This window comes from Shimazuella sp. NTD248 (genome assembly GCF_059510395.1).
Genome location: NZ_JCAJZT010000009.1, coordinates 111,858 through 158,682 on the forward strand (window position 1 = coordinate 111,858; position 46,825 = coordinate 158,682).

The window sequence follows — 46,825 nt, forward strand, 5'->3', positions numbered from 1 at the left end:
GCAATTCTCTAGCGATTGCTTGTTTATTTCCACCCGCAGCTTCTTTTTTTGCTCGAACATCTACATCTTTGATCTGATAAGAAATCTGACGCTTCTGGCAAAATTCAGCAACATATTCAGCATCTCCATCACTGGCAGCTCCTCGAAGATGATGGTTGACATGAACGACAAAAATACGCCAACCATATTTTGGGGAGAGCTCGAAAAGTGCTTCCAGCAAAGCTATGGAATCACATCCTCCAGAAACACCAACAAGTAGTTTTTCACCTTGGTCAAATAAGGTTTGTGTTTGAATAAGGGAATCTAATTTTGTTAAAAACAACTTCCCACCTCATATTAAGAAATCCCGGCAATAATCCGGGATAGGAAATGTTGCTCTTATTTTAGCAATTTCTCAAGCAGATTCCAACTGAGGTATTTTAACTGCCGGCAACTGCTGTACGATCTACCCTTCTCAGACCTGGGATACGAATAGATGACCATTCAGGAGCATATCGCTCAACTCTAGAAACAACAACGGTCATATCATCATGTATAGCCCCTTGATGTTGGATCACCTTTTCTAACAAGCAGTCAGCAAAATCTTGCGGGTCTTTGGTATCTATTTCATGAAGAATCCGATTCATTAATGCTTCTTTATTCATCGCATGTCTTGAAGCATCATAGACACCATCACTCATCATAATCAAAATATCACCAGGTTCTAGCTGCATTTCGATCGGTTTGATGTCAATTTCTTTTAATATACCAATCGGAGGGCTTGAAGCGGCTAACTTGATAATTTTCTTGCCCCGTTTGATGAATCCAGGAGTAGATCCAATTTTCATAAATCTCCCTCTCCCAGAGTTTAAATCGACTAATGCTAAATCGATCGTAGCAAACATCTCATCCATCGTTCGAAGTGATAAGATTGAATTGACCGAATCCACTGCACGTTCTTCATGCATCCCTGCCTGTAACAACCGACGTAATAGTTTTAGTGCTGCACTTGATTCTTCTTGAGCTCGCTGTCCGTTACCCATTCCATCACTTATTGCAATTGCGGCTTTTCCTGTTCCTAAGTGGAGAGAACAAAAACTATCACCAGAAACAACAGCTCCACCTTTTGCTGCGTTTGCTGAACCAGTTTTTAACTCAAATTTTTGAGCGGAACCTAGCGTGATAATTGCTCCAGATACACCATCTTGTACCATCTTGCGGTGTACATTGATCGGCTCACCGATTATTTCTGTTAACAATGGAGCTATTAACTTTTTACACTCATCCAATGCATCTACATGTGGCATAACCACTTCTATCTCTACTTTACCTTCTGCTAGATTTAAAACATCAACTCGTTGTATTTCAACTCCTAACGTTTCTAAAGCGGAGTGGATTTGATCTTCTTGTACGGTCAGCACTTGCGCCTCATGCCGGATCTCTCGTGTCAGTTTTTCCATTACTTCTGCCATTCCACTAAGCTGATCTGATACAACCTTTTTAGATTCATCTATTTTTTCTTTCCAATACATTCGTTCATGATGATAAACATATTGGGCTTGGCATGATTCCAATACTTTGTCCGGGCGAATACAATGCTCTGCCCAAAAGAGAGGAACCGGGATAGGTCCTTCTCCGTTCGCCTCCACTAGGGTTAGTAAGTTCGTCATTCCTTGATACGTTTTTACCACTTTTTTCTCCCAACAATCTGTAAACCTCCGACACCCCATGCAAGCTTCTGACATGATATTGCCAATAAACTGATTCACTTGTTCTTCATCATCATGCCGTTTTTTGGAAACATCCTCTCGAAAGCTACCTGCTAACTCATAAAATAATTCAGTAAAACGTTCTACTTTCCCAGCAGTAGCATCTCGAAGCCTACGGATATATTCTTGATGTGCCATTTGATTTTCAAATGTTCCTGGCACTAATCTCGAAAGTTTTAAAAACACAGACTCCTTTGTCAAGAAAAAGAATAAGACAGCGATCATCGATTCCTCTAAAGACAACCAAAAATTACCATCATCCACTTGATACAACGATAGAATAGTGGAACCGAGTAAAAACCCAACAGCTACTCCAATTCTTCTGCCTTCTTGGAACAATCCTGCTAATAATCCGGAGAATGCTAGTAAAGATATCTCCATAATGGCTTTGGTATCAGATAAATTTAAGATAAGTCCTGTAACCACGCCCATGGAAGCACCGAGCATACCACCTCCTACTAAAGCCAATATCAAAATCATATAGCGAGAGGCAATATGAACAATAGATATATCACCAACATGCCATCCGAGCATTCCAGTTAACACAGAACCCATCAAAATAACCAAACAAACCATCTCTTCGTGCTTCAAACCTAACCGATTTTTTTTAACAGTAAATAAGGGTAATGATTGTACAAAGATAAACGTAAGAATAAAACTAAGCAGTATATCAATCGCAGCAAACAAGTACGAGTAATTGGCATTTGATTGCAGACTAAATTGTATCAGGTGGCCCACGGTGCTGCTGATGAGAACAACAAATGGGGTAGAAGAAAGACTTCCACGGCCAAACCATTGGAACAACTTGTTGACAATGAACAATACCATAAAAAAACCCGTCATCTTCACCGTCGCCATTGGCCCTAATGTAGCTGCACCCAGAAGAAGCGAAAGCATCACTAATGGCCATTCTCGCCTGCCGAGATGGAAGAGCACTGCAAGGTACGCTAATGAAAATGGGGAAAGAGCTTCCAATATCGTTGCACGACCTAACAAAAAACCCATAACCAACACAGGAAAATTCCACATACTCGTGATTCGATGAGATAATCTTTTTACCCATCCTTTTTCCAATAAAGCCGGACGATAAATAATATTTTTTATAAATGACATGATATACCCCCGTTTGCGTATTTGTGCTCCCCATTATAGGTGGCGATTCTAAAAATGTTTGTCAAAACGGCTGGAAATCAAAAAAAAGTTTCCGACAAATGAATTAGATTAGATAAACAAAGCCAAAGAGAAATAAAAAAAGAGACAAAGCCCCATGAAGATGGAAAACTTTCGTCTCTTTTTTCGTCTTTTCGTGTCGATATGGAAGATATAAACTCAAGCTCCGACAAAACTTCTCAATAACAACTTTCTTAGTGTCGAAAGATTCACTTTCGGGCAATTGGTTTCGTAACAATTGGAATCATTTCTGTATCTTGCACAAATCGTGGAATCAATCTGCGTTTGGTCTGTAATTGTAACATGGTATCCAATGTGCGAAGAGCATGTACTTGTTGCCGCTTGCGAAGATGCCCTTTATCAATAGAGTCCGCAAATTCATCGACATCAATCAAATGATACCGGCCGTCCGGATATACAATCAGGTCTAGCAAGAGGTCTACCATCACATAGCGCATCGGGGCAACTTCTTTCATTTCCATCACATCACAGTAGTAATACATAAATTCACCGTTTTTATGAAAGACCTTCGAGATGGTATAACCCTTTTTCACAAAATAATAAGTGTGGAAAATCCGTTTGCCATCCGGATTCGCATATTGAGTGGAAAAGCAGGACCGGCCGCGCCAATCACGAACTTTTTCGGTATAGGTTTTATTTATGGTAGTAAATTTTACTTTTTTGATTACCACATTCACCAGATATTTCCCACTCTTCCATACAAGAAAAGAAGGCGTTATACGCAACCGTGATCAAGGTTGTGATTCCGCCTTCTCCTCTCTTCTTTTGGTAGCGGCGGAGGGGCTCGAACCCCCGACCTCACGGGTATGAACCGTACGCTCTAGCCAGCTGAGCTACGCCGCCAAACATATATTATTGGTTACAGGGGCAGGATTTGAACCTGCGACCTTTGGGTTATGAGCCCAACGAGCTACCGGGCTGCTCCACCCTGTGACAATTATGGTTGCGGGGGCAGGATTTGAACCTGCGACCTTTGGGTTATGAGCCCAACGAGCTACCGAGCTGCTCCACCCCGCGGCATCAGCGAACAGACTTTATTGTAGTATACTTGGCAAAGAAAAGTCAAGAAAAAATTTGTCCTCCGGCCGACCTCATTTACACATAGGAAAAGGATGTGCTAGAAAACACATCCTTTAATCCTAATCATTTTCAATCGGAACATTTTTTTCGCCAAGTTTTCCATAACCATGCTTATGTGCTTGTTCCATTAAATAATCTTTGTCTTGGTAGCGTTTTACATCTTCCGTTAACTTTTCAGTCGTAGCTTCTACTGTTGCCAACTCTTGTTGGCGATTATGTAAAACTTCCTCTTTGTGGGCAATTCTTATCTCTTGCATTACCAACTGAACAATACACCATCCAAAAAACAATACCATCAAAACCAGCCAAATCAAACGACGACGTTTTACTTTCGGATGTAATTTTGGAGGTAAAGGCTTGGAGGCAGTTCCAGTTTCTACCTGAGGTTCTGGTGATCGAAACCGCAAAACGTTATTTTTTAGGTTCATTCATTCCTGCACCTCCTCGGAGAATGGTTTAAGCAAAGAACAATAAAATAAGCAAACTTCATTGAAATTACTTATTGCTCATCATTCTTCTTTCGGCTTGCCCACCAAGTTTTCAGCTTAGTGGTATATGGTCTGCAATAACGAATCACAGGACCTAGTAACCATAATAACGGTTTTGTTATTATTTTCCAAATAAAAAGAAGAATCGCTCGGAGGATACGCCAAAGGAGACTAGTGAGCCAGACAATAGGTCGATAAATGAAAAACTCAATCAAACGAATGACTTTGTTAATGAGCCACTCTACAAATTGTAACAGTTTGGTCAATATACTGGTGATCGGATTAGTTAAGAGCCGAAGGTAAAATAATATTCCAGCTATAATTGCGATCATAATATAAAACCGCATCTCACCCCAGTTACTCCACAGGAGTATCCCAAACACAAAACATGCTGAGGATACCCAGAAGAGTAAATCAATCATGGAAATCGGCCAGCCCCGAAGGGTAAATCTTCTAGCTAAGACACGATACACATCTAAAAAGACACCTAATAATGCACCAGAAGCAAACATCAACGACAGTGTGATCCATTGCGTTTCTAACGTCAACGAAATAACCGTCCTAATACACTTTTGGTTTTATCTGATCTCGGATGATTTACATCCAAATAACTAATATCTAAAAACTGGCCGCGTATAGAAATGATACCTTGTTCCAAATCAAGGTTTTTCAAATGCAATTCCTGCCCACGAATACCTACATACCCATACTCCGTAGATAACAAAAACTCTTCACTATCAAAACTCTCTATGCCCGTTACACCGCTAATCTCTAATTCGTTGCGATTCGTCAAAATTAATTCATGGTGGTTATTTGTATCTTGTACCATCAATATGTCCCCTTCCAAAAAATCTTCTGGTATAACTTATGGGGACAACCTAAGGATTAGAACGGGAATTAATTAACAGCTTCTTCTTTGACGATGGTGTAAAGTGTATCAGCCATATCTTTTGGCACATTATCCGCAATACGCTCCACTTTTGCAGTCACTAATTTTTGACCAAAGCGAATAGTTAAAATATCTCCAGCTTTTACTTCTGAACCAGCCTTTGCAACCTTCTCATTGATGGAAACCCGGCCTCCATCACAAACTTCCTTTGCTAAAGTACGCCGTTTAATCATTCGTGATACTTTTAAAAACTTATCCAATCTCATCTATCTCATCCTTTTCCATTTCCTTTGCTTCCTGCCACCAAGCTTCTAATTGATCGATGCCATAATCCTCTATCGGCCGACCGTTTTCTTTTGCCCGCATTTCGACATGACGGAACCTCCGGTCAAATTTGCGAGTAGTCTCAAATAAGGCTACTTCCGGATCAATTTTATAAAAACGGGCAATGTTGATGACTGTGAACAACACATCTCCTAATTCTTTTTCTCTTTCCATCGGATTTTGTGCATTTGCTAACTCCATCAGTTCTTCTTTCATCTTATCCAACACACCTGTTTCATCTTCCCAATCAAATCCAACTTTTGCAGCTTTTTTCTGTTGTTCAAATGCCATTAAAATAGCTGGAAAAGATTTTGGGATATCATCCAAAATGGAGTCTTTCTCCCCTTTACCTTCTGTTTTCTTTACTGCATCCCAAGTTTGAATTACTTTGTCTGGTGTATCAGCATGTGCTGTCCCGAATACATGAGGATGTCTGCGGATCAACTTTTCATTCAAATTTTCAATTACTTCACTAAGGCTAAACCCATAGCGTTCTTCTGCAACAACTGCATGAAAAATCACTTGTAATAAGACATCTCCCAGTTCTTCTACCATAGCCAGATCATCTTGCTGATTGATCGCATCAATAAATTCATAAGCTTCTTCTATTAAATAAGGTCGAAGTGACTCATGGGTCTGTTCTCGATCCCAAGGACAACCTTCAAGACTACGCAATTTTTGCATGATTTGTACCAAGTAAGAGAACTGCTTATAGAAAATCGAATCATCCTTAGCAGGAGGAACATATACGCTGGTCAAGTTAGAGAATCCATTCTGACGATCTAGTTCATACAAAGGAACTTTGGAGATTTTCTCTTTCCCTGATACACCAAGTGCATCCGCAATGACCACTTCATAATCATCTGGATATACCTGCATCAAGGTTAACTTTACATCAGAGGCTATAAATGAACTATAGACTTGTCCGATCAAAATGTGCTGGCTTGGATTCAATACATGACTATCCGTCAAATTTGTTCCATCTAACAATTGAAATCCTTCTACTGGATCAATTTCTAATCTTGCAAATGCAATATCAAGAAAACTTCCCCCGCCAAGGACATGAATATCAGTAGAAGAGGCTGGCCCTTCTTGTAAAAGAAGTTGTACAGTCCGTTCCGCAACCATCGGATGCCCTGGTACCGCATATATAATATGGTCATGTTCATCCGCTAATCGGAAAAGCTCATCGACTATTTCTCGATACACTGGTGCAAATTGATCGTGTTTTTCGTAAATATGGTCGAAAGTCTTAAAAGGAATTCCTTGTTGTTGCATCCACGGAGTAATCGGATGATCGATTGTCCGCAAGAAAACAGGATCACCAGACTGTAAAAACTTCCATGCTCCAATGGACAAACTGTCTTCATTACCAAACCCCAAGCCAACAATTGTTATGAACTTCACCGCTACCTTCCTTTCAAGCCTCTTAAGTTTATTTAGGATATATCATATCATGTACAAGGTATAGAGGACGAATTGTTCAATGTGGAGGGCGAAAATGATATAGTTTATGTAAACAAATTCTGTAAGGAGGATATATGCACAAGGTTGATTTTATCTCGTTAGTTTTACTTATAATTAGTGGTTTTTTCTCTGGCACCTTATATCAAACTTTCAGAGAAAGACAAAAAAGAAATGAAAAGTATGGTTTTGCCTTAACACTTTTTATCTCTGGTTTAATCACCATGTTGATTATTTTATGGTACATTTCGCAATATATTTAATTGTATTATCCATAAAAAATGTTTACAATAAACTTACCTGCCCAGAAGACATCTGTCTTTTTTACAACAGGTTAAAATGTGATAGGGGTATTACTGCTTGCCTGTAAAAACCTGGGCAGGTCTTATATTTAATTTCCGAATATTATGTATTTTTCCATCCCAGGTAGACAGACGGTTCTCACCATCTGTCTTTTTTACAACAAACCTGATAGGGGTTACTGCTTGCCTTTCGGACCCTTTCCACTTTTCCTCGCAATCCGTGGAATCAGACACACTCCTGTGCCTAGCCAAAGAAAACCAAGTATACCCAAGATAGTATTGGAAACAACAGGAACAACAATTCCAAGTTTAATGACACCTACACTACCAGTAGAAACTAGGGTGAGATACTTGAGCCACAAGTTCCATTCCTCACGCGTATCAGCAGATTGTTTACGACGGTCTTCCTGTCGCTTCATCTGTTGATCTTCTAACTCACGGAGTTCTTTAGCAGCATCGCGTTTCTCAGCATTATTACTGCGTCTGTTATCATCTTGATCGAAGCTCATTTTTTGCTGTGTTTGCTTAATCCCTTGTTCCTTCTGGCGTATCTCCAACTCTTCAAGTTTTTCCTTGTTCTTGTTTCCTTTCGGCTTTTTTGCCATTTTTCTCACTCCTGCACCAGTGGGCAGAAAGCGTCCGAAGCATGGTATTAGAGAAATCGGGAGTCGTTTTATCGCCTCAACCAATATCCCTTACTTGGACTACCTCACTGGCTACATACAGCTAACAATCATGTGCTAACCATATGAAGCCAGTGAGAGTAGTCATCCCTATCGCTTTATTGTAAAAAAAAGACATCCTTAAAGGATATCTAAGTCATATTATATATGAAACAATAGGAAAATTGACACTATATCTCATCTCTTGGCCACTATAAGTTGGCTTCTTTAATTTTCTTTGTATTCTGATAATTTATCATCCAGCAAGATAGACAACCCAAGAGGCTATCTATCTCATCATAACAACCTGCTAGGTCTGCTTCCATCCTAGACGACTTTCGACTCACCACAAGCACTAGCTGCAAAAACTACAGTGGAAGCTACACACAAGGTGAAATTCCCGTTATCTTCTACTCAGTTTGAACGGAGATGGAACATCGTAAGCTGCTCTTAGACCAAATGAGAATTCAGCAGCGAGGCACTTCGATTCAGTAGTTTATTGTGACATTCTCCATGTCCCTACTGGCAGTCTTGCTTGCGAAGTTCCTGAGCCTCTCTTCTCTTTTCCCGAACAGTCTTACGTCTCTCCCTTGCTTTTACAAAACGATAGTCTTGCTCCAGCTTCTGACCTTCCAGAATCAGTTTTCGAAGAGTTTCTCGCTTCACCTTGTTTCCATAACTGCGTTCCTTCCAAGTCATCGTTTTTCACTCCTGTGCCAGCGGGAGGAAAGCGTCCTAGCATGCTAATCAGGTAACTGGGAGTCGTTTTATCGTCTCAACCAATCCCTAATCAATATCAGATTTACTGGACCACCCTCACTGGCTACATACAGCTAACAATCAACGTGCTAACTATATGCAGCCAGTGAGAACAGTCTCCTAACAAAGTTAGTTATGAAAAAAGACATCCTTCAAAAGGATATCTTCTCCAATATTATATCAAATTAAATAAATTTTGGCTCTTTTTACATTTGTGATGCAATTAGCAACTACTTTTTTCGCTTCTCGCAACAAAAATTACTCAAAAAAAGCAAAAAGACATCCTTTAAGAGGATATCTTCAAATAATCTCGCTTCCTACTCCTTCTTCCCAAGCCATTTCCCCAACTTTGGAACCAATGCTAGCTCCTCTTCCTCAATCAACTTAAATCGAAGGATCGCCCAAAGGTATACGATCACTCCTGCTGTGACAGAACCGAGGCATGTGAAAGTCATGGCAAGTCGCTCACTTTCTAAACCTGAAGTAACCAAAAGTAAGACTGTTTTCATCACCAAAGCAGCACATGCTAAGAGACCATTTGCTGCGAATAGTTTCATCCATGGGGTGCGAATCGATGGAATAGATCTTTTTAAAACCCAAAGATTCAAACCTGCACCGATCGCATATGCAAGGACCGTAGCAAGTGCAGCTCCACCTATATCCCAGATTGGGATGAAGAAAAAATTACATACCCATTTCACTATAACTGCAATCACAATCGTAACAGCAGGAAGAATGACACGGCCTAAACCTTGCAAAATAGCGGCAGACGTCACTCCAAGTGTTACAAAGATGGTCGAAAAAGATAAAATAAGTAACGCATCAGAACCCGCCGCATCTTTAAACAGCATAACATTAGTCGGCATCGCTACAATTGCTAGACCAATGGAAGAAGGCAAACCCAGCATCCATGTCAAACGAATCGCTATATTTGCTCGTTTTTCTGCTTCTTCTGTCTGTCCCCGTTGTTTGGCCATGGTCATCGCAGGAACGATAGAAAGGGCGATACCTGTGGCAAAAAAAGCGGCAAACTGCAATAAAGGCCCGCCTCGATCATAGATCCCCTTTTCATTGATACTTGACACAACACTCCAATGTGCATCCACTAAGAAATTAGCAATTGTAAATGAATCAACAAGTCCAAACAGAGGATAGAGAAGCGAATTGATACAAATCGGTAAAGAAATTGCAAATAAAGCTCGTATAACATCTATATGAGAAACAGAATATGTAGAACCATTTGTATTCATAGTTACAAAGCCTCTACTTTTCCTGCGAAACAAAATCAATACCAGAACTGCTATAAAAGCTCCAGTTGTCGCACCAAAAACCGCGCCTGCTCCTGCATATACTACGCCTAATCCTGAACTCATTGCATACCAAGCACAAATCAATATCGTAATAACTCGAACCAACTGCTCAGAGACTTGGGAAACAGCCGAAGGCATCATTTCTTGTTGTCCTTGGTATACCCCTCGCAAAGATGCGGTAAATGGGATAAGCAAAAGAGCAAAAGAAACAGACTGAATAGGTAAAGTAAGAAGCTGTTTGCTCCCCATCCAAGCAGCTATCCATGGTGCACCAAAATATAAAATGAGAAAAGCCATACTCCCTAGTACAAACAAAACTACCATCGAAACTCGATGAATTTGTTTAACTCCAGACCAATCTTCTTTCGCTATTCTCTCTGATACCAATTTCGATATAGCTAAGGGGAAACCAGCTGTTGCTAAGAGCAACAACACACTGTAAAGGGGATATACTTGACTATAAACATACATCCCTTCATTTCCTGTGATGTTTTGGTAAGGGATGCGATAAACTGCTCCTAAAAATCGGCAAATCATGGTTGCAATACTGAGAATGAGGGCACCGGTTAAAAAAGAACGCTGTATTTTTTCCAATATCCAAACACCTGCTATCTACATGCTACAGCTTAAATTTGATGAACAAAGAAAGAACCATACTAATATATCAAAATTTCTATCTTTCTGCATGTGTAGAGTGTTTGTCCTCAATTGGAATACCTTAAAGTGGATGGAATGGAATACGTCTACAATCCAAGCAATTCAGCTGATTCTACTCGAAGAAATAGCAAAAAAAAGCGGTGTCCCCAAAAGAGAACACCGCCGACTGATTTTGCAATGACACAAAATAGATTAATAAGAACGAAACCAGAGCACATATGTAGATAAAAAACCGTGTCTTGTCTTAGTTTTCCATCTGTTTGCCAAGGAATGTGGCAGCAGTACTTGCTAATTTACTTTCTAACTCTCCTAATTTGGAACCATCTTTTTTAGACATAATAACGACTGCACCGATCGGATCGCCACCTGCATTAATCGGTACAACGATATAAGATGCATATTCCTCAGGGCTACCTTTAATGATCTCAGCAATTCCACCATTGTACTCATGCTGAGGGCGCCTGGATTCCATAGAAGTCTCAATCATACTGCTAATGGATTTTTCCATATATTCTTTTTTGGAGCCACCTGCTATAGCTATGACACTATCTCGGTCACAAACGATAACAGTCTGCTGTATATTTTCATATAGTGCTTCTGCATATTCTTGGGCAAAATCACTTAATTCGCCAATAGGAGAATATTTCTTTAATATGACTTCACCATCTCTATCTACAAATATTTCTAAAGGATCTCCTTCACGAATGCGAAGTGTCCGACGAATCTCCTTTGGGATGACTACACGTCCAAGGTCATCGATACGACGGACGATGCCTGTTGCTTTCATTGTCATGATTTCCTCCGTTCTTTACTCCTTGGTTCTTTTGGTCTTATAAACCATAGTATGAATCTGCTGGGAACATCTTATGCGGGGAATAAAATAATTTCATTTGGATAAAGACAAAAAAAAGAGGGGATGAATCCCCTCTAAACGTATAACTTTACTCCTATTTCTTTCTCTATATTGCTAAATACCTCTTGTTTCTTTGTGCTTTGGATTTGTTCAAGTTGATCTTTCGGCGCATTCTTTACTTTTTCTTGAGTTCTTGCTTCTACTTTCATCACATGATAACCATAATCCGTTTTGATTGGATCACTGATTTTCCCAATAGGAAGTGTCTTAGCAGCATTAGCAAACTCTGTTACAAATCCACTTACGTCAGAATCATACAATCCACCTTTATCTTTGGAACCAGGGTCATCCGAGTACTCTTTTGCCAGTTTGGCAAAATCGCCACCAGCTTCGAGTTTTTTCTTTACTTCTAAAGCACGTTTTTTTGCTTCTGCTTCTGTACGATTGGTTTGTCCTTCCCCAGCCTGAGTTCCTGCTTGAGTAAAAGATATAAGCACATGCCGCAGTTTTACTCGCTCATAAGTACTATTTTCAATTTGCTTCCCTAAATACATATCCACTTTAGCATCTTGGTCTGCTACCTGTTTCAATTGATTTTGGGTAAAACCTTTTCCCGCAATGGCCTGTTGGATGTTCGCAATTTTGGTATTCTGCCCCATCATTTTACTATACTCAATTACTTGTTTCTCTAATTCTTTTCCTTGTTGATCAATCGTCTTTTGCTCAGCAGGTGTTACTGTTTGTAAGCCAGCTATGTATTTTTTGGTTAAATATACTTTTGCAATCTGTTGACGAGTTTGTTTTTGTTGCGCAGCAGCAGAAGCTTCTGTAGACGAGAAAAGGGCTGCCAATTGTGGATCAAAGAAGGAGTTAATATTGATGTAAGCATTTAACTCCCCTTCTGTCACTTTTCCACCTTTGTATTCTCCTGCTATTTTTTTGCTGGAAGTGTCTAGAGGTTTGGTTGTTGCTTGTTGCTGCGTTTTCGTTTTATTCGTTTTGTCGTTTGACTGCCAATAGGAAGTTGTCCCCAAGATGATACTACCTATTACCAAAATTACGGCGACACTGCCTGCTATCCATTTAGTCGATCGTTGCACTCTGAACCACTCCTTCTACTTTTAACACTTGTTCATACTGCTTGAAAAAATTATCCATCATCTCCAATATCGCTTTCGGTGTAAGCCCTGTCTTCTTAAATATCATACCAACATGTTTACCGGAGACCAAACGTACTCGACCTGGGAATTGATGAGCTAGTTTAAAAAGTGCTTGCCCATTGATTCTCGTATTTTCTTCAACACGCATGGTAACATGAATTTCTGACCCTTTTTCCTCCATTATTTCTATTCCATACTTCAATGTATACGCACGAAGTTTCGCAACCCGGAGTAGGTTTTGAACAGGATCAGGTAGATCACCAAAACGATCTTCCATTTCTTCTTCTAAATCAGCAACTTGCTCCAAAGTCTGTAAGCTTCTAATTTTTTTATACAACTCAATTTTTTGTTTCTCATCTGTAATATACTCACTAGGCAGATAAGCATCTACATTGAGGTCTAGCGTGGGTTCTATTACCTCTTTCGCTTCTGTTACCCCTTGCTGTAATTCTACTACAGCTTCTTTTAACATTTGGCTATACATCTCAAATCCAACTGTCGCAATATGCCCATGTTGCTCTGCTCCAAGCAAATTGCCCGCACCACGAATAGATAAGTCACGCATAGCAATCTTAAATCCGGAACCTAATTCCGTAAACTCCTTGATAGCTTGGAGGCGTTTCTCTGCTGTTTCTGATAAGACCTTATCCCTTTGATAGGTAAAATAAGCATAAGCAATCCGATTGGATCGTCCAACTCTTCCTCTAAGCTGGTACAACTGAGAAAGTCCCATCTTATCTGCATCATATATAATTAATGTGTTTACATTAGGGATATCTACCCCTGTTTCAATAATCGTTGTACTGACTAGGACGTCATATTCACCATCCAAAAAGTCAAGCATAACGCGTTCCAGCTCTGTATCGACCATTTGCCCATGAGCTACAGCGATTTTTGCTTCAGGTACTAGCATACGAATCTGATCAGCCATGCGATCAATGTTGTTAACTTGGTTGTATAGAAAATATACCTGTCCACCACGAGACAATTCCCGTTCAATTGCTTCTCGCACTAATGCAGCAGAGTATTCAATGACATAAGTTTGTACAGGGAATCTATTTTCCGGAGGCGTTTCAATGACTGATAAATCACGTACACCCATCATAGCCATATGGAGGGTACGAGGGATAGGCGTAGCTGTTAAAGTCAACACATCGATGTTCGTTTTTAGTTCTTTGATTCGTTCTTTGTGCTTTACACCAAAACGTTGTTCTTCATCAATTATCAACAGCCCTAAATCACGGAAGCCAAGATCTTTTGATAATACTCGGTGAGTCCCTATCACGATATCGACAGATCCCGCTTTTAATCCTTCAATTGTTTCTTTTTGCTCCTTACGACTGCGGAAACGGTTAAGAACATGGACTTCAATTGGAAAATCTGCAAAACGCTCCCGAAAAGTTTCATAGTGTTGTTGAGCCAAGATCGTAGTTGGTACCAATAAAGCAACTTGTTTTCCATCCATGATCGCCTTAAATGCCGCACGAACTGCTACTTCGGTCTTCCCATAACCTACATCTCCACACAAAAGACGGTCCATTGGCTGATTTTTTTCCATGTCCTTTTTGATTTCCTCAATCGAACGCAATTGATCAGGTGTTTCTTCATAAGGAAACATTGCTTCGAACTCTCGCTGGAATGGCGTATCATCATGAAACGCATAACCTCTAGCTTCTTGGCGCTTCGCATAGAGCTTAATCAGGTCTTGCGCAATATCGACTACAGCAGTACGAACTTTGTTTTTTACTTTACTCCATTCACTACCGCCTAAGCTATAAACTTTAGGGATCTTTTCTTCGCTACCCACATATTTTTGCACTTGGTCAATTTGTTCTACTGGAACATACAACTTATCGTTACCTGCATACTGAATATGCAAATAATCTTTGTGCAGACCTGCGACATTTAAAGTTTCGATCCCGAGATACTTGCCAATACCGTGATTGATATGAACAACATAATCGCCTGGTTTTAGCTCTTGATAGTCTTTTATTTTTTCTGCATGATCGAGTTTATTGGAACGACGGATTCTCCGCTGCTTTTGGGTGAATACTTCCCCTTCTGTAATCACAGCTAATTTGTTACTGCTCATTTCAAAACCATTTAATAAGGCAGATACACGCACTACTGGTTTCCCAGTTGGCAGGTGAGCATCAGCAGTTGCACGACTGACTTCCATTCCATAGTCTTGCAACACACGTATCAAACGTAATAATCGTTCATCTGTACTAGCAGTAAATAAAATCGTATATTTCGCTTTTATCAATCTTTCTAATTCTGCTTTTAACACATGCATTTGGCTATGAAACTGCTGCATACTGCGACACATAAACTGTACGATATTATGTGCTTGCATATGGGTTAACTGGCGCATAAATAAAGATAAATATATTTTCTGATGATTTGATTTAGAAACTTCCTCAACTGTATATGACAACTTAAGAGTAGGCAGCATTTCCCCTTGCTCCAATAATGCAGTTTGCCATTCTGCTTCTTCCCGCTCTAATTGCTTAGCTGTCTCTTGTATTCGAGCGGGTTCGTCAAGGACAAGAATTGAGTCAGTTGGCAAAAAGTTTAAAATACTCTCGCCTTGAGAATATATTTGCGTTATATATTTGTAAATTCCCGTAAAGGATAGTCCAGATTGCAACTGTTCAATATCCCAACCGATACTGCTTTGTAATTTCTCTTTTAATGCCGGATCTTTTGTCTTTTGTAATCTTTCCGTCAATAAGTTCTGAACATGCTCTCCTGCTTGATATAAAAGCTCGCTGTCTGCAAAGAGTTCTTTTGCTGGGGGTAGAGTCACAGAGAGTAGTTTGTCGGTTGAGCGTTGATCTGCTACCGAAAATGGACGAATGGAATCTACCTCATCATCAAACCATTCTATACGGATTGGTTGTTCAAAGGTTACTGGATAAATATCTACAATTCCGCCACGGACGGAAAATTCCCCACTCTTCTCAACCATATCTACTCTTTCATATCCCATATGCACTAATTTATTGGATAAGTTTTCAATCGGGTGGGAGTTCCCTACTTTTAGGGATATAGCATATTTTTTCCATATTGATTTAGGTGGAAATATTTTGCGAAGTCCTGAGAACGGCACAACAAATACCCCTGAAAACCCAGAGGTCAGACGAGTGATGACATCAATTCGATTACCCAATGTTTCCGGACTAGCCAGTGCTATTTCTGTAGTTATCAACTCGTCTGCCGGATATAACAATACCTCTTCTTTGGATAAAAGTTCACTCAAATCATCCGCAGCTTTTTGAGCTTGGTTCATATTATGTGTTACTACAACACATGAACGACCTGTTTTCTGATAAATAGTGGCTACTAAGATCATGCGTGCAGATCCTGTTAAACCTGTAGCTAATTGTTCACGAAGCCCAGTATCTAGTCCATGAAGAATAGACTGGACATCTTTATCTTGTTCAAATAGATTGGTAAGCGGTTCCAAGTTAACCTCCTTCTCCCCTATACAAAAGAAGCCTCAGCAATATGTGCCAAGGCTATGCTTCTCCATGCAATTTGTATTAATGATACAGTGATGGTAGAAGGGAACGTTCCGGGTAATGGTTTAAGATATGTTCGCAGTTTTCGCAAACTACTCGAACTTGCATCTGACCATTTGTGTCATGGATAATTATATCTTCTCGTTCTTCTGAGGTCAACTGATCAAGACCTAGTTCCGCTTCTGAATATACAGAATTATTCAATTTACCTAACGATGATTGGCAAAAGCGGCAGACATACTCCACCATGAGAATGCCTCCCTTTCTAAAGAGTCATTTCTTATTATGACCTAGGTACCGCTCCATTATACTTATTCATCGCTATGAGGAAATCATTCTTCAACCATTCATTTGTCGCATTTGCAGCAGCAATTGCTGCATCTGCCGCAATGAGATGATCCGTTTCTGAAAAAGGTTCTAGGACATAGTCCACTACTTTCATTCCACCTGATGGACGATCGATACCTATCTTAATGCGATTAAATTGGTCTGTACCTAAATGGGAAATAATCGATTTCATCCCATTATGCCCTCCGGAACTACCTTTTTGCCGTAAACGTAACTGCCCTAAGGGAATATCCAAATCATCAAACATAACAAGCAAATCTTCAGTGGAAAGTTTTAGAAAGCGCATTGCAGCGCCAACAGCTTCACCGGATAAATTCATATAAGTTAGTGGTTTTAACAAAAAAACTTTTTCTCCATTTACAATGCCTTCTGCAATAGCACTATGCCATTTTTCTTTTTGAAAAGGTATATTCCATTTTTCACTTAGCTGATCAACAGCCCAAAAACCAATATTGTGTCTAGTCAGTTCGTATTTTTTCCCAGGATTCCCAAGCCCAACAATCACTTTCAACTCTCTCACCTCAAAAAGGAAAAGGCGATCCCAAAGAGAATCGCCTATACAAATAATTTACTTACCGATTGTTCGTGGTGGATTCGATAAATTGCTTCTCCAATTACAGGTGCCACAGAGAGAACTTCGATTTTATCTAACATTTTCTCTGGTTTTAATGGGATCGTATCTGTAGCGATCAGCTGTTTTATACCTGAGTTTTGAATACGTTCCAGTGCAGGTCCAGATAACACAGGGTGTGTACAGCAAGCATACACTTCCTTGGCCCCACGTTCTAAAATCGCTTCTGTTGCTAACGCAATCGTCCCAGCAGTATCGATAATATCATCAATGATAATCGCTGTTTTCCCAGCTACTTTACCAATAATGCTCATCACTTCAGATACATTCGGCTCTGGACGTCGTTTATCAATAATCGCGAGCGGTGCTTCCAGCCTTTCTGCTAAACGTCTTGCACGAATCACACCACCATGGTCAGGAGACACGACAACAAGATCTGTTAAATTTTTACCTTGAAAATATTTACCCAAGATAGGTACACCGAGCAGGTGATCCACTGGAATATTGAAAAATCCTTGAATCTGGGTCGCATGTAAATCCATTGCGATTACACGATCAGCTCCAGCTGTCTCAATTAAGTTAGCCACCAACTTTGCTGTGATCGGATCTCTAGCGCGAGCTTTCCGATCTTGCCTAGCGTATCCATAATAAGGAATAACAACATTTATCGTACCAGCAGATGCACGTTTTAGCGCATCAACCATAACAAGCAATTCCATCAAGTGTTGGTTTACAGGATCGCAAGTAGACTGTACAACATATACATCCAAACCACGAACCGTTTCATTTAACTGGATATGAATTTCGCCATCACTAAATTTGTTAACTTTCGCGTCTCCCAAAGGAATACCTAAGTGATTACAAATTTTTTGTGCTAACAGCGGATTGGAATTACAGCTAAAAACCTTTATACGAGAGTTTGCTTGGGACATTTTACGTTATCTCCACCTATAATGAATTGTGTCTATTGATTTTTTTACGTAACTTAGCAACATAATCCGTTTTGGTTACTTGCCGCTGCCTAGCAATAGCAAATGCTTCGGCTGGTACATTTTCTGTAATCGTTGAACCAGCAGCAATATAAGCCTTTTCTTCAACTGTTACAGGAGCTACTAAATTTGTATTACATCCAATAAATGCACCATCTTTGATGATGGTCTTATGTTTAGAAAAACCATCATAATTCACCGTAACTGCACCACAGGCAATATTTACATTCTGCCCTACTTCAGAATCTCCTACATAGGCAAGATGAGAAACTTTCGATCCTTTTCCTATCTGAGCATTTTTTAAATCTACAAAAGCTCCTACTTTTGTATTTTCTGCCAAAGATGTATTCGGGCGAATATACGTATATGGTCCGACAGTCACATTACTACCTATCTCACTATCTTCGATTACACTATAACGGATTTTTGACTGATCTGCTACTACAACATCTTGTAAATCAGCTTCAGGACCGATGATACAATTACTTCCAATTTTTGTATTCCCTTTCAATGAACTTCCAGGAAATATTTCTGTGTCAGCATCAATTACAACATCAGCTTCAATGGTAACAGTAGAAGGCTGATGAATCGTTACACCGCTGAGCATATGATTTCTTATTATCCGCTGTTGCATATAGGATTCTGCTTCAGCTAGCTGGACACGGTCATTGACACCCATGGCTTCTTTTTCATCTTCCATCATCGATGCAGCAATAACTTCCCCTTGTTCTTGCAGAATAGAAATCACATCAGGGAGATAATATTCCCCTTGTGCATTGTTATTGTTCACTAATTTTAGCACTTCAAACAATTTTTGGTTTTGAAAACAATAAGTACCTGTATTAATTTCATGAACAGCACGTTCTTCATCTGAGGCGTCTTTGTGCTCCACAATTCGAGAAACACTGCCATCAGCTTGACGTATAACACGGCCATAACCAGTAGGATCAGCTAATTCAGCTGTCAATACGGTTGCAGCTGCTTTTTTTTGCTGGTGAATTTCAATCAATGATTCTAAGGTGTCTTTTGTGAATAAAGGATGATCTCCATTAAGAACAAGCGTAATACCATCTTTCCCTTGAAGATACTCTTCTGTCTGCATCACTGCATGAGCAGTTCCCAATTGCTCTTTCTGTTTGACAAACGTAACAACACCCTCAAGAGCTTCTTCTAATGTTTCTCCTAGATGACCAATTACCATCAACGTTTGGGTAGTACCCATATCTTCAAGTGTATCCAGGATATAGTGTACCATTGGCTTCCCGCATAATTCATGTAACACTTTATGCTTTTTCGATTTCATCCGAGTGCCTTTACCCGCTGCTAAGATAACCGCGTTTAGGTTCTCCTCCACTATTTAGCCCCCATCATTATAAATTACCCTCCTGAATATATCGTAACAATAGGGGTTTATGCAACTTTTGTATTCTATTCTAAGCAAGTCTACTTCATATTAAATGTAGTAAGAAGCTTTATGTTTTTGATCCAATTTCTTAGTAATCGATAGTTAACCAGTGTATGGTAAATAAACATATCAGGCGTTCATTGCAAATGAGGTGTTTCCTATCTCGAAAAAAGTAACTTTAACTTGAATTAATTCAATTCAAAACAAAACGCCTCTCAAAAGAGAGGCGTCTTCCTATAATGCCTTTGGCGTAGGAATGATATCTTCTTCTATATCATCTGCCCGGCGGTATTCCTCCAATACAGCTGACTCGATCTTCTCACGGCTAAGCGGAGAGATAGGATGAGCGATATCTCGAAATTCTCCGTCAGGTGTACGCTTACTAGGCATAGCAACAAACATTCCATTATTTCCATCAATTACACGGATATCATGAATAACGAACTCACTATCAATCGTGATAGACGCGATAGCACGCATCCGTCCTTCACGATTTACCTTGCGCAATCTAACATCTGTTATTTCCATCCAAATGCACCACCTATTACCAAGATGACTTTAATCTTAGTATTCGAGGGAACACTTGAAATTCCTTCCAATTATGACAAAAAAATTAATTTATTTAAGTCAGATGTGCGATAACTTCGATTTCGATGCCCGCATCTTTTGGTAGACGAGCTACTTCTACTGTTGAACGAGCTGGCTTATGTATATCAAAATACTCGCCATATACTTCATTTATTGCAGCAAAATCATCCATATTTTTGATGAAAAGCGTTGCTTTTACTACATTTTCCAATGTTGCATCAGCTTCTTTTAAGACTGCGATAATATTTTTTAAAACTTGATGAGTCTGTTCTTTAATATCTCCTGTTACCAATTCCCCTGCTGGTGTAAGTGGGATTTGACCTGATGCAAAGAGAAAATTTCCTATTTGCACAGCTTGTGAATATGGCCCAAGTGCTTGTGGTGCATTATTGGTTTGAATAATTTTCATCCTTGTACACTCCTTGATTAAATAAATTTCCAAATTCTACATTTATCCGTTTTCCTTTTTCATCTACTTCTGTCACTGTTGTCAAAGAAACATATCCATCTACCAATTTCTCAGGTACTATTGAATCAACCATTACCCCAACACCTACTACTTCAGCTTCAAATTCACGAAGTAATTCGATCATACCTCGGACTGTTCCACCGGCTTTCATGTAGTCATCGATTAACAATACCCGTGATCCTTTAGGTAAACTTCGCCGAGCCAAAGAAAGCTGTTTCATTCTTCCGCTAGAACCAGAAACTGTATTCACTGTCACAACTGATCCTTCTGTCACTGTTGTATCATAACGCACGATTACTACTGGTTTTCGCAGATGAAATGCAACAGCATATGCTAATGGTATCCCTTTTGTCTCTATGGTTACAATCGCATCGATCTGACTTGTTCCAAATATTTTAGCCCATATACGTCCTAAATGATGCAAAAGTACTGGATCTCCTAGCAGATCAGACATAAACAGGAATCCACCTGGTAAGATACGTTCAGTATTGGTAAGCTGCTGACACAGTTGTGCCAATACTGTTTTTGTTTCTTCCACACCCATACTAGGCATATATCGTACACCGCCAGAAGCTCCAGCCATGGTCTCCAACTGTCCGCTCTCTTCAGCATGTAATACTTCTTGAATAATCGTCAAATCTTCACTGATGGAAGATTTTGCAGCATGATAGCGTTTTGCAAATGCTGTAAGCGGAATCAACCGATATGGCTCATTTAAAAGCTGATGTACCATATCAACCAAACGAGCACTCCGTTTCCATTTTTCCATAAGTTAGCCCCCAAAATCCGAACATCATGCCTGAACTATAGCATTTTGTTTGGTTTTATTCAAGTTTCCCAGCATTCTTACGGCAAAAACTTGGGGACAAAAACCTTTTAAACTGTTCACCATTCTCTTTGCCCTCGATTCCCGATCTACAAGGGCAAACACTGTAGGACCACTGCCTGACATCAACACACCATCAGCACCAAACTGATACATTTTTTCTTTTAATTTCCGAACATCAGGCTCCATGTTCATAGTAATAGGTTCCAGCACATTACTAAGCAGCCGAGTAATGGCACGATAATCTTGCCGATACAAAGCTTCGATCATCTCTTTGGTCTTTGGTCTAGTTTGAACACGATTGACTTTTAATTCACCAAAAACATCAGCAGTAGAAACACCTTGTGGTGGTTTCGCCAACACTACCCAACATGAGGGAGGAGCTGGTAACACTTGCAATCTCTCTCCTCTCCCTTTTGCCAATGCTGTATTACCATAAACACAATAAGGGACGTCAGATCCAATCTCTGAACCAATCTCAGCCAGTTCACGCAAGCTAAGACCAAGTCCCCATAAACGATTTAATCCACGAAGTGTCGCAGCTGCATCGCTGCTGCCGCCAGCTAATCCAGCTGCAACTGGAACTTTTTTGTCTATTTTTATTGCTACCCCACGTCTAATTCCCATTTTTTTGCGCAACAAACTAGCTGCCATATAAGCGAGGTTTTTATCATCTTGTGGCACTAAGCCTGAACTTGATTCCAGAAGGATTGCAGAGTGTGGAAGGGAGAGTAAATCAATCCGATCAGCTAAGTCAACCGAAGTCATTACCATTTCCAATTCATGATATCCATCCGCTCGTTTATAAAGTGCATCTAAAGTTAAATTTATTTTTGCTGGCGCTTTCTCTGAAATAAACAAAACTCATACTCCTCTCGTAACACCCCAAAAATAAATTTGGGTACCCCTGGTGCATGTCCGTCCAGTTTTATTTTCCTATTGTACCACGAGAGGTATTCCGTACCAATACAGAAAAACAGCCACTATGATAGAAAAGAAACTGTAAATAACACAGCTCTTTATTCATAGAGACGTAAAAGAGTGAATTGTAGATAATATAGGAAAAGAAAGAGCCAAGGATTATCCCTTGGCTCTTTCCTATTTTCCCCCTGCATTTTGTTGCTTTGCCAACTGTTCTTCGGCTATTTGGATAGCCCTCTTTACCATGTTTCCAGCATCACGAGTTGTAATTCCGCCCCAACCATCTTGCTGTACTACATCATAAAACCCAAGCTCTTTGGCTATCTCCACCTTAAGGGCATCTGACATTACACCACGACGTGCCATTTACCATCGCCTCCTAAAGGAATGCAGGGTATATTTAGTATGGGATAGTGAGTAGATTTTTATCAAGAACAAAGACATCAGCTTTCAACTCATTCAATGAATCCATCACCATTTATACCCCAAAAAAATAAAAAGAAAAAGGACATCCCTAAGGATCTCCTCGTTTATGTTGCTTTGATATATTTTACTTGTACTTGCTCATTATCGGCTTGATAAACGGTGAGTTCTACCGACTCCGTCAAAATATCTGCATAACTGTAGGAAACACGTTTAAAAGAATGCTGATCCTCATCCAGTTTTACGATAAAGACAGAAGGGTATGTCTCTTCTAAGATACCTGTCCGTTCAATGGTCTTGCGGCGTCCGCTGTTGGCCTTTAGGTGGATTTTCTGTCCGATATAGCCATCTAACTTTAGTTTGATTTCTGATAGTGCGTTTTTGCCCATTGTCTACGACCACCTCACTTCACTCATAGAAGATTATATACCACGGGAGATGAAATGTCAAATGTAGTATTATAGCAATGGTACAAAGGATTTGTCAATCTATTTTTATTTTGTAAACCGATCCGCAACTGCACTTGCTGCTACTGAATCTGGTTTAATTTTTGCTTCATAACCTACAGCTGTTACCCATCCCACCACTTCTTGAATCACCTTTCGTGTCTCTCCCTTTTTCCCCACATCTAAATGGATTTCCATGGGAATGTTCTCTGCTAATCGGAAAAAGCCTCGCTCCTTAAGCAGATCTACACAATGAAGGCTGTATTCTGTTTCGCGGTATATGCGATACCTCAAATCATGCATCGCAGGATGGGATTTACGCGTGTAAAAAAACAGCGCGCCTTTGCCGATACGTTGTACAATAATAGCGGTAACAAACAATGTTTCTCTCGTTCTCGTTTGAGAATCTGTTCCAATCATAATCTTATAGTCTCTATTGCGATCTGCTTCTAGGTAATCCTTGATTTCCTTTATCATCATATCCATACTATATTTACCTTTTCTCGGATGAAAAAACACCATTCTATCACCCTCCAAGTTGTATTGCATGGTGAAAAAGAGCAGTCACGCCAACTTATGACTTTGATTGATCCAATTTATGTTTGGTTAACCTCCATCTCGTTCTCGAAGCAAAACGTTAGATAATTGAGCAAAAGAATTCATGGACAGCATCTCACCTCTACAATTAGGATCAATCCCTGTGCTGTGAATTACCTGTTCTAGTCGTGTTTTTTCCATTTGAAAAGGTAACGAACTACTCAAAGAGTTGAGCAGGGTCTTTCTTCTTTTAGCAAACGATGCCCTAACTACTTGGAAGAAAAAAGATTCATTTTCGACTGGAACAGGTGCAGCAGTTCGAATGGACAATTTGATCACCATCGAATCGACCTGTGGGCGAGGGACAAACACATGACTAGGAACTTGTACCACTTTACTAGGTTCACTGAAATACTGTGCAAAAACACTGAGTGATCCATATGTTTTGGAACCTGGCTTTGCTAAAATACGGTCAGCAACTTCTTTTTGAATCATCACAACGATATTTGATAGTGATAAACCTGATTCCAGTAGTTTTACTAAAATCGGTGATGTCACATAGTAAGGTAGATTCGCTACTACGTGCACATGTGAACAAGTTCCAAAATTCTCAGTGATAAGCTGGGCAAAATCAAGTTTTAAAGCGTCAGCATGTATTATTTCCACATTAGGCTGATCTACAAACATATCCTGCAAAACAGGAATCAGACGATTGTCCAATTCGATTGCCACTACTTTTTGAGCCTGTTTCGCTAAACCTTCTGTTAAAGCACCTAAGCCTGGCCCAATTTCGATCACACCAGACTCTTCATCTAAGTCAGCCGCATCTACAATACGCTGTAGTACATGTGCATCAGTCAAAAAATTTTGCCCCAAGCTCTTTTTTAGTACTATATTATGCTGCTTTAACAGTTTCCGTGTTTTTGCTGATATTCCAAAACTCATGACCTATCTCCTTTTATGTTCAGGAGTGCACGTTCACATTCTTCCCTGCTTATCCGCAAAGTTTGCAACCTCATGAAAAATTGTTTTGCATTGGCATAACCAATAGATAGCTCTTTTGCTAACTGCTCACGAAGTTGTTTAGAATGCGGATGTCCAGCTAACCCAATAGCAAGATACTCTTTCCAAGAAAGCCATGAAGGTATTTCTTCTTCCAAGGTACGGACATTTTCTAATGCCTTCATAATATCAGAAGGATTTGCATGTTCTACTCCGATTTTCTGCCTATCATATGCGAGTTCTTTTTCAATAAAGGCATGTTTTACTTCTGGTATTTCTCGGGAAATAATGCGTCTAATGCGCTCGCCTGCATAGTCGGGATCAGTAAATACAATCACCCCACGAACTGCTTGAGCACGCCGTAGCTCGTCCAATACATAGCTAGGAATGGCAGATCCTCTTGTCTCGATAGTATCTGCTTCAACCGCACGCTTGATAGCTAAAGTATCGTTTTTCCCCTCAACTACAATAATTTCTTTCACCTTCCGCATAATCTTTTCCCTATCTATATAATTTGAAACAGTTTTTTTGCATTTTCGGTTGTTACTTGAGCCAAATCCTCGATAGTCATCTCACGAAGTTTTGCAATTTCTTCCGCCACTAAACGTACATATGCAGTTTCATTTCTTTTCCCACGGTACGGATGTGGAGCTAGATATGGAGAATCCGTCTCCAGCAATAACTTATCCAGTGGTACGCTACTAGCTACTTCTTTAAGCACAGGTCTATTTTTAAAAGTCACTGGTCCACCTATACCAATAGAAAAATTAAGGGAGATACAAGTTTCCATCAATGCGATGTCTCCTGAAAAACAGTGCATGACGCCGCCCACTTCGTCTGCATTTTCTTCTTTTAAAATACGGATCACATCGTCATCCGCATCTCGATTATGAATAATGATGGGCAGATTTACTTCTTTGGCAAGCCGTATTTGCTTTCGAAATACTTCATGTTGAACATCTTTTGGGGAAGTATCCCAATAATAATCCAAACCGATTTCCCCAATTGCAACAACTTTTGGGTGATGCGTAAGAGAAAAGAGCCACTCTAGATCCTCTTCTGTACAAGAAATGGCATCTTGAGGATGCCATCCGACAGAACTATAGAAAAAGGGGTATGTTTCTGCTAACTTTATAGAGCTTGGAATCGTTTCTCGATTATATCCGATATTTAGGATATAAGAAATACCAGCGTCAGTAGCTCGCTTGATCACCTGCTGGCGGTCTTCATCAAATTGCTTGTCATTCAGATGTGTATGTGTTTCGAACAGCATCTTTTTAACCCCTAACTTCTACCCTAACTATTTATTTAATAGACGAAACTCTTTAAATGGCATTACAACAACGTCTGCACGGCCAACAACCGCACTGTCATCCACAGCACCTATGATACGGCTGTCCTTACTATTATTCCGATTATCTCCCAAAACAAACAGATGACCTTTCGGAACAGTAACTTGGGCAAAATCACCGATCATTTCTTCCGCAATATAGGATTCATTCAATTGCTTGTTATTACGATAGACATGTCCATTTTTCACTTCGATCTTATCCCCAGGCAAACCGATTACACGCTTGATAAAATCACGTTGCTCGTTGGTATGAAAAACAACAATATCCCCATATTGTGGGCTGCTCACATCATAGATGAATTTATTTACGATCAATAATTCATTACCATCGAGAGTTGGATACATAGATGTTCCATTTACTTCATAAGGTGCAAAAAGAAAATAACGAATCACTACTGCAATTAATAGAGCAGAGATTACTGCTACTCCCCATTCGATAATTGAGCTTTTCACAGAGCCATTAGCAGTCGACATCTGGTCACGTCCTTTAAAATATTCTTTCATTAACTTCTAACCACTTGAAAAAGTGGCAATTCCTGCGGAACTAGTCCCATAAACCAGTCATCTTAGCAGGCTCTATCCATCCTAAGATATACCCCATTCCTTGCAGAAACAAAAATACAATTAAGGGGACCACGACAAAAACAGTGGATTGTAGCCATCATAGCATATTTCTCGTAATTATTTCACCCTTGTGCCATTGGGAATGTCATCCGATACCGTAGACAGCACGAGTTTCTTTCCTTTTTTGGCAGCGAGAATCATTCCTTCCGATCGAACACCTCTTAATGTTACCGGTGCTAGATTAGTAACTGCAATCACTTTTTGCCCAACTAACTGCTCTATTGTATAATATTCTGCTATACCTGATACGACTTGACGTTGTTCACTTCCTAAATCCAATTGAAGCTGTAATAAACGATCAGCTCCTTTTACTGGGGAAACAGCGACAATTTCCGCTACAGTAAGTTCTACTTTAGCAAAGTCATCAATAGAAATATAATCATCTTCTATTTTTTCTGCTGCTTTCTCCTCATTTGCCTTTACTTCAGGCTCCCCGCGACGCTTTGCTGCTTGATCCATGAGCTGTGCAATAGCTGTGAGTTCTTTTTCTACTTCCAAACGAGGGAAAATAGGTTTTTCTTTATTCACTTTTTTACCTGATTGGGTATTCCCAAACTGATGAATCGAATCCCAAACAAGCTCTTCATCAGCTAATTGTAATTGACGAAACATTGCTTTTGGTGATTGGGTCATAAACGGCTGAATCAAAATACCAACTACTCTTAGACTTTCCAACAAGTGATAGAGCACCGAACCAAGTGCTTCTCGTGTTTCTTCCGTTTTTGCTAAGTTCCATGGAGTAGTCGCTTCTATATATTTATTTCCAGCACGCACCAAGTCCCAAATTTGTGTCAGTGCCACTGAAAACTGCATTTTTTCCATTGAATCTTCTACTTTTCGAACCGTTTCAGCAGCTAAACTCACATATGCCTGATCATATTCAGTCGCATTTGGAACATATTCCGGCACAACACCATCAAAATATTTTTCTACCATAGTCAAAGTTCGATGAAGTAGATTTCCAAGATCATTGGCCAGATCTGCATTGATACGCTCTACAAATGCCTCTGGGGTAAACATTCCATCACTGCCAAATGGAACTTCACGAAGCATATAGTACCTTACTGCATCGAGCCCAAAATGTTCAATTAAAGGAACTGGGTCAATAACATTTCCTTTCGACTTGGACATTTTTTCTCCTTTTACCAAGAAAAATCCATGTCCAAAAACTTTTTTGGGTAATGGTAAACCTAGTGCCATTAAGAAAATGGGCCAATAAATAGTATGGAAACGAACGATTTCTTTTCCAATAAGATGTACATCAGCAGGCCAGTATTTATCAAATTTCGTTGTATCTTCTGTTCCATAGCCAAGTGCTGTGATGTAGTTAGCCAGTGCATCCAACCATACATACACAACATGTTTGGGATTACCAGGAACAGGTACACCCCAATCAAAAGTAGTTCGTGTAACACTTAAATCTTCTAAACCTGGTTTAATAAAGTTTTCGATCATCTCATTTTTGCGAGATACTGGTTCAATAAAATCAGGATTCTCTTCATAATGTTTTAACAAGCGATCTACATACTTGCTCATCCGGAAAAAGTAACTTTCTTCTTTGATTCGGTCTACAGGACGACCGCAATCTGGACACTTCCCATCTTTTACTTGTCGATCCGTGAAAAACGCCTCACATTGAATACAATACCAGCCTTCGTATTCTCCTAAATAAATGTCCCCTTGTTCAAGCAACTGAGCAAATATTTTTTGTACAATTACTTTGTGGCGATCTTGTGTAGTGCGAATGAAATCATTGTAAGAGATATCCAGTTTCCCCCACAACTCTTTGATTCCTACTACAATATCATCGACAAATTTCTGTGGAGTCTTGCCAGCTTCTTCCGCTTTTTTCTGGATTTTTTGTCCATGTTCATCTGTACCTGTCAAGTACATCACATCATAGCCACGAAGCCGTTTATAGCGTGCCATGGTATCTCCTGCTACTGTAGTGTACGCATGACCGATATGCAATTTGTCACTTGGATAATAAATAGGAGTCGTAATATAAAAGGTTTTTTGGTTACTCATCGCAATTCTCCTTTAAAAAATATAAAAACTCGCCCCTATAAAAGGGACGAGATTGTTCACGTGGTACCACCCAAATTCATGTGGAAATGCAAATCCTTTCCACATCTCTAATACCCAGTAACGAGGGTAAACCGTTTTCTTCTACTAAACATTTCAAAGAAACGTCTCCTAGGCCATGTTCCTTCTTCTCTCCTATACCGGCTTTCACCTCACCCGGCTCTCTGTTGATAGGGATCAATAAGTACTCATCCTAATCATGGACATTTTTTCACTCGTTATTATATCGAAAAAAACAAGTAGAAAGCAAGCCGTGCTTCTTTATTCCACCATAACTACACAAATATCTCAATCGCTCCACTTACGAATTCCTAACAGAACTTGAATAAATTCAATTCCTTCTCTAGTTAAAGAATACTTCATTCTTATTGGCTTTTTTGCATATATTTCCTGCTTTATCATTTTATGTTTCTCGAGATGCAGCAGTGTGTCTCGCAAAGAAGTAACACTCATCTCAGCAAACTTTTGCTTCAATTGGTTAAAACGCATGGGACCATAATGCAATTGGGAGATGATAGGAAATGATAACTTCTTTGATATCAATTGAAGAGCTTTACGAATAACATCTATATGCTGCTGTTTTATTTTTTCCATTGTCACCTACCCCTATCTGGTTCACCAGAGTTTCTATAACAGAATGGAATAAGCGCTTCAAACTAATCTTACTGTAAGATAGAAACGATTGACTGATTGCATTCCCCTTAACTAAAATGTAAATCTTCCATCCTTTAATTGATATATTTTATTTGAATATTGTGTAGTTTTTATTTTAAACGCTTTTCTTCCAAAAACCAATTGGCAAATAATAATATCCCTTCTTGAAATGTAACTTTAGGACGAAAACCAATAGACTGTTCTAATCTCCGGATATCGGCTACCTTATGTTTTACTTCACAATCTTGCTCCCCGAGTACCTTTACTTCATGTTTTGTTCCCAGGGCATTAGACAAAACATCTAACATCTGCATAATGTTCACAGATATACCCGACCCTACATTGTATACTTGGTAGCCATTCGTCCACTCCAAAGATAGACGAATCGCTTCTACAACATCACTAATATATGTATAATCTCTCGTACTATCTGGATCAAAGATAGTAACTGGTTTACCCGCTATCATTTGCTCTGCAAACTTGTGCATCGCCATGTCAGGGCGCTGCCCTGGCCCAAATGTTGTAAACAACCTTAGAACTGTGATATCAAAACCATAAAGTTGATAAAACAACTGGCAGTAATTTTCTGCAGCCCATTTCGAAGTGGCGTATGGAGAAACAGGCATAGACACAATCTCATCTTCATGAAATGGATAAGGCTCATCAACAGAACCATATATAGAAGAGGAAGAAATAAAAATAAATCGTTTAATTTGATGTTCTGCCGCCAATTGCAACATTTGTACAGTGCCTGTTACATTAACATCACTATAAAGCGCAGGGTCTTCAATTGAAGATCGAGCACATGGAACTGCCGCTAAATGGATAATGGTATCCCAATTTTCTGCTTGAAAAATTTCCTCCATTTGAGACTCATCTCGAATATCCGCCTGATACAATTGAACGCTGGGTATTTTTTTCCATTTCTTTATTCGCTTTTTCTTAACTTCGGCAGGGTAAAATGGATCAAAATTATCTATCACACCTATTTTTTTATACTGGGTAAACAGCGATAAATGTTGTATAAGATTACTTCCAATAAAACCAGCACCACCAGTGATCAACAATTTCATTTCTTCACACTCCGTTAGAATGGGAATTCCCATCTCTCTTAGTTAAAAATCTTTCTTTAGACAGTCCTTTCTATGCATTCTTCACTCTGTAACAAGCCTTTTTATTACGTTACTATATATTTGATTAATAGAAAACTTTATCTAAAAATAACTATTAAACATTAGACAATAAAAACTATCTCTACAGAAAGAAACCAAAATCATCTTATCACATAGCAGAAAAAAATTCTGACTTGGTAATAATTAGTTATTAATACCGAAATAAAGCTCCTACCTTATAAACTGTAGGAGGAATGATTTGAACCATTTATAAGGAAATATTTACTGGAATTTAGTCCTAGACTGTACATTCACTGCTCGCCAATCTAAGTTGGCTTCTTTTGTAATGAGTTGTCCAACTTTAGAGCTTATGAAATCATTGTATTCGTAATATTTTTTATAACCATCTAAACTATAATCATCATATAACTCAAATTCTATTCTTCCAACATCGTTTTTGGATAAATGGAATACAATCAGATTCGAATCAGGATATATTGGAAGAGATACACTGGGAGGTTCTTTTGATTTCATGCTTTCCATACTATTTGGGGGAATCAAAATTAAGACAAGCACTCGTCCCTGACCATCAGGAGCTTGATTTGCTATATCTGATCCAACATAATATGTACCAGGTTTAGAGATAAATGATGGAAATTTTCCCGTTATATTTCCATTATCATATAAATTATTTAGTAGTTCACATTTATCTTCCTCACAACCACCTAATTCATTTAACTTTTTTATATTCAAATCAGTGGAAAAAGTTGCTTCTAATAAATATTCCATAGCATGTCTTTCATACTGGGTTAAATCTCGTTGCATGGTATATGTATTTGTATCCACAGTAGATGTTGTATCCTGTTCACTAGGTTTCTGTTTATCAGCATTATTGTCCGTGTTTATTCCTATACCAATAGAAATACCAATCGTCACAACGACGGCAACCACTACAGCAATTGTAATATTTTTGTTGATCATCCTCTTCATTCCTTATATGCAATTTTATCTTCATGATACATGTTAATATTTTACTATATTCACAGTATTCATGATAGTTTTACCGTTTTTCATCTTAAATAAATAAAAACCCTTTATCCCTTCAAATAACCAGGATAAAAGGTTCTGCTTTGCGAAATATGGGTTTTAATCTTATTTTGCCAGTCAAAATCATTACTTTACTTTTTCATATTGTGTAGCAAAAGGTGTCACTTTGATTTTAATCTGTTTTCTTCTTCCTAAGGTCTCTAATTCTTCTTTTAACCGAACGACATCCCAACTTTTTCCTAATTCACGATTGACATCCGCTAAAACCATCATCAGATCTGTATCAAAAAATGGCATCTTTGCTTTTAATAAATCAACTAATTCTTCTGTTTTACTCGATTGAAGCTGGCGAAGTTCATCAAATGGATTGAGCAGATGAGGGCTTCTTGTATATGCCGCGCGGATACGTAAAAATAATGTTCTTCCATATGCTGCTGATGACACAAAAGTATCTCCTGAGCGAAGGTATGGAAGCCGCTTGCCTTCTTCTTGAGTGAGATCTGTCTCTTCTTTTAATGTAGCAATATCTGTTCCCCGAACAGTTCGAAAAACAAATTTGGTGTTAAGTTGAGCAGTAGTCGTTTCGTCGAGTAAGGTCGGCCTTTGAGTAGCAAGTATTAAAAAAACACCATATTTTCGCCCTTCTTGGGCAATTTCTTTGATAATCGCTTTCGCTGGTGAATCAATCGCTTTAGGTGCAAAATTATGCGCTTCATCTGTCACAATAACAAACGGTGGAAAGAAGTGTCCTTCTTCCCCATTCATCCGAGCATCTTTGTACTCTCGGCGTTTGCGGTATAAGCTTCCTATCACATAGTTGGCAAATACTTGCAGCACCCATGACGGTCCTTGAACAACTACTAGTTTCCCTTGCTCGAGACCACGCTCAATAGAATGAATATCTTGGTGGAAAAGACCAGCACGCTCTAAACGCATCAAACGCCACCTAACACCTTTGATTGAAGCTAGTGGTAAATCCCCATACTTTCGTTTCAACTCCTGTAAATCTATCGCTCGCTGTCCCTCTGCATAAGAAATACTATCCCTTTTACCTTGGCGATCAAACGCATTCCCCTCTTCTAATGCTTCTACTAAATTAGCAATTCGATCACTAAATGAGGTAAATGAATCCTTCGGCTTATGCAGCATCTGCACCACATTTGTCATTGCCTCTGAAAATTGATCACCAACTGTACGCAAAAGATTGATGAGATCATTGGTTGTCAATGCTTCAAATGAAATACCAATCTCCTTCCCGACAGCCAACCGAATGAATTTAGACTGCAAGGGAGCAGCTTTTTTCTCTAGTTCCGGGAGATAATCAGTAAAATCCATCTCAAAATGTGGATCAAAAACAAGAGTTGGAATCGAAAGCTTCATCAATTCCTCCAACATCACTCGTAAACCAAAAGATTTCCCCGAACCAGAACCCCCGAAAATCCCCATGTGAGGATACTGCTGCATCGTACGGATATCAAATAAAAACGGAACACCATGCTGAGGACGCAATTCATTTTGTTCCATCATCACTACCTGATTATGTAGATCATCAGTCATAGAAGCAATCAATGAATCCGTACCTCTAATTTCCCCCAGCACCATGCCATCTTCTGGTGTTGTTTTGATCAGTAGATGGCGTACTTCTTCAAAATGGGGTAATCTCACCATCGATCCTGTTCGTATAGGATGAATCGCTTCTTCTAATAAACGAACTTTAGCTAAATTAATTTCTTCAGACTCCACATCATAACCAATCTGCTGCAACGTTTGTAATACTTGAGCATCCACAATAGACTTGTCCAATCCCATCGGAATCAGTCTGTTATAGGATAATGTTTCGACTACTTCTCCAATTGGATCTCCTAATACATCATCCACCATCACTAGAAACTCATTGATACAAAACTTTCTTTCTCTAGAAACAATATACACTTCTTGTTGTGTCGTAACCCCAACTACTTGCATCTTCTCTCTCCCTACTAAATAATTCTCTCATCCCGCTTGGTCACTAAGAGACGTCTCCGTAAATCTTCATCAATATATTCTTCTACCATTGTCTGCACCAGTGCATTGGTCACCCGAACTTGATTATCTACAATATCCAACCAGTAAGGGATACCTCTTCCTTGACGGGGAGTTAAGCTGTAAACCAATCGTATCAGATCAAATTGGTCCTCAAGCTGTCCCATGATACCATCCAATCCAATCGGCACAGGACTGTCAGAGGGCCGAAAAACAGCCCTCCACATTTTCCCGCCAAAATAGCGTTCATCGAGTAAGAATGCCTCTCCTACTTCAAGCACGCCGTAAAGTAAATCGCGATCAGTCCAACCTTTGTATTCGGGAAAAAGTTCATGAACCAATGTACTTGTCCCCATTTCTTCTGCAATCCCGATCACACTTACTTTTTCTTCTAAGGCCACTCGTTGTACTGTTTCCCATTTTCCCATGTCATCTATATGGTAGTGCAAAAGAGAACCATCCATCAACATCGCTTTTGGATGCCATTCTCTCATCGCTTGAATAGCCACTTCCATTTCCAAATTTGATAAGAGTGCACCTCTCTTTCTTGCATGGCGAGCAGGTTCTTGTTCTTTCTCCATCTCTTCTTCTAATAACGGCGTATATACATCTGCGGCCCATTTCTCTCCGCCTCTTGTCGCTTTTGCCAAAGCTTGGAAAACAGATAATACTCTTTTTTCCGTTCCTTTGGTAGAATTGACAGAACCATCCACACCTACAACACTCTTGTCACCTAGTAATTTATCTAATTCATTTTTTGGTAATTTGTCAAAACGATGAAATCTACCTGCCTTCTGCAATTTTTGTCGAATATCAGAAGGCTGATAATACTGACTTGGGAACTGTTTCCTTAATGATTCATTTACTTGTTTTAACTTATCTTTAAGCTCTACAGATACTGGTATCAATAGAATCTCTCCTTTTCCTAACAAGTTTCCAACATTCTTCAAGAAATTTTCTATAATTACCCTATTGTAATATTGACTGGTATGGGAATCGCTGGTATGATGAGGAAGAATTAAATGATGTCGAAATTTGACGGCAATTATAAAGAGAAAAAAATAACACCAAAGATCAGAATTGAGAGGAGAATCAAGTATGTTGAAATCTACTGGTATTGTACGTAAAGTGGACGAATTGGGTCGAGTGGTGATTCCTATCGAATTGCGTCGAACTTTAGGTATTGGTGAAAAAGATGCTCTTGAAATTTATGTCGATGGTGAGCGCATTGTATTGAAAAAATATGAACCAGCATGTATCTTCACTGGCGAAGTGGATGAAACGGTTCGTTATAAAAATAAAGTAGTAAGCCGCAAATGTATCGAAGAAATGTACGAACTCATTCATGGAAATACAGTTACCGCTGAATAATTTCTCCTATCAAACATAACATATCGCAACAAAGAAACACATACAAAAAACCGAGCTGATCAGGCTCGGTTTTTGTTCTATTTGAAAGTAGAAATATGTTCGTGGCCTCGAATCAGGGAGATTGGTACTCTCTACCTAATCCGAGGTTCCCACGTTCTACGCAGCCAGCGTCAGGCCCATCTTTTGGAAGAGCTCGACGAGCAGACGACTGCTGTACGGACGGCCGAGCTTCTTCTTCTCCAGCTCTTTGCCGTAAGCGATGTACACCTTCTCCTCCGATTCGCTGACCGAACCGAACTGAGCCGACCAGTTCTCCTCGCAGCTCTCCATCATGCTGGAGAGAAAGTCCTCACGCACTCGACATTCTTCTTCGTTGGGGAAGACACGCTTGCTCAGGGGGATGATCCTGTTGAACAGAAGATCAACCGACGCCTGATACTCATCCTCACCCTTGGTGACGTTGTTCGCCTGCACCAGCATGGCGAACACGAGGTAGATCTTCTCTCGAAGATCCTGAGAGATCCGAAAGTAACCGAGCTCTGTCTGGTTCATGGCTTGCTCCTGCGTCTTTGCAGAACGTGGGGGTGTTTCTGGCTCTATTCTAACAAAAACCTCATAATTTGTAACCTATTAATTCCCAATATTCCCTTAATGATCATGATATATCTGATATATTTCCCGCTTTGGAACTCCACGATCATTTGCAACTTGGCGGATAGCCGATTTTTTATCCATTCCTTCTGCTAGATAATGTTGCACATGTTGGACAACTTTTAATTCTTTCCACCAATTATCTTCTGGTGCACTTTGGTCTTCAGATGCACCTTTTATTACCACGCAATATTCACCTAAAACCTCTGTGTCATTTATATAAGTAAGCACTTCATTAATAGTACCACGCAGCCATTCTTCGTGTTTTTTCGTGAGTTCTCTGGCAACTGTCACCTTTCTATCCCCCAAAATCTCAGCACAATCTTGTAACATTTGTTTCACACGATGTGGTGCTTCATAGAAGAGGAGTGTAGTGGGCATTTTGGACCATCGCTGTAACTCTTTCTGCCGATCTTTCTTGTGCCGCGGTAAAAAGCCAATGAAGGTAAATGGCTGTGCAGCAATACCAGAAGCTACCAATGCATTTATGGCTGCATTTGGCCCTGAAATAGGAATCACACTGATCCCAGCTTTTATTGCTGCATTTACCAATATTTCACCTGGATCAGATATGGCAGGCATTCCCGCATCACTTACTACTGCAACCGATTTCCCAGCTTGTAACTGCTCTACAATATCTGCGGTTTTGGAGACTTCATTATGTTCATGCAAACTGATAAGTGGAGTACTAAATTCAAAATAGGAGAGAAGCTTGCGAGTATGTCTTGTATCTTCAGCTGCAATAAAATCAACTGTTTTTAAGATATCGATTGCCCGAGGGCTCATTTCATTTAGATTACCAATCGGTGTTCCAACCACATACAGCTTGCCGAGCCCTTCTTGATCATTTGCAAAACTCTTTTGTCTATTCATCCATTTGTTCTCCTAAATAAGTTTGAACTAGTCGCTGCTTTCTTTCCCTTGGCCATGATTTGACTTCCCATTCCCTCTTTAATGCAAGCGATTTATTTAAAACAGTTTCTTGATAGATTAATTTTACAGGTAAACGGGCGCGAGTATATTTAGAAGCTTTACCTAATTGATGCTGTTTCAATCTGTAACTCAATCTATTGGTTATACCTGTATAATAAGTCCCATCACAACATTCTAAAATGTAAACCGTATACATTACAACATCCTATCTACGAAAAAGACGCCGGCATGCCGGCGCTTCTAGTCTTCTCTAGTCTTATCGAGGAATGCGATACAAAATAAACAGTTGCCGTCTGTACGCATTCGACCATAGTGTACATTGCATATATGAAACCCTTCATCATACAGATTCATCAAATGATGATTTCCGATACTCTGGTGTAGAGTTGTTTGGCCTGCTTCATCTGAAAAAGCAGCAGCATTCTCTCCAGAAACTTCTTGTTGTAATTTGCGTAGTTGATCATTCTCGAGGGTGAGACGAGTGTTTTCTTCCATGAGATGAACAATTTCCGACTTCAAACCGCCCAGCTCTTTGTATAATTCACCAATCTGCTCCTCTACTTGTGCAACTCGCTTAAAAATAGCTTGTTTGTCCAAATCTCCACCCCACTTTCTTTCAAAGGATGAATCTCATACCTTCTCTCTTACAAGCTAGCTCGTAGGGGGCAATAGAAGCGTCACGCTTCAACAGTAACTTCATCTAGCGAGTGTTCCACCATCGCACCTGTACCATCCAGTTGTACTTTTACTTTGCGTTCGATCAAATCGAGCAACATCACTTGACCGATGCCTTCTGGAGTAAATACAGCATCACCAATATCTGGCAATGTTTCCTTTGTTTGCTCATAATTATCGTTTTCATATTTTAAACAACACATTAAACGTCCACACAATCCAGAAATTTTGGTTGGGTTGAGGGAAAGATTTTGATCTTTAGCCATTTTGATCGAAACAGGCTCAAAATCCCCCAAGAACGAAGAGCAACAAAGGACTCGACCACAGGGACCAATCCCGCCTAACATTTTTGCCTCATCTCGAACTCCAATCTGTCTAAGCTCTATTCGTGTTCGGAATACTGCTGCCAAATCACGAACTAACTCACGAAAATCAACACGACCATCTGCCGTAAAATAAAATATCAATTTATTGCGATCAAAGGTATATTCTGCATCAACTAATTTCATCTCTAGCTGATGTTCTCTTACCTTTTCGGAACAAATTTGCAGCGCTTGTGCAGCAGCAATTTGATTGGATTGCTGCTTCAGGATATCCTCTGGTGTCGCAAGACGAAGGACACTTTTTAAGGGAAGAACCACTTCATCTTCTTCTACGAAACGAACTCCCCAAACAACTTTGCCAAATTCGATCCCTCTTACTGTTTCTACAATAACAGCTGAGTCTCGCTCCATCTTGAGATCATCAGGGTTAAAGAAGTATATCTTACCCGCTTCTTTGAAACGGACACCTATTACTTTTAACATTGCTGATCAACCCTCCAACTCCGGAATATCCATATCCCATCGTTGTTCATATACAACACTATCTATTCATCTATTCTATCATCGTTAGATTCGCTTCGGCAAATGAAAAGAAATCCAATACTATATTTATAAGTACGAATGTATATCTTGAACTATTTCTTCAAAGATAGTTTTTTTGCTTCTGGTGGCATCAATCAGCATTATTCGTTCTTTGTTCTCTTCCGCTATTGCTAAATATCCATGACGAACACGTTCATGAAATACTAGCGATTTTTGCTCCATCCTGTCTTTCCCACTGCTGCGCATCCCAATCCTTTTCTGAGATAGAGAAAGCGGGAGGTCTAACAAATAAGTACGATTGGGAACATAATCCCCGATAGCTTGTCGATTTATTTGCCTGACATCATCCAATGGTATTCCAGCGCCATAAGCTTGATAAGCTACGGTAGAATCAATAAACCGATCACATAATACGATTTTTCCTTCCTTTAAAGCAGGAATAACCACTTGCTCCATCAATTGCGCCCTAGAAGCAGCATACAAAAATAACTCTGCCAATCGAGAAAAAGGTTCTTTTATAGAAGGATCTAGTAAAACTTTACGAATTTCCGTCCCAATTTTCGTTCCACCAGGATCTCGAACTTGGATGACGGAATGATCTATCGATAGATATTCGTATAACTTCGCTATTTGGGTAGATTTTCCTACTCCTTCAATTCCTTCAAAAGTGATAAATGTGCCTTTCATTTTGTTGACCTCATTTTACTAATTGTATACTTGAACCCAGTACTCATCTTTGTGCTTTTTTAAACCTCGAACATTTCTCCCCTGTGAGATCAAACCCAATAAATAATCAATTTCTTCCTGATGGATGGTTTCCCCCATGAGCACAAGAGGAAATCCCGGAGGATAGGGTAACAAATGATTAGCGCTTCTCTTCCCAATTGCCTGAGATACAGGAATAAAACAGCGCTCCATTGTTCTACATTCGGCATAAGGAAGAATCTCTCCTTCTCTTGGAGTAAGCATAGACAGATTCTTTTGTGGACGTTTCACCTGATTTTCTTCATGCAACTGGGCCAAACAGTGATATAGGTAATCAAGTTCTGATTGTTTTGTTCCTAATGAGAAAACAATCAACACCTTTTGATCATCCACTAACTCCACATATATCTTCTTTGCTTCTAGAGCCTTTGCCAATTCATAACCAGAATAGAAAATACTAGACAAGGAAAGTTTCATCGGCTCCATCATTCCCAAAATCGTATTTTCTTTTAATTGAGGTAGCTCACGAATTCTTCGGCGAAAATATTGGATATGATGAATCGCTTCGGTAAGCTGATTTTTACCTTCTATCACCATGTATCGTCTTGCTAGATCCAGTGAAGCCAGCAATAGATAAGAAGGGCTACTAGATTGAACCATCCTTAGGTACATATCAATTGATTCTACATCTATCAACCCTTTTTTGATATGAAGCATCGAGGACATGGTAAGTGAAGGCAGAAGTTTATGAGTAGATTGTATGCAAATATCTGCTCCATAGGAGATAGCCCGATCTGGTAGATCTGGATGGAAACCAAAATGAGCACCGTGTGCTTCATCTACGATTAGAGGAATATGCCGTCGATGCACAATTCGAGCTAACTCCTCGATTTGTTGTACAACACCATAATAGGTTGGACTGGTTAAAATTACCGCTTTTGCATCTGGATGCATTTCTAGTAAATGCTCAACTGTATCAGATGAGGCAGGCATTTCCAGACCCGAATCAGGATCCATTGTATATGGAATTGGCACAACCGTTGCACCTGCCAAGAAAGCTCCATGAAACACAGATTGATGACAGTGACGTGCAACCAAAATTTTATCTTTTGGCTTGCATAGTGCAAGGATAGTGGCAAGAATACCAGCAGTTGTTCCACCTACCAAAAAACGAGTCTGATCTGCTCCAAAAGCATTTGCTGCTAACTGTTGTGCTTCCTTAATAACTCCCGTAGGTGCATGGAGATCATCTAGATCCCCAACTTCCGTTAGATCAATAGGTAAAAGGGAAGAAAAATGAAGAGAGGCCTCTCGATCAAATACTTGCCCCGCTTTATGTCCAGGTACATGAAAATTTGCTTGTGAAATAGATGCGTGATGTAGTAGTGCTTCCCATAATGGGGCTCTAGTGTGATTGAACATGGTGCTCCCTTTCTCCTAGCGAATACTCTTTTCATTTCTTTCTAAAAAATAAGATGATTCCTAACTGACAAGAAGCGACTCTTCATTAGAGCCGCTAACTTGTTCCTGTCTAAAGCCTACCAGATCTCTTTTAGTCTGGCTATATAGAAATCATAAACCTGATCCGCCTGTTTCACACCCACAATATCTTGTTCACAAATCGTGCATATGGGTTGATCCAATATTAGCAGAACGTCTCTGCGTTCTTTTTCACAGACAATACATGTCTGGGGCTCTTTACATGATTCCATCTTTATCGCCCACCTTTAACTAACTTTCTTTCTATTTTCATTTTTCCCAATCTGCCGATTAAAGATACAGGTTGTTTTCATTTAGTTCTATTTATAAGAACTTCCTAATAGAACAGATGAACTCGTTTTTTACATATTATTTCAATGAAAATGGAATAGTAAAGGTGAGGAGGACAGAAAAATGGTAGCAAAAACAATAATAACATTTTTATTTGCATACTTTATTCCAGTACTCATTTTAGCTCGTATCTGCTTTTTTTGTGTTGTCCATTTTCGAAAAAGAGTTTAGTATCCCAGAATTGAATAACTAATGTTACCCTCGTGTTTCTTGCAGCTTACGTACAATTTTAGTCACTAACTTTCTTGGTACAAAGCGTGTCGAAAAAGCTAAGATGCGATTTTTCCATCCAGGAATGACTACTGCTCTTCCATGCAAAAACGCATTAAATCCTAGTTTGGCAACAGTTTTCACGTCCATTACTCCAGTTTGAAAAAGCTTAGATGCCTTCAGGTTTGCCCGTTCTTCAAAACCTGTGGCGGTAGGACCAGGACACAGAGCAGTAACGGTTACACCTGTACCAATCAATTCATTTGCAATAGCTTCTGAAAAAGAGAGAACATAAGCTTTTGTTGCATAATAAACAGCCATCAAAGGACCCGGTTGGAAGGATGCTGTAGAAGCAACATTGAGCACTCCACCCCTTTTATTGGCAACCATTTGAGGTAAAAGACGCTTCGTTAGATCCGTCAATACAGATATATTTAGAGTGATCATATCCATTTCTACTTTGCTGTCTGTTTTTGCAAATGAGCCATATAAGCCAAATCCTGCGTTATTTACCAAGTAATCAATCTTAAGCGCTTTTTCATCTAGCTCTTTTATCAATTCATCAACAGCACCCAGTTGCACTAAATCTTTAGCGATATAATCCAATTTTGCTCCATATTTTTCTTTTAGAATTTGTTGTAGTTCCTTTAGCTTTATTTCATTTCTGGCGACTGCAATGACGTCGTAACCCGCTTCTGCAAACAACAAAGCCAACTCCCAGCCGATTCCACTAGAAGCCCCCGTGATAAGTACTGTTTCTTTCATGTAAGTACCATCCTTTTAACAACGGTATAAGTTTTTTTATGTACCATTTTAAACATTTAACTATTTGCTTTTATTGTGGCATAGTTTACGAGAAGTTTCAAAATAATTGCGGGGCAAGATGAGGGTGATTCAAGGTGCATATACTTTCCGCATAATTCAATGGGGATAATTGGCTGCCGAGCAGACCCACCAACTAGTGAGCCTACTCGGCAAGAAGCGCTAGCTCTTCTGATTCTGGTCTTGTTTCTGGACCCGGTTGTGGCTGTGGTCCAACGGGTTCTGCAACAGCTTGCAGATCACCCAAAAAACCGCCACAATCAAGAGGAGGAAAAACACATCCCCGAAAGTTTCCAAGAAAACCTCCTTAATTAGCTCTTACCACACCATTGTACCTTCTATTAGTTATCATTCCTATATCCTACTTTAAAATAACAGTAAATTTCCTAAACTATCATATTTCCTATATTTTGCTAACACCTTTCTCACTCGCTCTATACGTTCATCCAATGGTCCTTTTAGTGGAATAAATGGGATTCTTCGTTCCAACAAATCTGCTTGTATTAGCTTTTGGAATATCCCACGGTGTACTGCTCCAGACCGATCCCACGTATCCTCGTACGGTATATCATTTTCACAGAGAAAAACGAGGTCATATCTTCTACTAGCTTGCTCCGCAAGTTCCACTAATTTCGGATGAGATTCACCATGATAATCTTGCGAAAAGAGATAGGTGGTAATCGCATTCGTGTCTACAAATAAATATTGATTGGCTTCCTCGGTTTTCTCCTCTTCTCGCTGAATATGTCCGAGTGCTATTTCTAACAATTGTTCTTTGGTCAGCCTCCTGTTTATTTGATGCTTTTCCCAATACTCTCGTCCGTATTCAGGCATCCAAACGGTATCATAAACTTTAGCTAATTGTTCCGTTAACGTTGTTTTCCCAGTAGATGGTGCTCCGAGAAACACCACTTTTGCAATACAATCTGCATAGACAATCGGATGAAGGTATGAACGATTCAAAAAAGGATTTTCTCTTATCTCTGTACCCGATACTGGGTATTTTCTCCTCTGCTCATCTACACTGCGATCAACTGCACCCAATGCTCTGCTCATGTGCTCACCGTAAAATTCACTTGAATAAAAGTGAGTAATGGCTCGCCCAGCTAGTAAATCTAGGATGTATGTCTCTTGTTTTCGTTTAATTTCAGGTGTATCACCTATATCAGATGGCCCATCCCAAGCTTCAATCACTTCAACTGAGGGATAGAGCGTGCGTATCCACTTAGCCCGAACAGATAATGGAATATCCGTAACTTCTGGACTATCATAAATGACTACGAGCACTTCATCCATCTCTTCTACAGCAGTTTGAATCATATACTGGTGTCCGAGATGAAGGGGAGCAAATTTACCAAGAGTAAGGCCGACCTTCTTACTAGCTGTATTTTTCACCTAATGATGTCCCTTCGCCAATAAATATGTTTTTCGCCAAGTTATCAAACCTAATATGGCGATAACTAAAAATACCATGTACAGAAAAGCAACCGAATACAACCCTTTATATAGGTACATTCCTACAGAAAAAACATCCACTGCTATCCAAACATACCAATTTTCTAATATTTTACTCGATAATAAATACTGAGCGATCACGCTGAGTGTAGCTATAAAAGCATCTAGATAGGGAATAGTCGCATCTGTATAATGGGTTAGTACATAACCCCACCCTATGGTTACCACAACAAGAACAAGGAATAGCACAAACATCATCGAAGTAGAAAGTTTTTTTGTAGGCCTTACATCCGCACTTTGTCTTTTGGTCAGCCAAATAATCCAACCTTGGATACTTAGGATAAAAAAGACTACTTGAAGTGTCATATCCGCATATAGTTTTGCCTCGTAAAACATGAAGAAAAAACAACCTACATTAATAAGCCCAATCGGCCAGCACCAAATATTTTCTTTTGTTGTCAACCAAACACATAACAATCCTGTTAGAGTAGCAACCATTTCTAGCGGAGAAGCGGAAAGGTATACACACACCAACATGCAAATATAAATCAAACCTTCACCTAACCATTTTTTCATAAATAAAACCCATCCAATCTAGCTGATATGTATGGCTATAATAAATAGATTACCATATGTAACAAAACGACAAACAATACATATTGGTGCACCAATTGTCGGATGGGGGAAAATCATTTTTGTTATCGTTATAAAGGAGGAGGGTCATCCATGAATGTACTACAGTCGTTAAACCATGCTATCGAATATATTGAGCAAAATCTGAAAGGTAAGATCATTTTTCAAGAAGTAGCCAAACGAAGTTTATGTTCTGAATACCATTTTAGACGAATGTTTTCTCATCTAGCAGGAGTTTCCCTATCCGAATACATTCGCAATAGAAGACTTACACTCGCTGCTTTTGAATTGATGGATGAGGATGACCAAAGAATATTGGATATTGCCGTGAAGTATGGCTATTCATCAGCAGATGCTTTTACTCGGGCATTTCAAAAACTTCATGGTATTCTCCCATCAGAAGTACGTATGAAACAACAAAACTTAAAAGCTTACCCACGGATGACCTTCCAACTAACGATCCGAGGGGGATTAGCAATGAATTACAAAATTGTAGAAAAAGAATCTTTTCGTATGGTAGGAATCAAAAAAAGAGTACCGATTGTATTTCAGGGAATAAACCCAGAAATCGCTTCAATGGCATCCAGTTTAAATCCACGGGATATAAAAGAACTGAAACAGTTATCTAATATCGATCCAAAAGGAATCATTAGTGCTTCCACCAACTTTTCAGAGGGGAGAATGGAGGAGAATGGGGAATTAGATCACTATATCGGTGTAGCAACCAATCATGTCTGTCCACCAAACTGGGTATCACACGAAGTATCAGCAACTACATGGGCTGTATTTGAATCTATTGGCCCATTCCCTGAAACATTACAGAATGTATGGGGACGCATTTATTCGGAATGGTTCCCCTCAACCCAATATGAGTCTACAGATGGACCAGAAATTCTCTGGAATGAGAGCAAAGATTTTTCTTCCAAAACGTTTCGCAGTGAAATCTGGATTCCAGTCAGAAAAACAGGCAGGATTTGATATCTAATTCGAATATTTAGATATCCCCTCTTTTTAAAATTAGAAATGTAAGGGATAATACATGTAAGCTAACAACATGCTGACTCACAGAAACGGCATTTAGATGAAGTATAGAGAACTCTTCATGAAAAAGGGGTACAGAAACCTCAGGAGAGTGGTTTGGACTCAGACTTTTCTGGCTTGGACCCTTCCCTACTATGTTGTTGGGGCAGGTATTCTCATTGGTAAGATGAAGCTTCCTTCCATTCAACTCGGAATCAGTCTTACCACAGTCGTGGTAGGTTGCATCTTGGGGCACAATCTCGGTAGCCTGTTGAACTCACGCATGGAACCTAAAAAAGTGCTAGTGGTATCCATGCCAATGATACTGACATGTAATACGGGCTTTCTCTTGGCTCAGAAGTCATACCTACTAATCACTATGCTGCTTTTTTTCCATGGTGTGCTCGTTGGGGTAAACTTCACCAGTGTGAACGCCGTATATCGAGAACTGTTGCCAGATGAACCAGATGAGCGTCAGGTCATCAAGTCTAAGTTCTCTCCTCTGCTCAATCTCACGGCAGGCCTTTCAGGCATGGTGGCTACTCTTCTTATGGGGAAGTTTGGGTGGAATATTCCTGACCTTCTTTATGGTCTGCTAGCAACAATCATGGTGTTCCGAGTACAAGTATCAAAGATGAAACCGGTAAAAGAGGACAGAGAACGTAGTCCCCTGTCTCTTCGCTGGAATCTTACAGTAATTGGAATGCCGATTCTGATTGTGTCTCTAATCAGTCGTGTTTTCACCATTTATTTTCCTTTTCTCTCAGGGACTAAAAGTGGAATCTTGCTATTTGCATATTATCTTGCAAATGGCTTTACTGCTGATATGATTACACGGATCGCCATTCGGTATAGCCGAAAGCAGGTTATTCACGGGAGTTTGCTCATCATCGGAATCAACAGTGTTCTATTGAGCTTGGTAACCAATTTTCTCCTTCTCTTGCTGGTATCAGTACTCTCTGGACTCGCTGCTCGTGGGATTAACATTTGTCTGTATACAGAGATGGAGATCTACGCTGAATCTAGATTCCATAAAACAGCAGCAGTTGTAAGTTCCTCATTCCAAACGATGACAGAGGTAGGGAAACTTGTGGGTGGTTTTTTTGTTGGCTATTTCCTTGTGAATTCGTACCTCTGGTTCTTCATTGTACCTCTGATTGGGTTTATTCTAGTTGTGGAGAAAAAACGACAGAAAACCAGTTAGATAAACCCTTGGGCGGTAGATTAATAATCTCCGCCCACAAGTTTTTCTATACTAATTACAATAATGATAGTAATAATTAACAAACAGCTTTTCTTCCCCTTTATTTTTTACACATAAGAGATATAATACTCTTTCCTTATTATTACTCTTGATTTTATATATAGTGAGGTTTTATGAACCTGATAACCATCTCCATTTTAAATAAATATCCACAATCCAATTGTATGTTAGCCTGCTCTTTTGTATCTTTTAAGATTTTCAAAGCCTTTTACGCGATCTTGAAATTTGTAAACTCAATATTACTTCATCTGTCTCAAGATCATAAGGATAGAACGAAAAATCATTTACAACAGGCGAAAAAGAAATTCTTACTTTTCATATTGGGTACAAAACTCATAGATATTCACTTTGTAAAATGAATCAATACTTGGATCATCAAAATCATAGGAAGGCAGCGTACAAAATACAGAAATCAGCTCATACTCTTCTGGTAATTTTATACCATCCATCATAGCTCCACCTTCTAAAAAATAAATTAAAAAACCCCAAGTACTGTAAAAAGTACAAGGGGTTTGAATTATTCCCTGAAAACCGAAGAGTGAGTAACACGCCTGATTTA

Annotated in this window: 50 protein-coding genes, 3 tRNA genes and 1 other annotated feature (1 of these 54 running past the window's edge); of the genes, 3 read left to right on the forward strand and 50 right to left on the reverse strand. The window is 39.4% G+C overall.

Annotated features, from left to right (window positions below; all coding sequences use genetic code 11):
• The 38 genes from tilS to AC5WOE_RS17855 form a co-directional block, all read right to left on the reverse strand.
• Positions 1-322, reverse strand: partial view of a tRNA lysidine(34) synthetase TilS gene (tilS, locus tag AC5WOE_RS17670; protein WP_496051165.1) — the start only. 1,079 nt of this gene lie to the left of the window's left edge; the window shows 322 of its 1,401 coding nt (coding positions 1-322); it begins with the start codon at positions 320-322; its stop codon lies off the left edge, out of view.
• 97 nt (positions 323-419) lie between these two features.
• Positions 420-2,861, reverse strand: coding sequence for a stage II sporulation protein E (spoIIE, locus tag AC5WOE_RS17675; RefSeq protein WP_496051164.1), 2,442 nt, complete (start codon positions 2,859-2,861; stop codon positions 420-422).
• 266 nt (positions 2,862-3,127) lie between these two features.
• Positions 3,128-3,616, reverse strand: a complete 489-nt coding sequence (locus tag AC5WOE_RS17680; RefSeq protein ID WP_240876351.1) for a ribonuclease FAU-1 family protein — start codon at positions 3,614-3,616, stop codon at positions 3,128-3,130.
• Positions 3,617-3,705: 89 nt separating this feature from the next.
• Positions 3,706-3,782, reverse strand: a tRNA-Met gene (locus AC5WOE_RS17685).
• 13 nt (positions 3,783-3,795) lie between these two features.
• A tRNA-Met gene (locus AC5WOE_RS17690) sits at positions 3,796-3,872 on the reverse strand.
• A gap of 7 nt (positions 3,873-3,879) precedes the next feature.
• Positions 3,880-3,956 (reverse strand) — tRNA-Met (locus tag AC5WOE_RS17695).
• A 122-nt stretch (positions 3,957-4,078) separates the two neighbouring features.
• Positions 4,079-4,447 carry a septum formation initiator family protein gene (locus tag AC5WOE_RS17700; protein WP_496051163.1) on the reverse strand — a complete coding sequence of 123 codons (369 nt, stop codon included), beginning with the start codon at positions 4,445-4,447 and terminating at the stop codon, positions 4,079-4,081.
• Between the two features lie 71 nt (positions 4,448-4,518).
• Positions 4,519-5,055 carry a spore cortex biosynthesis protein YabQ gene (yabQ, locus tag AC5WOE_RS17705; protein ID WP_496051162.1) on the reverse strand — a complete coding sequence of 179 codons (537 nt, stop codon included), beginning with the start codon at positions 5,053-5,055 and terminating at the stop codon, positions 4,519-4,521.
• Entirely contained in the window at positions 5,052-5,339 is a 288-nt protein-coding gene (yabP, locus tag AC5WOE_RS17710) for a sporulation protein YabP (RefSeq protein WP_420833079.1), read from the reverse strand. Before yabP ends, yabQ begins: the two co-directional genes overlap by 4 nt.
• 65 nt (positions 5,340-5,404) lie before the next feature.
• Positions 5,405-5,662 carry an RNA-binding S4 domain-containing protein gene (locus tag AC5WOE_RS17715; RefSeq protein WP_496051161.1) on the reverse strand — a complete coding sequence of 86 codons (258 nt, stop codon included), beginning with the start codon at positions 5,660-5,662 and terminating at the stop codon, positions 5,405-5,407.
• Positions 5,649-7,127 (reverse strand): bifunctional methyltransferase/pyrophosphohydrolase YabN, encoded by a 1,479-nt coding sequence (gene yabN / locus AC5WOE_RS17720; protein ID WP_496053154.1) that lies wholly within the window; start codon positions 7,125-7,127, stop codon positions 5,649-5,651. Before yabN ends, AC5WOE_RS17715 begins: the two co-directional genes overlap by 14 nt.
• 535 nt (positions 7,128-7,662) lie before the next feature.
• Positions 7,663-8,091, reverse strand: a complete 429-nt coding sequence (locus AC5WOE_RS17725; RefSeq protein WP_496051159.1) for a hypothetical protein — start codon at positions 8,089-8,091, stop codon at positions 7,663-7,665.
• A gap of 576 nt (positions 8,092-8,667) precedes the next feature.
• Positions 8,668-8,847, reverse strand: coding sequence for a hypothetical protein (locus AC5WOE_RS17730; RefSeq protein WP_496051158.1), 180 nt, complete (start codon positions 8,845-8,847; stop codon positions 8,668-8,670).
• Positions 8,848-9,224: 377 nt separating this feature from the next.
• On the reverse strand, positions 9,225-10,811 hold the full coding sequence (locus AC5WOE_RS17735; RefSeq protein WP_496051157.1) for a putative polysaccharide biosynthesis protein: 1,587 nt from the start codon (positions 10,809-10,811) through the stop codon (positions 9,225-9,227).
• Between the two features lie 307 nt (positions 10,812-11,118).
• The gene (spoVT, locus tag AC5WOE_RS17740) at positions 11,119-11,661 is read right to left on the reverse strand and encodes a stage V sporulation protein T (RefSeq protein ID WP_496051274.1); all 543 of its coding nucleotides are present in this window, start codon (positions 11,659-11,661) and stop codon (positions 11,119-11,121) included.
• Positions 11,662-11,801: 140 nt separating this feature from the next.
• Positions 11,802-12,827, reverse strand: coding sequence for a peptidylprolyl isomerase (locus tag AC5WOE_RS17745; RefSeq protein ID WP_496051156.1), 1,026 nt, complete (start codon positions 12,825-12,827; stop codon positions 11,802-11,804).
• Entirely contained in the window at positions 12,811-16,356 is a 3,546-nt protein-coding gene (mfd, locus tag AC5WOE_RS17750; RefSeq protein ID WP_496053155.1) for a transcription-repair coupling factor, read from the reverse strand. Before mfd ends, AC5WOE_RS17745 begins: the two co-directional genes overlap by 17 nt.
• 76 nt (positions 16,357-16,432) lie before the next feature.
• Positions 16,433-16,660: an anti-sigma-F factor Fin gene (locus tag AC5WOE_RS17755; protein WP_496051154.1), complete on the reverse strand. Its 228-nt coding sequence runs from the start codon at positions 16,658-16,660 to the stop codon at positions 16,433-16,435.
• A 34-nt stretch (positions 16,661-16,694) separates the two neighbouring features.
• Positions 16,695-17,270 (reverse strand): aminoacyl-tRNA hydrolase, encoded by a 576-nt coding sequence (gene pth, locus AC5WOE_RS17760; protein ID WP_496051153.1) that lies wholly within the window; start codon positions 17,268-17,270, stop codon positions 16,695-16,697.
• A 44-nt stretch (positions 17,271-17,314) separates the two neighbouring features.
• Entirely contained in the window at positions 17,315-18,262 is a 948-nt protein-coding gene (locus tag AC5WOE_RS17765) for a ribose-phosphate diphosphokinase (protein ID WP_496051152.1), read from the reverse strand.
• 16 nt (positions 18,263-18,278) lie between these two features.
• Entirely contained in the window at positions 18,279-19,673 is a 1,395-nt protein-coding gene (glmU, locus tag AC5WOE_RS17770; RefSeq protein ID WP_496051151.1) for a bifunctional UDP-N-acetylglucosamine diphosphorylase/glucosamine-1-phosphate N-acetyltransferase GlmU, read from the reverse strand.
• 285 nt (positions 19,674-19,958) lie between these two features.
• Complete coding sequence (spoVG, locus tag AC5WOE_RS17775) at positions 19,959-20,252, reverse strand: septation regulator SpoVG (RefSeq protein WP_028777589.1); 294 nt, start codon at positions 20,250-20,252, stop codon at positions 19,959-19,961.
• Between the two features lie 94 nt (positions 20,253-20,346).
• Complete coding sequence (locus AC5WOE_RS17780) at positions 20,347-20,721, reverse strand: RidA family protein (RefSeq protein WP_496051150.1); 375 nt, start codon at positions 20,719-20,721, stop codon at positions 20,347-20,349.
• Positions 20,699-21,550, reverse strand: coding sequence for a pur operon repressor (gene purR / locus AC5WOE_RS17785; protein ID WP_496051149.1), 852 nt, complete (start codon positions 21,548-21,550; stop codon positions 20,699-20,701). The genes AC5WOE_RS17780 and purR overlap by 23 nt, the downstream gene beginning before the upstream one ends.
• 24 nt (positions 21,551-21,574) lie before the next feature.
• Positions 21,575-22,468 (reverse strand): 4-(cytidine 5'-diphospho)-2-C-methyl-D-erythritol kinase, encoded by an 894-nt coding sequence (ispE, locus tag AC5WOE_RS17790; RefSeq protein WP_496051148.1) that lies wholly within the window; start codon positions 22,466-22,468, stop codon positions 21,575-21,577.
• A 237-nt stretch (positions 22,469-22,705) separates the two neighbouring features.
• Positions 22,706-22,894, reverse strand: coding sequence for a small, acid-soluble spore protein, alpha/beta type (locus AC5WOE_RS17795; RefSeq protein ID WP_496051147.1), 189 nt, complete (start codon positions 22,892-22,894; stop codon positions 22,706-22,708).
• Between the two features lie 164 nt (positions 22,895-23,058).
• On the reverse strand, positions 23,059-23,340 hold the full coding sequence (gene veg / locus AC5WOE_RS17800) for a biofilm formation stimulator Veg (RefSeq protein WP_240876329.1): 282 nt from the start codon (positions 23,338-23,340) through the stop codon (positions 23,059-23,061).
• A gap of 105 nt (positions 23,341-23,445) precedes the next feature.
• Positions 23,446-23,919, reverse strand: coding sequence for a ribonuclease H-like YkuK family protein (locus tag AC5WOE_RS17805; RefSeq protein ID WP_496051146.1), 474 nt, complete (start codon positions 23,917-23,919; stop codon positions 23,446-23,448).
• Positions 23,920-24,003: 84 nt separating this feature from the next.
• Positions 24,004-24,879, reverse strand: coding sequence for a 16S rRNA (adenine(1518)-N(6)/adenine(1519)-N(6))-dimethyltransferase RsmA (rsmA, locus tag AC5WOE_RS17810; RefSeq protein ID WP_496051145.1), 876 nt, complete (start codon positions 24,877-24,879; stop codon positions 24,004-24,006).
• On the reverse strand, positions 24,876-25,427 hold the full coding sequence (gene rnmV, locus AC5WOE_RS17815) for a ribonuclease M5 (RefSeq protein ID WP_496051144.1): 552 nt from the start codon (positions 25,425-25,427) through the stop codon (positions 24,876-24,878). The genes rsmA and rnmV overlap by 4 nt, the downstream gene beginning before the upstream one ends.
• A gap of 14 nt (positions 25,428-25,441) precedes the next feature.
• Positions 25,442-26,209, reverse strand: a complete 768-nt coding sequence (locus AC5WOE_RS17820; protein WP_496051143.1) for a TatD family hydrolase — start codon at positions 26,207-26,209, stop codon at positions 25,442-25,444.
• A 27-nt stretch (positions 26,210-26,236) separates the two neighbouring features.
• Positions 26,237-26,761 (reverse strand): signal peptidase I, encoded by a 525-nt coding sequence (gene lepB, locus AC5WOE_RS17825; RefSeq protein WP_496053156.1) that lies wholly within the window; start codon positions 26,759-26,761, stop codon positions 26,237-26,239.
• Positions 26,762-26,968: 207 nt separating this feature from the next.
• Positions 26,969-28,939, reverse strand: a complete 1,971-nt coding sequence (gene metG / locus AC5WOE_RS17830; protein ID WP_496051141.1) for a methionine--tRNA ligase — start codon at positions 28,937-28,939, stop codon at positions 26,969-26,971.
• Between the two features lie 39 nt (positions 28,940-28,978).
• Positions 28,979-29,206, reverse strand: a binding site (T-box leader).
• A 78-nt stretch (positions 29,207-29,284) separates the two neighbouring features.
• Positions 29,285-29,590, reverse strand: coding sequence for a winged helix-turn-helix transcriptional regulator (locus AC5WOE_RS17835; RefSeq protein ID WP_496051140.1), 306 nt, complete (start codon positions 29,588-29,590; stop codon positions 29,285-29,287).
• Between the two features lie 170 nt (positions 29,591-29,760).
• Entirely contained in the window at positions 29,761-30,723 is a 963-nt protein-coding gene (locus AC5WOE_RS17840; RefSeq protein ID WP_496051139.1) for a GDP-mannose 4,6-dehydratase, read from the reverse strand.
• Positions 30,724-31,044: 321 nt separating this feature from the next.
• Positions 31,045-31,743: a hypothetical protein gene (locus AC5WOE_RS17845; RefSeq protein WP_496051138.1), complete on the reverse strand. Its 699-nt coding sequence runs from the start codon at positions 31,741-31,743 to the stop codon at positions 31,045-31,047.
• Between the two features lie 192 nt (positions 31,744-31,935).
• Entirely contained in the window at positions 31,936-33,774 is a 1,839-nt protein-coding gene (locus AC5WOE_RS17850; protein WP_496051137.1) for an ATP-binding protein, read from the reverse strand.
• 14 nt (positions 33,775-33,788) lie between these two features.
• Positions 33,789-34,739: a DNA double-strand break repair nuclease NurA gene (locus AC5WOE_RS17855; RefSeq protein WP_496051136.1), complete on the reverse strand. Its 951-nt coding sequence runs from the start codon at positions 34,737-34,739 to the stop codon at positions 33,789-33,791.
• 190 nt (positions 34,740-34,929) lie between these two features.
• Here AC5WOE_RS17855 and AC5WOE_RS17860 point away from each other — a divergent pair, with 190 nt between their 5' ends.
• A complete protein-coding gene (locus tag AC5WOE_RS17860; protein ID WP_496051135.1) occupies positions 34,930-35,202 on the forward strand; it encodes an AbrB/MazE/SpoVT family DNA-binding domain-containing protein in 273 nt (90 codons plus the stop codon).
• Positions 35,203-35,358: 156 nt separating this feature from the next.
• On the opposite strand, the gene AC5WOE_RS17865 is transcribed toward AC5WOE_RS17860, so the two are convergent.
• The 11 genes from AC5WOE_RS17865 to pnuC all read right to left on the reverse strand — a co-directional run bounded on the left by AC5WOE_RS17865 (position 35,359) and on the right by pnuC (position 43,925).
• Positions 35,359-35,754, reverse strand: a complete 396-nt coding sequence (locus AC5WOE_RS17865; protein WP_496051134.1) for a hypothetical protein — start codon at positions 35,752-35,754, stop codon at positions 35,359-35,361.
• A gap of 96 nt (positions 35,755-35,850) precedes the next feature.
• Positions 35,851-36,726 carry a 16S rRNA (cytidine(1402)-2'-O)-methyltransferase gene (gene rsmI, locus AC5WOE_RS17870; protein WP_496051133.1) on the reverse strand — a complete coding sequence of 292 codons (876 nt, stop codon included), beginning with the start codon at positions 36,724-36,726 and terminating at the stop codon, positions 35,851-35,853.
• Positions 36,719-36,982 (reverse strand): GIY-YIG nuclease family protein, encoded by a 264-nt coding sequence (locus AC5WOE_RS17875; RefSeq protein ID WP_496051132.1) that lies wholly within the window; start codon positions 36,980-36,982, stop codon positions 36,719-36,721. The genes rsmI and AC5WOE_RS17875 overlap by 8 nt, the downstream gene beginning before the upstream one ends.
• Positions 36,983-37,026: 44 nt before the next feature.
• Entirely contained in the window at positions 37,027-37,383 is a 357-nt protein-coding gene (locus AC5WOE_RS17880) for an initiation-control protein YabA (protein ID WP_496051131.1), read from the reverse strand.
• An 80-nt stretch (positions 37,384-37,463) separates the two neighbouring features.
• Positions 37,464-38,267, reverse strand: coding sequence for a PSP1 domain-containing protein (locus AC5WOE_RS17885; RefSeq protein WP_496051130.1), 804 nt, complete (start codon positions 38,265-38,267; stop codon positions 37,464-37,466).
• 126 nt (positions 38,268-38,393) lie between these two features.
• Positions 38,394-39,014: a dTMP kinase gene (gene tmk, locus AC5WOE_RS17890; protein WP_496051129.1), complete on the reverse strand. Its 621-nt coding sequence runs from the start codon at positions 39,012-39,014 to the stop codon at positions 38,394-38,396.
• A gap of 18 nt (positions 39,015-39,032) precedes the next feature.
• A complete protein-coding gene (locus AC5WOE_RS17895; RefSeq protein WP_496053157.1) occupies positions 39,033-40,454 on the reverse strand; it encodes an aminotransferase class I/II-fold pyridoxal phosphate-dependent enzyme in 1,422 nt (473 codons plus the stop codon).
• A 116-nt stretch (positions 40,455-40,570) separates the two neighbouring features.
• The gene (locus AC5WOE_RS17900; RefSeq protein WP_496051127.1) at positions 40,571-40,744 is read right to left on the reverse strand and encodes a sigma factor G inhibitor Gin; all 174 of its coding nucleotides are present in this window, start codon (positions 40,742-40,744) and stop codon (positions 40,571-40,573) included.
• Positions 40,745-41,057: 313 nt separating this feature from the next.
• Positions 41,058-41,837 (reverse strand): SDR family NAD(P)-dependent oxidoreductase, encoded by a 780-nt coding sequence (locus AC5WOE_RS17905; RefSeq protein WP_496051126.1) that lies wholly within the window; start codon positions 41,835-41,837, stop codon positions 41,058-41,060.
• 423 nt (positions 41,838-42,260) lie between these two features.
• Positions 42,261-43,289 (reverse strand): AAA family ATPase, encoded by a 1,029-nt coding sequence (locus AC5WOE_RS17910; protein ID WP_496051125.1) that lies wholly within the window; start codon positions 43,287-43,289, stop codon positions 42,261-42,263.
• A complete protein-coding gene (gene pnuC / locus AC5WOE_RS17915) occupies positions 43,290-43,925 on the reverse strand; it encodes a nicotinamide riboside transporter PnuC (protein ID WP_496051124.1) in 636 nt (211 codons plus the stop codon).
• A 150-nt stretch (positions 43,926-44,075) separates the two neighbouring features.
• On the opposite strand from pnuC, the gene AC5WOE_RS17920 reads away from it, so the two are divergent.
• Together AC5WOE_RS17920 and AC5WOE_RS17925 are read left to right on the forward strand one after the other, a co-directional pair.
• Positions 44,076-44,960, forward strand: coding sequence for an AraC family transcriptional regulator (locus tag AC5WOE_RS17920; RefSeq protein WP_496051123.1), 885 nt, complete (start codon positions 44,076-44,078; stop codon positions 44,958-44,960).
• A 154-nt stretch (positions 44,961-45,114) separates the two neighbouring features.
• Positions 45,115-46,206, forward strand: a complete 1,092-nt coding sequence (locus AC5WOE_RS17925; RefSeq protein WP_496051122.1) for an MFS transporter — start codon at positions 45,115-45,117, stop codon at positions 46,204-46,206.
• Positions 46,207-46,574: 368 nt separating this feature from the next.
• Here the strand turns inward: AC5WOE_RS17925 and AC5WOE_RS17930 are convergent.
• The coding region (locus AC5WOE_RS17930) for a hypothetical protein (protein ID WP_496053158.1) at positions 46,575-46,825 on the reverse strand (251 nt) is incomplete at its 5' end.

Excerpts from the sequence above, each read along its gene's own strand:
- purR (WP_496051149.1), bottom strand. The coding sequence starts at position 21,550 with ATGGAAAAATGGAAACGGAGTGCTCGTTTGGTTGATATGGTACATCAG.
- AC5WOE_RS17865 (WP_496051134.1), bottom strand. The coding sequence starts at position 35,754 with ATGAACCAGACAGAGCTCGGTTACTTTCGGATCTCTCAGGATCTTCGA.
- AC5WOE_RS17875 (WP_496051132.1), bottom strand. The coding sequence starts at position 36,982 with ATGTATACGGTTTACATTTTAGAATGTTGTGATGGGACTTATTATACA.
- pnuC (WP_496051124.1), bottom strand. The coding sequence starts at position 43,925 with ATGAAAAAATGGTTAGGTGAAGGTTTGATTTATATTTGCATGTTGGTG.
- AC5WOE_RS17755 (WP_496051154.1), bottom strand. The coding sequence starts at position 16,660 with ATGGTGGAGTATGTCTGCCGCTTTTGCCAATCATCGTTAGGTAAATTG.
- AC5WOE_RS17895 (WP_496053157.1), bottom strand. The coding sequence starts at position 40,454 with ATGTTCAATCACACTAGAGCCCCATTATGGGAAGCACTACTACATCAC.
- AC5WOE_RS17715 (WP_496051161.1), bottom strand. The coding sequence starts at position 5,662 with ATGAGATTGGATAAGTTTTTAAAAGTATCACGAATGATTAAACGGCGT.
- metG (WP_496051141.1), bottom strand. The coding sequence starts at position 28,939 with ATGAGTAACCAAAAAACCTTTTATATTACGACTCCTATTTATTATCCA.
- spoVG (WP_028777589.1), bottom strand. The coding sequence starts at position 20,252 with ATGGAAATAACAGATGTTAGATTGCGCAAGGTAAATCGTGAAGGACGG.
- tmk (WP_496051129.1), bottom strand. The coding sequence starts at position 39,014 with ATGAAAGGCACATTTATCACTTTTGAAGGAATTGAAGGAGTAGGAAAA.
- AC5WOE_RS17765 (WP_496051152.1), bottom strand. The coding sequence starts at position 18,262 with ATGTCCCAAGCAAACTCTCGTATAAAGGTTTTTAGCTGTAATTCCAAT.
- rnmV (WP_496051144.1), bottom strand. The coding sequence starts at position 25,427 with ATGCGGAAGGTGAAAGAAATTATTGTAGTTGAGGGGAAAAACGATACT.
- veg (WP_240876329.1), bottom strand. The coding sequence starts at position 23,340 with ATGGGCAAAAACGCACTATCAGAAATCAAACTAAAGTTAGATGGCTAT.
- spoIIE (WP_496051164.1), bottom strand. The coding sequence starts at position 2,861 with ATGTCATTTATAAAAAATATTATTTATCGTCCGGCTTTATTGGAAAAA.
- rsmA (WP_496051145.1), bottom strand. The coding sequence starts at position 24,879 with ATGAGTTTTGGAATATCAGCAAAAACACGGAAACTGTTAAAGCAGCAT.
- AC5WOE_RS17700 (WP_496051163.1), bottom strand. The coding sequence starts at position 4,447 with ATGAACCTAAAAAATAACGTTTTGCGGTTTCGATCACCAGAACCTCAG.
- AC5WOE_RS17905 (WP_496051126.1), bottom strand. The coding sequence starts at position 41,837 with ATGAAAGAAACAGTACTTATCACGGGGGCTTCTAGTGGAATCGGCTGG.
- AC5WOE_RS17845 (WP_496051138.1), bottom strand. The coding sequence starts at position 31,743 with ATGATCAACAAAAATATTACAATTGCTGTAGTGGTTGCCGTCGTTGTG.
- AC5WOE_RS17780 (WP_496051150.1), bottom strand. The coding sequence starts at position 20,721 with ATGAAAATTATTCAAACCAATAATGCACCACAAGCACTTGGGCCATAT.
- AC5WOE_RS17820 (WP_496051143.1), bottom strand. The coding sequence starts at position 26,209 with ATGCTGTTCGAAACACATACACATCTGAATGACAAGCAATTTGATGAA.
- AC5WOE_RS17920 (WP_496051123.1), top strand. The coding sequence starts at position 44,076 with ATGAATGTACTACAGTCGTTAAACCATGCTATCGAATATATTGAGCAA.
- AC5WOE_RS17725 (WP_496051159.1), bottom strand. The coding sequence starts at position 8,091 with ATGGCAAAAAAGCCGAAAGGAAACAAGAACAAGGAAAAACTTGAAGAG.
- AC5WOE_RS17835 (WP_496051140.1), bottom strand. The coding sequence starts at position 29,590 with ATGGAAAAAATAAAACAGCAGCATATAGATGTTATTCGTAAAGCTCTT.
- AC5WOE_RS17900 (WP_496051127.1), bottom strand. The coding sequence starts at position 40,744 with ATGGAATCATGTAAAGAGCCCCAGACATGTATTGTCTGTGAAAAAGAA.
- rsmI (WP_496051133.1), bottom strand. The coding sequence starts at position 36,726 with ATGAATAGACAAAAGAGTTTTGCAAATGATCAAGAAGGGCTCGGCAAG.
- AC5WOE_RS17840 (WP_496051139.1), bottom strand. The coding sequence starts at position 30,723 with ATGAAATTGTTGATCACTGGTGGTGCTGGTTTTATTGGAAGTAATCTT.
- AC5WOE_RS17805 (WP_496051146.1), bottom strand. The coding sequence starts at position 23,919 with ATGGTGTTTTTTCATCCGAGAAAAGGTAAATATAGTATGGATATGATG.
- AC5WOE_RS17795 (WP_496051147.1), bottom strand. The coding sequence starts at position 22,894 with ATGGCACGTCGTGGTGTAATGTCAGATGCCCTTAAGGTGGAGATAGCC.
- AC5WOE_RS17730 (WP_496051158.1), bottom strand. The coding sequence starts at position 8,847 with ATGACTTGGAAGGAACGCAGTTATGGAAACAAGGTGAAGCGAGAAACT.
- lepB (WP_496053156.1), bottom strand. The coding sequence starts at position 26,761 with ATGTCGACTGCTAATGGCTCTGTGAAAAGCTCAATTATCGAATGGGGA.
- AC5WOE_RS17850 (WP_496051137.1), bottom strand. The coding sequence starts at position 33,774 with ATGCAAGTAGTTGGGGTTACGACACAACAAGAAGTGTATATTGTTTCT.
- AC5WOE_RS17860 (WP_496051135.1), top strand. The coding sequence starts at position 34,930 with ATGTTGAAATCTACTGGTATTGTACGTAAAGTGGACGAATTGGGTCGA.
- spoVT (WP_496051274.1), bottom strand. The coding sequence starts at position 11,661 with ATGAAAGCAACAGGCATCGTCCGTCGTATCGATGACCTTGGACGTGTA.
- AC5WOE_RS17885 (WP_496051130.1), bottom strand. The coding sequence starts at position 38,267 with ATGTTAAAAGTAATAGGTGTCCGTTTCAAAGAAGCGGGTAAGATATAC.